Genomic DNA, 57,671 nt, shown 5'->3' with positions numbered 1-57,671 from the left:
ACTGACCGTCGTGCCGAGCACGGCAAGCAAAATCGAGAAGTACTCTTCAGTGAAGCTCACACGAGGAATCAGCGCATGCCACGCGACCTCGCTCCACGGCACATGCAGCGTAAACAGGACGCCCACATAGCTGAACATCCCCAATGTCAGCCATTTGACTACGTTAGCGTAGCGGGCGTACGGAACTTTCCACTGAAGCGCGATGGAGCCGGCGCCGAGCAACAACGTGAACAACGGCACGGATCCGTTCCACAACAAGCGAGCGGCGAACCCCATCGCCACCATATCGGCTGCAATATTGACGGTATTGGCGACCAGAAAACGCGCGACGGCAACGTAAAACCAGAGCGGAGCGTAGTGCTCGCGCATGTTCGTCGTCAGCCCTTTGCCGGTAATCGCAGCCACACGCGATGCAATGAGTTGCAGCGCGACCATCGATGGGTACGACAGAACGCATACCCAGAGCATGTCGTAGCCGAACTGCGTGCCCGCGAGCGAATACGTCACGATTCCGCCCGGATCGTTGTCGGCGCCGGCTGTTGCCAATCCCGGCCCAGTATCGGCAGCCCAGCTGTGAGCGACCCGGCCGCTCGCGGTCTTGTTGTTGCGGCGCGGTGACGGGCTGCGTTTACCGACGTTCGAATTCACTCGAGCCTGCCAATCGGAAGCTGGGATGATCGAAAGTCAGTGCATGAATCGTTCCCCGCGTCGCCAAAGCTGCGAAGCGTCAATCGGTCCCAAAGGCGATCGTGGAAAGAAGCGCGAGCTCCGCTTGCCGGGAATCGAGCCGTGTGTGCTGCACGATGACGGGCACATTCGACTCGAGCACGGCGGAGTACTCCGTTCCGGTTGGGATTCGTTCTGGATCGCTCAAGTCGTTGAAACGCATATGGAGCGTGCGTCTTGCGGGCACGGTGAGCCGGTACGGGCCCGCGGGATCGCGATCCTTGAAGAAAATCGTGACCTCGACTTGTGCGTCGAGCTCACCCGCGTTGAGGATGCAGGCCGCCTCGTGGCTCTCGAGCTCTCGACTATCTCCTGTGCCATAGGGCGGCAAATAGCCCTCGGCGATTGCCCATCTTCTCTTTCCGATCGCCTGCATGGCTCCTCCTTTGAGGTCGGGCCTCGCACGTGACCCGCGTAGCGCTTGCAGGAGAGCCGCAACGTCCATGCCAAAGGCCATGCTGTGGTGATCGAGGGGACCGGACGCGTGCGATGTCTCGCGCGTTTGCGCTACGTCGCGCCTGCCGTCAGCGCGCCACGTCCGGCGGGCACGCAGACGGCAACACCCGGTTGTATCAGTGTGCGAACTTCTTGAATGCCGTCCGGATGGCGGCGAGCACGCGGGCCGTAGCGGGCGAACGGGAGCCGAGCGAGAGCATGCCGTTGTAGTGCGGGCGAGCTTCTTCGACGTGCGGGAGTTGTGAAAGGAGCAGAGCGAAGTGCATATTAATTCCTCCGACAGTTGATACGTGGCGCCAGCAACCAGGCCTGCCTTCGTTTCAGTTCGCGCGGGCCGAAGTGCTCGGGCGTGCGGGAGGAACGCGTGCGGCCAGGACGTCAGGCGAAGCGAGCGGCGTTCAGCAAGAACGCGCGGCGATTCATACAGGGACTAGGCTCAGGGTCGGGCATCGCGAACTCCTTCGTTTGCGTCCGATCTGACGGACGCGTTTAACCGCACGCCAGGCCCGCGCGGCATTCAGTGCTTGCGGAAATGGCGTGAATCAGGGGCGACGCTAGCCAACGGCTCGACGTGCCAAGTTGTCGGGACGAGTGCGCGTGACAACGCACGCGTCAAGGACGGCGGCCAATCGATGAGATGCGCGAGAAAGAAACTAGGGAAGCTACTGCGACGCGCACCGTCTTGCCTGCTGGCAAGACGGCGGCTACGGAAGAATCCAAGCGGGGGCGTCGTGCCGGTCAAGCAGACAAACTTTTCGAAGGTCGACTACTGCAACTGTCCAAGGCGTATGCCCCTTTTTTGGAAACTGGCGCATTCTAGGCGCTGGTTTTTACAGATGTCAACGAGAAATGCCGTCTGCCCTACAATTTTTATGCGAAGTTTACGTGCCGGGGACGCAACCACTCGCCGATCGATGTTTGAGATGTTGCGGGCGCACGTCGTGCGCAACCGCCGGACGTGTCTGCCCAAGCCGCGAGCTTTACAGGGCGCGTCCTTTTTTCTCCTGTTAGAGGCAGCTGCCGCGCTCCCCGCGGCGGTCGGGCAGAAACCGCCAATCCTTTTGAATTGCCCTCACTTATGGCCGCTCACTTATGGCCGCTTGACGCGCCAGCGCTCCGCAATTACGCTCTCGCGCTGATGGTTCCCGGCGACGGGATCAAAAGGGAACGCAGTAAAGGCGTGAGCGCCTCGAGTCTGCGGCTGCCCCCGCAACTGTGAGCGGCGAGCCAAATGCCATTCAGGGCCACTGGGAAACCGGGAAGGCCGGCATAGGGTGTCAACCCGCGAGCCAGGAGACCTGCCATCGATTGAGGTCCATGCAGCCGCAACGGGCGGGGTGTCCCAATGCGCCAGCGCCGTTTCGCGCGGTCGCCCGTTGCAAGGACAGCCCCGACCTCAGGAACTGTCACATGTCCATCGCGCTGAAAACGCCTTGCCCACCGCTAGCCCTCCGCCGCCGTGTCGTCGGCATCTACTCGGTTCTTGCAGCCTTTAACATCGGTGCATGGATCTGGGCCTTCATAGCCTTTCGTGCGCATCCGCTGCTTCTCGGCACCGGTCTGCTCGCGTATGGCTTCGGCCTCCGTCATGCCGTCGATGCCGACCATATTGCCGCCATCGACAACGTCACGCGCAAGCTGATGCAAGATGGCCAGCGTCCCGTGACGGTGGGCTTTTTCTTCGCACTCGGCCATTCCGCCGTGGTGCTGATCGTCGCCGCCGCCGTTGCCGCAACAGCCGCCGCATTAGAGAGCCGCGTCGAGGCGTGGAAAGAGATCGGCGGCATCATCTCGACGAGCGTTTCCTCGCTGTTTCTGTTCCTCATCGCCGCGATCAACATCGTCATCCTGCGCGGCGTGTGGCATGCCTTCGGCAAGCTCCGCCGGGGCGAACCGTACGACCACAACGATCTCGACCTGCTGTTGAACAGCCGAGGCTTACTTTCGCGACTGTTCCGGCCGCTGTTCCGTATTGTGTCAAAGCCTTTGTGGATGCTGCCCCTCGGGTTCCTATTCGGTCTCGGCTTCGATACGGCGACGGAGGTGAGCCTGCTCGGCATTTCAGCCAGCCAGGCCGCGCAAGGCGTATCGATGAGCGTAATACTCGTGTTTCCCGTGCTCTTCGCAGCCGGCATGTCGCTCGTCGACACCACCGACGGCATCCTGATGCTTGGCGCCTATGACTGGGCTTTCATACGTCCGATTCGCAAGCTCTACTACAACCTCACGATCACGCTCGTGTCCGTCGTCGTTGCGGTGCTAATTGGGGGCATCGAGGCGCTCGGGCTGCTGGCCGACCAGTTCCGTCTCAAAGGCGGATTTTGGAGTGCTATCGGCACCCTCAACGATAACTTCAACAGTCTTGGCTTCATCATCATCGGTGTGTTCATCTTCGCCTGGGTGGCGTCTTTCCTCATCTACCGGGTGAAGGGCTATGATGATCTGCCGGCTTACCAGTCCGGCCAGTAGTGCCGCGAGCCAGCGAGCACCGTCTACATGAGTGGGCGCCGGGTGCTCGTCTGGAATAGCAGCAGCACCTCTCAGCCGATGCGCTTGGCGTTCTCTTTAGTTGACCGTCGATCACCCGCCGATAGCAGCTAGCGCATGCGAAAAACGGAGCAAGTCGTTCAGGCTCATTACGTGATTTTTACGACCCGCTCCCCGAATTTTTCACCGTCTTGATGTTTCGCGACATGAAATAGAGGGCGACGTGCGCTTTCCTGCGTGCGCCTTTCGCGGGGGAGCGACATGTTAGCAAGCGGGTGGTTCCAGACGGGCCTCTTTCTCGTCGTATTGATCGGGCTCGCGAAGCCGCTCGGCCTCGACATGGCCCGCGTCGTCGAGGGGAATGCGCCGATACTGTCGCGTATCGGTCATCCGCTCGAGCGGTTCGTCTATCGTGCGGCCGGCATCGATCCGAAGTCGGAGATGAGCTGGAAAAGCTATGCCGTCGCACTCATAGTGTTCAGCGGTGCCGGCACATTGTTCCTTTACGCATTGCAGCGGTTCCAGTCCTGGCTGCCGTTCAATCCACAATCACTTCCGAGCGTCGCCCCGATCTCGCGTTCAACACGGCGGTCAGCTTCGTCACGAATACGAGTTGGCAAAGCTATGCGGGCGAATCGACGCTGAGCTACTTGAGCCAGATGCTCGGAATCGCGGTACAAACCTTCCTGTCGGGCGCAACCGGCATTGCCGTGTTCGGCGTCGCGGTGGGTGATCGTCGGCAGGGCTGGGCGCTTCTCGCAGCAATGGCGGTCATATTCGTCGTGATGGCGGGCCTCACGATTCACGTCGAGCAACAGGGAGATGTCGCGCTTGCGCCATCGGCCATTGCGCATCTGCCGACTGCGTTCGCAGGTCCCGTCGGCAACATGGAAGGCAAAGAAACGCGATTCGGCGTGGTTTCGTCGGCGCTTTATGCAGCTGTGACCACGAGCGGTGGCGACGGCTCCGTTGACGCGATGCACGATTCGTTCACGCCGCTCGGCGGCCTCGCGCCGATGGTGCTGATGTCCTACCTGCCGGCCTTGGCGCTCGGGCCTATCGTTGAACAGATCACGATGATGGCACCGCATTGAGCCGCACTGTGCGATTGAGTTAATTTTTTACACGTTCTTTATATCGGCGCCGTCAATCTTATCGTGGCGTTTACCGCAGGTCGTCTACGCTTCACGCTGTCCTGATCCGCTACGGGAGAACAAGATAATGGACTTGACCTGCATCGATAGCAACTCGCCAATTCTGCGGCTCGCGTGCCGTAATGCTGCCACCGGTTCGTGCACGCAGTACGCGGCCGAGATCCACTAACGGAGAACGTCGAAATGGACTTCGCTTACATCGTGGGCATCGTGGTCTTCACCGGACTCTGCCTTGCACTCGCAGCCGGTTGCGAGAAACTGCGCAGCCGCGCGCCGGGAGGCCGGCCATGACCGCCTGGATGATGTGGCTCGCCGGAGCCTCGACGCTGGTTCTTCTCGCGTATCTCGTCTACGCGCTGCTGCGCGCGGAGGACCTCGAATAATGAACACGAATGACATTTTTCAGACGGTGCTGTTCATCGCCGTACTGATCGCACTGGCCATACCGCTCGGTCGGTATATGACGTCCGTCCTGGACGGATCTTCGCTGGCGGTGCGGAAGATCGGCAAGCCGATCGAGTACGTCATATACAAGATTGCGGGTATCGATGCGCAAGCGGAGATGTCGTGGAAGGCCTACGCCGTGGCTCTGCTGCTCTTCAATGCACTGGGGGCGCTCGCCGTCTACGGCTTCCTGCGCGTTCAGCAGTGGTTGCCCGCGAATCCCCAGGGATTCGGTCCCATGACGCCTGACGCCGCATTCAATACGGCAATCAGCTTCGTGACGAACACGAACTGGCAGGACTACACGCCGGAGTCGACGGTCAGCTACCTGACGCAGATGGCCGCGCTGACCGTGCAGAACTTCCTTTCGGCTGCCACGGGGATCGCCGTCGTTGTCGCGCTGATTCGCGGCTTCGCCCGGCATACGGCCAAGACGATCGGCAACTTCTGGGTCGACCTGACGCGCATCACGCTCTACATCCTCGCTCCGCTCGCGATCGTCTTCGCGGTGGTCCTCATTGGCCAGGGCGCGATCCAAAACTTTAAGTCGTACGAGGACGTTCCCACGCTGCAGGTGACGACATACCAAGTTGCGAAGACAGACGCTCAAGGCAATCCCGTGAAGGATGCGAAGGGCAACCCGGTCATGCAGGACGTGAAGGCCGACAAGCAGACGATTGCCATGGGGCCGGTCGCCTCGCAAGAAGCGATCAAGATGCTCGGCACGAACGGAGGCGGATTCTTCAACGCGAACTCTGCGCATCCGTATGAGAATCCGACGCCGCTCTCGAACTTTCTGCAGATACTGGCGATGCTGATCATTCCCGCGGCGCTTTGCGTGGTATTCGGCCGTATGGTCGGCGACCGCCGTCAAGGCTACGCCGTGCTCGCCGCGATGACGATCGCTTTCGCGGTGGCATGCTGGGGCGAAATATCAGCCGAACAATCAGGCAATCCGGTCTTTACGTCGCTGCACGTCGATCAAAGCGCTTCCACGCTTTCTGCTGGCGGCAATATGGAAGGCAAGGAAACTCGGTTCGGTATCGCGCAGACGGGCATCTTCACGGTGGCAACGACGGCCGCGTCGTGCGGTGCTGTCGACGCGATGCACGATTCGCTAACGCCGATGGGTGGTTTCGTGCCGCTGCTCCTGATACAACTGGGCGAAGTGATTTTCGGTGGCGTCGGTTCAGGCCTCTACGGCATGCTCGTCTTCGCACTGCTCGCGGTTTTCGTCGCCGGCCTGATGATCGGACGCACCCCCGAATACGTCGGCAAGAAGATCGAATCGTTCGAGATGAAGATGGTGGCGATCGCGATTCTCATCACGCCGTTCCTCGTGCTCGTGGGCACCTCGATCGGCGTGCTCTCGCCGCAAGGCACTGCCGGCATCTCGAATCCGGGACCGCACGGCTTCACGGAAATCCTCTACGCGTTCAGCTCGGCCGCGAACAACAACGGCAGCGCGTTTGCCGGCCTCTCCGTCAACACGCCTTTTTACAACGTCTTGCTCGCGATCGCCATGTGGTTCGGCCGTTTCTCGTCGATCGTGCCGGTGCTGGCGATTGCAGGCGCGCTCGCAAACAAGAAGCGGCTCGCGGCTACGGCGGGCACGCTGCCGACGCACGGCCCGCTCTTCGTGGTGCTTCTGCTGGGCACGCTCGTGCTGGTCGGCGCGCTGACCTATGTGCCTGCGCTCGCGCTCGGACCCGTCGTCGAGCATCTTCAACTGATCGCGGGTCACTGATTTCGAGGAACGTATGACTAATGTCAATCAAACGCCTGCGCATCGTCCCGAGAACCTGGGGCAGGCACGCACAGCGGCGCGCTCGATGTTCGACCCGGTGCTCGTGAAGCCTGCGATCGTCGATTCGTTCAAGAAACTCGCGCCACGTACACAACTTCGTAACCCAGTGATGTTCTGCGTCTATCTCGGCAGCATCCTGACGACGATACTCTGGGTTGCCGCGCTCGCAGGCCAGGCCGAGGCACCGGCCGGATTCATTCTCGCCGTCGCGCTCTGGCTCTGGTTCACCGTGCTCTTCGCGAACTTTGCCGAGGCACTGGCTGAAGGGCGCTCGAAGGCACAGGCCGCTTCGCTCAGGAGTGCGAAGCATAACGTGACGGCGAAAAAGCTCGGCGAGCCGCATCCGAAGGCGCCGATTCGCATCATGGCCTCGACGGACCTGCGCAAAGGCGATGTCGTGCTCGTCGAGGCCGGCGATACGATTCCCGCTGACGGCGAGGTCATCGAGGGCGTCGCGTCGGTCGACGAGTCGGCGATTACGGGTGAATCGGCGCCTGTCATCCGCGAATCGGGTGGAGACTTTTCGTCGGTGACGGGCGGCACGCGCGTGCTATCGGACTGGATCGTGGTGCGCGTATCGGTCAATCCCGGCGAAGCGTTTCTCGACCGGATGATCGCGATGGTCGAAGGCGCGAAGCGCCAGAAGACGCCGAATGAAATCGCGCTGACGATTCTGCTCGTGGCGCTCACGCTCGTGCTGCTCTTCGCGACGGCGACGTTGCTGCCATTTTCGATCTTCGCGGTGGCCGCCGCCAAGATGGGACATGTGGTCACGATCACCGCGCTCGTCGCGCTGCTCGTCTGCCTGATTCCGACGACGATCGGCGGCTTGCTCTCGGCCATCGGCGTGGCCGGCATGAGTCGGATGATGCAGGCGAACGTGATCGCCACGTCGGGACGCGCCGTCGAAGCCGCCGGTGACGTGGACGTGCTGCTGCTCGACAAGACGGGTACGATCACGCTCGGCAATCGTCAGGCTTCGACATTCCTGCCAGCCCCTGGCGTGACGGAGGAAGCGCTCGCGGACGCGGCTCAGCTTTCGTCGCTCGCCGACGAAACGCCCGAAGGCCGCAGCATCGTTGTGCTCGCCAAGCAGCGCTTCAACATCCGCGAGCGCGACATGGCTACGCTGCATGCCCAGTTCCTCGGTTTCACCGCGCAAACGCGGATGAGCGGTGTGGACATGCCGAACCGAGAAATCCGCAAGGGTGCGGCCGATGCGGTACGTCGCTATGTCGAGGACGGTGGTGGCCGTTTTCCACAGGAGGTGCAAAAGGCCGTCGACGACGTGGCGCGCCGCGGCAGTACGCCGCTCGTTGTGGCGGAGAAGGCCGGAGCGCACGGCGAGAGTCAAGCTGCGGCCCGCGTGCTCGGCGTGATCGAGCTGAAAGACATTGTGAAGGGCGGTATCAAAGAGCGCTTCGCCGAGCTGCGCAAGATGGGCATCAAGACGGTCATGGTGACGGGCGACAACCGCCTGACGGCCGCGGCAATTGCCGCTGAAGCCGGGGTCGACGACTTCCTTGCCGAAGCGACGCCGGAGGCGAAGTTGACGATGATTCGTTCGCATCAGGCCGAAGGGCGGCTCGTGGCGATGACAGGAGACGGCACGAACGACGCACCGGCACTTGCTCAGGCCGACGTGGCGGTGGCGATGAACACCGGCACGCAGGCCGCGAAGGAAGCCGGCAATATGGTCGATCTCGACTCGAACCCGACGAAGCTGATCGAGATCGTCGAGATCGGCAAACAGATGCTGATGACGCGCGGCTCCTTGACGACGTTCTCGATTGCGAACGACGTCGCGAAGTACTTCGCGATCATTCCGGCCGCGTTCGCGACGACGTACCCGCAACTGCGGGTACTCGACGTGATGCATCTGACGTCGCCGGCATCGGCGATTCTATCCGCCGTGATCTTCAACGCGCTCATCATTGTTTTCTTGATCCCGCTCGCGTTGAAGGGCGTCAAGTACCGCGCGCTCGGGGCGGCCTCGCTGCTGCGTCGTAATCTGCTGATCTACGGTCTTGGCGGCATCATCCTGCCGTTCCCCTTCATCAAGCTGATCGACATGTTCCTAAAGGCGATGGGCTGGGCTTGAACCTTTACCATTGAACGACCATGAAAACTCTTTTACGACCCGCTCTAGTGTTGTTTATCGCGCTGACGGTGATTACGGGCATCGTCTATCCGGTCGTCGTGACCGCGATCGGCCAAGCCATGTTTCCGTCGCAAGCGAACGGCAGCATCATCGAAAAAGACGGCAAACCCATCGGCTCGGCGCTAATCGGCCAGCAGTTCGACGCGCCTTATTACTTCTGGGGCAGACTCTCGGCCACGACGCCGAATCCGTACAACGCGCAGAATTCGGGCGGCTCGAACCTCGGTCCGACGAATCCGGCGCTCGCCGATGAAGTGAAGGGCCGGCTCGCGGCGCTACACGATGCCGATTCAACCAACACGGCTCCTGTACCGGTCGATCTCGTGACCTCGTCGGGAAGCGGCCTCGATCCCGAGATATCGCCAGCGGCGGCGGACTACCAGGCAGGGCGCGTTGCGAAGGCTCGCGGGCTCGCGCTCGAGCAGGTCCAACAGCTTATCGCGCAGAGTACTTCAGGACGCCAGCTCGGGGTGCTCGGCGAGCCGCGCGTGAACGTCCTGAAGCTCAACTTGGCGCTCGATCAGCTTAAACCGGTGCACTAATCAATGCGCCAGGAAGCCGGCGCCGGTATAGGATTCGCGTATGAATGCGCCGTGCCGGCAACCGGCTCGCGGCAACAACAGGGGATGACGCGCCATGGAACGACCTGATCCCGACGCGCTGCTCGACAAGATTCAGCGCGAGGAAGAAAAGCAGCGCCGCGGCCGGCTCAAGATCTTTTTTGGGGCTTCGGCCGGCGTCGGGAAGACGTTTGCCATGCTGCAAGCGGCGGCGCGCCGCAAAGAGGAGGGTGTCGATGTGGTCATCGGCATCGTCGAGACGCACGGCCGGAAGGAGACGCTTGCACTGCTGGAGGGCCTCCCGGTCATTCCGCCTGCCAAGCTCGAATACCGCGGCCGGCTCCTGGCCGAATTCGATCTCGATGCCGCGCTGGCACGCAAGCCCGAACTCATTCTCGTCGACGAGCTCGCGCACTCGAACGTGCACGGCTCGCGTCATCTGAAACGCTGGCAAGACGTGCATGAGCTGCTCGATGCTGGGATCGACGTCTACACGACCGTCAACGTTCAGCACCTTGAGAGTCTGAATGACGTCGTGGGACAGATCACGGGTATCCGAGTGTGGGAGACGGTGCCGGACCGCGTGTTCGATCTCGCCGACGAGGTTACGCTCGTCGACCTGCCCGCCGAGGAATTACTCGATCGCTTGCGCGAGGGCAAGGTCTATTTGCCGCACCAGGCCGAAAACGCCGTTCGCAACTTCTTCCGTAAGGGCAACTTGATCGCTTTGCGCGAGCTGGCTTTGCGCCGCACGGCCGACCGCGTCGACGCGCAGATGCGTGAGTATCGCGCCGATCAATCGATCGAGCGGATCTGGCAGGCGCGCGAGCGCATCATTGTCTGCATCGGTGCGGGGCCCGAGAGCACCACGCTCGTACGGGCGGCCGCACGCCTCGCTTCGAGCCTGAAGGCGGACTGGCTCGCCGTTTATGTCGAGACGCCCAAGCTGCAGCGGCTGCCCGATGCCATACGCAAACGCACGCTCGATGCGCTGAAGCTCGCGTCCGAGCTTGGTGCCGAGACAGTCTCGCTTCAGGGCGAGGACGAGACGCAGACCTTGATCGCCTACGCGCGCATGCGCAATGTATCGAAGCTGGTCGTCGGCGCATCGTCTTCGTGGGGCCTTCGCGCGTGGTTGCGGCGATCGACGGCCGAACGCTTCATTCGCGCTGCGCGCGACATCGACGTGACGCTAGTGAACACGGGCGCCGTGCGCGAAGAAGCCGAACGTCGCGAGTCGGCGGCGCGCTTCGCGGGGCTCGGCCTTGAGCGCCGGCAATCCAAAGCGACTTCATATCTCTATGCGGTTGGGATATGTGCGGGGATTACGGTTCTCGAGAGCGTCACGGTCGACAGGATCTCGCTCACGAATCTCGTCATGCTCTATCTGCTCGGCACCATCTTCACGGCCGCACGGCTCGGCCGCGGGCCCGGCGTGCTATTTTCGTTTTTGGGCGTGGCGTCGTTCGATTTCTTCTTCGTGCCGCCGCGCATGTCGTTCACGGTCTCCGACACGCAGTATCTGCTAACGTTCGCTGTGATGCTCGTGACGTCGCTGACGATCAGCAATCTGACGGCGGGCCTGCGCAGGCAGGCTCGCATCGCGACGATGCGCGAGCGCCGTACGGGCGCGATGTTCTCGATGACGCGTGAGCTTGGTGCCGCGCTTGCGACCGTGCAGATCATCGAGATCGGCTCTCGTCATGTGGCGGAGGTTTTTCAGGCACGCGTGGCGATTCTTCTGCCCGACAGCGGTGAACAAGTGAAGCAGAAGATCGAGAATCCCGACGCGGCCATCACGATTGACGAAGCGGAGCTCGACACCGATATTGCGCAATGGGTCTACGATCAGCAGAAGCCGGCCGGACACGGCACTGACACGCTCCCGGCCGCAGCGGCTCTCTATCTGCCGTTGAGGGCCCCGATGCGCACACGCGGCGTCATCGCGCTCCTTTCGCCGCGCATGGACGAGCTTCAGGTGCCGGAACAGCGGACAATGATCGACACCTTCGCCGCGCAGATTGCGCTCGCGCTTGAGCGGGTGCACTACGTCGAGATCGCGCAGGACGCCCTCGTCAGTATGGAGTCGGAACGACTGCGCAACTCACTGCTATCGGCCATTTCGCACGACCTGCGCACGCCATTGACGGCGATCGTCGGGTTTGCCTCGGTATTGGCCGAGGGGGCGGCAGATAAGGGCGCGGCCGAGCGCCAGGTGAGCGAGCTCGCCGAAGCAATCCACGACGAAGCGCTGCGCATGACGGGGCTCGTCACGAACCTGCTCGATATGGCGCGACTGCAGGAAGGCAGCATGCGACTCAATCGCCAGTGGTCCTCGGTCGAGGAGGTGATCGGCTCGGCGCTGGCTGGCTGCAGGCGCGTGCTTGCGGGTCGGCGCGTGCAGGCGACAGTGCCGGCAGACCTGCCGCTGGTGCAACTCGATGCCGTGCTCGTCGAGCGGCTCTTCGCCAACCTGTTCGAAAACGCGGCCAAGTACACGCCGGCGGATTCGCCGCTCTCGATTTCGGCGAGAGTGACGCACGAAGGCGACGCGCGGTTCGTGAAAGTGGAGGTCCACGATAGCGGGCCCGGCTTGCCGGCCGGCATGGAAACCCGCGTGTTCGAGAAGTTCACGCGCGGTGAAAAGGAATCGGCGAAGCCAGGGATCGGCCTGGGCCTCGCCATTTGCCGCGCGATCGTCGAGGCGCATGGCGGCAAGATCGGTGCGGCAAACAGGATTGCGGCGGACGGCACGGTCGTCGGTTCGACGTTCTGGTTCACATTGCCGGCCGACGAAACGCCGCCCGAGACGCCGATCCTCGATGTGGAACATGCCGAGCCTACCTGACCTAGCGATGTCCGAATCCCCCATTACCATCGTTCTCATCGAAGACGACAGCCATATCCGCCGCTTCGTCCACGCATCGGTGCAAAGCACGGGCATACACGTGCTCGACGCCGAGAATGGTCGGCGCGGTCTGGCATTGGCGGCGAGCGCGCGGCCGGACCTCGCCATCGTCGATCTCGGACTGCCCGATATTGATGGCGTCGAGGTGATCCGGCAATTGCGCGACTGGTCGTCCATACCGGTCATCGTCCTTTCGGCGCGTACGCGCGAGGACGAGAAGGTGGCCGCTCTGGATGCGGGCGCGGACGACTATCTGACCAAGCCGTTCGGCGTCGCTGAGCTTATGGCACGCATTCGGGCGCATTTGCGCAGGCAAAACCGCAATGCGGCAGTTACCGCCGAGACATCGAAGATCTGCTTCGGCGATGTTGCCGTCGATCTCGAGCTTCGGCGCGTCGAGCGCGAGGGACAGCCGGTTCATCTGACGCCGATCGAGTATCGCTTGCTCGTGTCGCTGATCCGTCATGCCGGGCGCGTGCTCACGCACAGGCAATTGCTGCAGGAGGTCTGGGGGCCGGCGCACACGGACAGCGCGCATTACCTGCGCATCTATATGGGCAACCTGCGCCGCAAGCTCGAGCACGACGCAACGCAGCCCGAGCACATCGTGACCGAGACGGGTGTTGGCTATCGACTCGTCGGCGTCAAGTAGGTTGCGAAGCAGGTCTTGACGACATTTTTATGAGGCGGCGCCATAGTTTTTCGGCATGTTGATGCGCGCTTTGCTGAAATGATGATGTGAGCAACGACGCTTCGAGGTGGGCAATTGCTAAAGCTGATGATCCCGATACTGTGCCGCGAGGGCGCCCCGCAAGCCGCGCGGCATGCCGCGTTTCTATTCGCGGAGCGATGCGTGTCGGAGGTCGAGTTGATCGAAGTGCTGGAGCAGGCGGATCAAGGGCGCGCCGCCGCGTTTTATTCGCGCGGCGAGTTGCGCCGCCGTGAAAAGCGGTTGATGCTCGAGGCGCTGATGCGCACGCGGGCTATCCTCGACGATGCGGGGGTGCCCTATACATTCAAGCGCGTGTTCGGGCCGCGCGAGCGTACGATTGCTGAGCATGCGGCGAACGATCAGGCGGACATGGTGGTGCTCGACGGCACGAGTCTCGGTTTCTTTCGTCGGTGGGGCACGTTCGCCAGACTGTGGCGGGTCTGCTCCAAGCCTGTGACGATGATTCATTGAGTCGGACGAACGAGAGGCGCATGAGTGTTCCATGGTGGTGGCGGTTCGCTCGTGGTCGAGGCCTGCGCACCGGCGCTGCGTGTTGTGATCGGATCAGCATCGGCCAGCATGTCAACGAATCAGCGGGTAACGGCGTCCTGGGTTAATGGTTGTCGTCGAGCTGCATGTAGAAATCGCGCGTGTTGCGCGGCAGGTCGCGGCTGAAGACGGCGGCCCGCGGTGCGAGGAAGTAGCGCACGAACGCGAGCGCCGCGAACTGCTTGTCGCGACCCGGTGTTACGTTCACATCCGCAAGCACGCCCGCCTGCAATAGCGGTGAGAGTTTGACCACGGCCGACACTTGCGCGTGGGTGTAGATGCCGTGGTCGTGGCTGCCGGCGCAGCTGAGGGTGGCAGCGCGCGCCTGGTTCTCAGCCGCCGAGTGGTCGGGATCGGAGATTCCCGCAATTTCATCCGCGAGCGAACTGGGCAGACCGAGCGGGAAACACCGCTCCGTATGCTGAACGGTATTGTTCCAGCCGGCTTCGAGGTTCCCTTGCCATTGCCACCTTCGTCCCTCGTTCGATAGCCATTGGAGTGCCAGGCCGGTGCTGATCGACGACTGCGGGCTGTAGTACCCCCCTTGGCCCCAGCTATAGAAGTTCTCGTTGCGTCGGTACGAGAGGTAATGCACCGCAGGTCCCGTGCTGAAATAGTCGAAACCGGGTACGCGAAAATCGTAGCCGCTCGACAGATCGGCCGACACGCCGTTATTACCCACGACATTCATTCCAGTGAGCCACTGTGCTTCCGCCGCGGCGCTGATCGTCCAGCGCGGCGCGAACTGCCAGCGGAACTTTGTGCCGCCCGCCGCACGGCGTACAGCGCCCCATCTGTCTGTCCCGTCAGCGTCCGGCAGCGTCAGCGGCATGCCGCGCCACGACAACAGCGAGTCCCGTACCGGCGTGACGCCCATATAAGCCGACCACATGCCCCACGCCGTCTCCTGGCCAATGCTCGCCAGCGTATTGGGCTGGAAACCGGAGGGCCCGCCCTGAGTGGCGCCGAGCGATAGACGCCAGCCGAATTGCGGTAGTGTGCCGATGCGCAACGTGTCCGATACCATTCCCTGCAGTTCTTCGGCGCGCGCGCTGCCGCCGAGCAAAGGCATGCGCATGGCACGTTTCCAATCGGCCAGCTCACTCACGGACAGCCGGTCGGAACCGAAGAGATCGGGCAATCCCGGCACGGTCTGATCCAGCGAAGTCGTTCCCGCACTCAGGAACAGCTGCCGGTACCGCAGCTCGTATTGCGCGCCGTTGCGGATCCACTCACTGCGGAGCTCAGGCGCGATCGTATCGAGCCGCCCCTGTCCCGATGTGCCGACGTGATCGGCCCACGTGATGCCACCCGCGACCGATGCCGCATCGATGCCAGTCAGGTCGGCCGGCACGTAACGCGTGATCCGTTGCTCATCCGCAGGGCCGGCGAGCGCGTCACGCAACGCGGCCTGCGACGCGACAAACTGCTTGCTGTAATAGAGCTGCTGTGCATCGAGCGCATCGAGGTACGCAGCGACGCGACCCTCGCCGTCCGCTTTCGCCGCCGGACCCATGTTGGCTGAGCCGGCAGGCGCGTCGTCCCAATCACGCGGCACCTTGCGTTCTTTCATTGCATGCAAGGCAAGCGCGAGCCCTTCGGCCATATCGTCGTCGTGATCCTGCTCGTACCTCGTGCGGAACGCCGCGGCGGCCTGCGCATACTTGCCCATCGCATAGAGGGCCCAGCCATGCAGCGCGGCGCTCTGCGCAGCGGGCAGTCCTTCGCTCGTTGCCCGATCGAGCCACTGCAGGCTCTCGCGGTAGTGGTGCTGCCCATACGCGGCATTCGCTTGTGCAAGCGCGAGTTGCGCACGCGCCCTGTGTGCGCGCGGTTCGGCGCGCAGTGCCGGCTGCTCGAGCAACGCCTGTGCTGAGTCGTAAGCGCGCACTTCGATACGCGTTTGCGCGAGCCCGAGCGTCGCGTCGACATCGTCGGGCGTGTACACGAGGGCTCTCGTAAGCCAGTCATCCGCTTCAGCAACACGATGCTGTCCAAGCGCGATCCAGCCGGCGAGCGTCGCAGCGGGTCCATCGCGATACGCGCGAATGGACGGTGCCAGCGCCGCTAGTTGCTGTGCCGAGCCGGCGCTGTCCGGCGCTTCGGCGCCGAGCTTCGCGACCGCGCGCTGATAGCGCAGGCGCCGGAAGGCCGCTTCGTTATCGCCGTCGCGCTGGCCCTGCGCCGCTTCGAGTTCGATCAGCGCGTCCGCCTGCGCGGCCGGCAGCGTCTGCTCGGCGCGGTACAGCGTCGCGATCCGGTTGGCGTCCGGCTTGCAGTTCGGAATAACCGTACGGTACAGCGGGGCGATCTCGTCGGCGTGACCGGTGCGCGCGAACAGGTCAGCTGCCTTCCAGACTCGGTCGATATGAGCGCAACCGAACTCATCCGGTGCCCGCGCGATCATCAAACGCAGCGCACCCGGTTCGCCGCCGTTCAGCGCCGCCGCGATATCGGCTTCCTGCTGCAGTCGCGCGCGCTCTCCGACGAGCGAGCGCGACGGTTTCCACGACGGGACATCCCGCGCGAGCGCTGCCACTCTGCGGTCGAATTCGGCCAGCCGCTTCTCGTGCAGCAGTCGCCAGAGCGGACGCTCGTCGGCGCTCGGCGCGGCAGGAGCGTTGGTACCGCCGGCGGTTACCGCGGACGCAGCCTCGTTGCCGGCGGTCGCGCGAGTAGCAGACGCGGGCGCGGATGCCGGAGCCGGCAGCAAGTTCCGCTGCTCCGTCTGCACGATGCTCGCCGGCGCGGCCGCGTTGGCGGCGCGTTCCAGGCTGCGCTGCGGCTGCTGTGTCGCCTGGGTCGTTGCCGTGCTGCTCGCGCTGGCGCCTGCGGGCGCCGCACCATGTCGCTCGATGCCGACCAGATTGTCCTGTGCGCCCCAGGCCCACTGCGATAGCGCCAAGCATCCCCAGACTGCGTACTGCCCCGTGCGACGCGCAACACGCGATTTGCGCCTATTGCGCCGCATCACGGTGACGGTTCCGGTGATGGCGTTGCAGCAACAGCGCTGTCGAGGCGGCGAACACGGCGAGCAGCAGCACGAGCGCGGCATAGCCGAGCCATGGGTGGCGCGACAGCGTGAAGCCGAGCCAGTCCCACGCGCCGAGCGTGCCCGTTTCGTAGGTACTTCCAATCTGCGCGGTCCACAGGCTGGGCTGGTCGAACGTCAGCAGCGCGATGTCGCCGTCCAGATTGTTCCAGTAGCTGGGCTCGACGAGCCGCGTCACGCCCTGCAGCAGCTCGGCCGCGCTCGCGGCCGTCAGCACGGTGAGGGCGGCGCCAGGCTTGCCGCGATACTGCATGACGAGCAGTTGCTGCGACAGCGGCGTCGTACCGTGCAACGTGACGTCGGCCGGCGCTGCGGTCTGCGCGGACGCGTTGACGAAGCCTCCCCAGTGGCGCGAGAGCCAGTTGCCGGCACGCTCGTTGAGCGGCATCTCGGTGGTGGCTGGGGCCGCGGCCGCAATGCGCACGCTGCGCCCCGGCGTCCACGGTGCATTCGCGAGTTGGGCCGCAGGCAACGCACCAGCCGCGCCGACGAGGACGGTATTCCGTCCGGGCAGCGGCTCGCCGAAGGTGATTTGTGCTGCGGTGAGCGGCGTCATTTGCCGTTGTGCGAGCTTGCCGACGAGCGCCCACGCGGCGGCGATGCTGCTGTCGTCGCGCGAAGCGATCTGCACGGCGAGCTCTGAGCCGTCCGCACGGGCGGTGTACGGAAAGCCGCTGTCGGCGAAGCGCTTGAGGTCGGGCAGCGTCGTGAAGTGCGACGCGGGCGGCAGCGTCAGCGTCGAGTCGTCGAACACCGTCAACGCGAGGTTGTCCGTCTGTCGCAGTGCGCACCGGTCGGTGATGAGCGGCACCAAGTCGGGCCGCAGCGACAGCGTGTTCGGCCCCGAGCGGAAGCTGCGCAGCGGGATGGCCACGCGGTAGTGCCGCATCACGGCGCCGCGCGGCTGGTCGAGGGCGATCACCTGTTCGAAACGCCCATTCAGAAAGAGGTTGAGCACCGAGTCTTCGCGCATCTTCGCGCCTTCGGTGAAGTTGAAGTCGAGCACCACCTGCGCATCTTCGGGCGCGTAGATGTCGGCCGGCAACACGACGTCGATGTCTGCGCGCTCGCTCCGGCGCAGCGTGCGGCTCCTGAAGCCGAGCTCGCGTAATGTGTGCGGCTGCGTTCCTGACACGACCCGCCCGGCCGACCACGGCGGCAATGCGGCTTCGTCGAGCGACTCGATGGTGAGCTCGCTACGCTGGGGCAGTGGCAGTCCGGGGTGCGCAAACGCGCGCGCGGCACGGTTGACCTCTTCGTCGTTGCGACCGCTTGCGATCAGCATGAACCGGCGCGGATCGTCCGGCCGCGGGTAGACGCCGAGAAAGGCGCCATCGATATGCGCCGTGGTCTGCGCGTCGAGATAGCCGCGCAACGCGTCGCGCGTGCCGACCAGCAGCAGATCGGAGCCAGCGAGCGGCGCGAGCGCGAGCCCCGGCACAACGCCGCCGCCCATGCCGGGCTTCGCCTCGAACACGCGCGGTGCGCCGGCCAGATAGCGCAGCCGGAGTGCGACGCCCTGCGCGAGCAGGCCGCCGGTGGCGAGCTGAAGATCACTTTGGGGCTTCGTGGCCGTGACGATTGCGATTGAACGCGGCGACGCCTGCCGCGGATCGATCAGGTCGCCGAGGTCGGCCAGCTTCGGCGCGAGCGGCCTCAATTCCGCCTGCATCCGCAGGGTCGACGCGGTCGTGTCGATCTCGGTCCAAAGCTCGGGCGCATCCGGGTCCTCGCAGTTTTCGGTCGAATGCTGGGCGACTGCGAAGGTCAGCGCGTTGTAGCCGGCGCGCAGCAACTCGGTCGGGATGCGGATGTCGGCAGTCGTCTCCGGCTGCCGCGACGACAGTTGCAGCTGCGCAATGGTCCTGTCGTTCACGCGCACAGCGAGTTGCGAGCGGTCGGTGAGTAGCGACACCGAATTGGACAAGACGAGGTGCAGCGCGGCTTCCCGCAGCGTTTCTCGGGCCGACAGCGGCACGCTGATCGAACCCGACGCTGCTGTGCCCGCGAGCCGCAACGGGCCGGACAGATTGCCGAGTGTCGCTAGCGAAACGTTAATGGCCGCTGCAATGGGTGTGTTGGTTGGGGGTTTCGCTTCCGGCGTCGCGGCGGCGGGGCGGGCCTGCGCGGGTGCGGCCGCGATGCGCTCGGCACGTTCGGTGGCTAGCGCCGCGCCGGCCGATAGCAGCGCGAGCGTACAGCACATCGTGCGGAACGCGGCGCGGGAAATCAGCGAAACACTCATGAGTCTGCCTGTCTGATGAAGCGGAGCGAACGGGTGAGGCCGAATGCGAGGCGCGACGCCAGCGCGGCGTACCGGAGCATGCCGCCAAAGAAAACGCGGTAGTGGCCGAATGCGTGCACCGTGCCGAGGCTCACGATGATGCCGAGGCTGCGGAGGATGCCGACGCGGCGGTTGCGGCTTTCCCGGAACGCGCGCCAGCGGCCGCTGTCGCCGAACACGAGGGCGACCTGCTCCGACATCCCGGCCACGCTGGTGTCCGCGAACTGCGCGCCGACCGTGAGCGAGCCATCCGTGGCGGCGAATGTGTTGCGCACCATGAGCGAGATGCGACTCACGCGGCCGACCGCCGGGTTGAATAATTCCAGCGTCGCGGTGCCGTTGCGCGGCACGCGCGTTTCTTCGGCTGCGGGGATGACCAGCTTGAGGCCGCCCGCCGATAGATCGACCACGCGGCAGGCGAGGGGCGGTGCGGCCTCGGTCTCGCAAGCTTTATCAGCGGACGCGGGCGGCACATGCAGCATCGCGTCGAGACTGGCCGGCACGCGCGGCACGGCTCGCCGTTGCTTGCGCTCGTACAGCACGCCGAGGCACGCATTCAGCAGGATCAGGTTCAGGCCGCTCCAGCCGAGCGCGGCGATGATTACGTCGCGGTGAGGCGCGCCGTGCAGCAGCTTCCAGATGCCGAAGGCGGTGCCAATCAGCACGAAAGCGTAGACGATATAGAACGGCCCGGCCAGCGCTGAAATGGTGTCTTCGTCGATCCGCTCGCCTTTGGGCGTCACGTTGAAGCCGGGCGCGCGGGGATGCCGCATCACGGAGACAATCGCGCGCAGGGAGAATATCGACTGCAGCAGCTCATACACTTCGGAGATCAGTGTCCAGCGGTAGCGGCCGAACAGGAAGTCGGACGTGAGGATTGCCGCGATCATCTGCGGCAGGCCGTACGCGAAAAATTGCGGAATCGTTGCGTTATAGAACTGCAGCCCGAACACCAGGTACATGATGGGCGCAAAGACGAACACGAGACGCGCGTAACAGAAGAACCAGAAAAATGCGTTCGAGAAGTAGCATAACCGCTGTGGGAGCGAGAGTCCCGCCAGCCGCAGCGGATTGCGCAACAGGAAAAGCTGGATCATTCCCTGCGCCCAGCGCACGCGCTGCACAATGAAGCTCGCAAACGTCTCGGGCTGCAGGCCGGAGACCAGCGCCTCGCTCACGTAAGCGCTGTGGTAGCCGAGCGCATGCAACGTGAGTGCCGTCTCCGCATCTTCAGTGATCGACGTGCCCGAGATCCCGCCGATCTCCTCGAGGCACCGGCGTCTGAGCACTGCCGCCGACCCGCAGAAAAACGACGCGTTCCAGAAGTCGAGCCCGCGCTGTACGACCGAATAGAACATCTCGTTCTCGGGCGGCATCTTGCCGAACATGCCGAGGTTCTTTTCGAGCGGGTCGGGATTGATGAAGAAGTGCGGCGTCTGCACCAGATACAGCTTCTCATCGCGCTGAAAATAGCCGACGGTCTTTTCCAGGAAGTCGGCGGTGGGCACGTGGTCCGCGTCGAAAATCGCGATCAGGTCGCCGTCGGTGCACGTGAGCGCGGCATTGATGTTGCCGGCCTTCGCGTGCTCGTTGCGCTCGCGCGCGAGGTAAATGCCGCCGTGGCGCTCGACCATCGCCCGCATCGCGTCGGCCCGCGCTCGCGCCTCCGCCGCCTTCGCCGCGTCCGGCTGCGTGAGTTTTTGCTGCGTGCCGCCGTCGTCCAGCAAATAGACGTTCAGCAGCTCGCACGGATAGCGCATATCGAGCGCCGCGCGTAGCGTGACTTCGAGCAACTCGGGCGGCTCGTTGTAAGTCGGAACGAAGACGTCGACGCGCGGCAGCGCGCCCGGCATGCGGATCAGCGGCGCGGCTGTGCGCTGCAGCGGGCGGCTATTGACGAAGAGGCCGAGCAGGGCCACCACGATGCCATACAGCTCGGCGCCGTACAGCAGCAGCATGAAGAGGAAGTCGGGCAGGCCGTTGTAGCCGAGCGTCGACGTGGTGCGCCAGTACAGGTAGCGGAAGGTCAGGAAACCCGAGCACAGCAGGAAGAAGAGGCGGCTGCGCTCGAGGCTGGATGTGTGACGCAGCACGATCATCCCGCCAAGCACGGAAAAGGAAAGGCAGAACTGCGCAGTGAGGTCGAGCTTGACGGCGACGAGCACGAGGATGGCTAGAAGCGAGCTTCCCCACGCCGCGGCGGCCGCCCAGGCAGGCACGCGCGGGCACTGAGTCTGTGCGTGCGCGGGGGCGGCGTGTCTGGAGGCCTCCCCTTCGTTTTGTTCACGGGGGCCCCACCACCTCCCAACAGCCGCCCTGAACGTCTTTTCCATGACTGGTATCGACAACCCTTGCTTTGCTTCGCCAGACAACAAAACAAAGAATATTCGGGGATTCCAAGTGGCAATCGTCCAAGCTCAAGCCATTTGCTCCGCCATTTTGCTGATTCGTCGCACTTCCATTTGCCGAAATTCAATGGTTGCGACCGCGGATATCGTCAGGCGAATAGAAGTATAGGTGCGTGATTCGATCTGGCAAATAATTTTCGGTCAGAGCAGGAAGGCGCTGACGTGACGACTAGCCGCGAGGCGCGCGCTCGCAAAGTACAGGTCCGGCAAGCGCCTGCCGCCGGACCTCATCGACAATCGGGCCGCATTCGTGGCCCGATAGAGACGTGCTTCAGACACTCACCTCGGCGCGTTCGCCGTGTTCGACCCACGCGCCAAACAGCAGGCCGATCGTCGCCCACATGATCACCTGCATGCCGATCGCGGCAGCGCGGAACTTCCACAGCACCACAGCCGGAAAGGCAGCAGGCACCTCGTTAATCGATGGCAGCCCTAGCTGCACCGCGGCGATGATCGCGACGAATAAGAGTCCCGCAATGATTGACGCGTTCCATTGGCCGAGCTTCGCCAGTAGAACGCGGCGCACGTTGATCGAGAACACCATCGTCGCGATCGAGATTGCGATCATCAGGAAGAAGAGGCCGGTGCGATAGCTAATGGTGCCGGGGTCGCCGACCGACGGCGGGTTGGCCGGATACTTGACGTTGGGCACGATCACAAGCGTGATGAATGCCGCCAGCGCGAGCCACGCGGCAAGCGGCCGAGCCGGCAGGCGGCCCGCTCGCCCGTATGCATAGGCGAACGTCAGCGCGAACAGCCCACCGAATGCCGCACCGTAGGTAACGACGCCCGTAAGCAGTCCGAGGCCGGCCTGCGTGTGGCGGCTCACCAGTTCAGGTTCCGGCGCCTCGCCTTTGGCGGCGTCCAGTTTTTCTTCGAAGGAGATCGCTTGATCAACTTGCGGTTCGCCGACCAGCTTCGCGAAACCGAACGTGAGCAGGCCTGCGGCGATGCCTGCGAGCATCCCGCGTACGAGCAGCTTTCCGACCATCGTGATCTCCGCGTCAGTGGCAGGGGAAGCCGAGGAGGTGCCGGCCGTCATGCACGAATTCGTGAACATACATGCCGGGAACGATCGACGTCGCGCCTTCTTCAGCGCCGACAAAGTAGATCGCCAGTAGCAGGATCAGACCGACGAACACCACCCAAGGCAGAAGCTCGCGCATGGGGATCGGGGCCGGCACTATGGCGGGCTTCAGGACTGCTTCATTCATGATTTAACCTCCGGGGATCGCGCCCGATAAATGGTTGTGGGGGAGATGATGGCGGGTCTGGCTTCCGGGATCGGAGATCGCCGGTTACAGTGGCGCGGCCGCGCCGGTTTTGCACCGGCTTCCGCACATCGTGTCGGGGCGATTGTACGCGCGATTACTCGAGTGTTGAAAACTGATCGTATGCGCTGTTTCAGCTTTTGCCAGAAAAGCCACATGGAGGCATGAAGGTGCACCGTTCGCTTTACCTCATCGCACACGCCGCTACCCACGCGATGCGCGTCGGCCAATTCCCAGGCGACGATCCGTTGGACGCGCACGGACTTGCTCGGACCGCCGCCGTTTGCAACCAGTGGCCGCAGACGTCGTTAGTGCTGTCCAGTCCAGTGCGCTGCGCGCAGCAAACAGCCGCTGCCTTAGCATCGGAAGTTCGCATCGATTATGCGTTACGCGATGTCGACTACGGCGACTGGCGCGGAAAGCCACTTGCGGAGCTAGCCCGAGAGATGCCTGCGGCGCTCAATGCCTGGATAACCGATCCATCCGCATCGCCGCACGGTGGTGAATCGCACGAGGACGTCTTGCGTCGGGTCGGCTTTTGGCTCGACCAGCTTCCGCTCCCGGACGACCTTGTTGCAATTACCCACAGCGCGATCATTCGCGCTGCGATTGTGCATGCACTTGGCGCGGGCCCAAAGGCGATGTCGAGGATCGAAATTGCCCCGCTGTCGGTGGCGGAACTCAGACCGGCGCCTGGGGGCTGGAAGTGGATGGCTCGGTCCTACGAGTACCGGGACACGGCATAGTGCTGCTGCGTCCCGGATGCGGCTTTAGTAACGGTCGCAGCGCGGTTATGCGGGGAGGGCAGTGAATAGCGCGACCTTGTTCCGCCCGGTCGCTTTCGCGCGGTATAGGGCTTGATCCGCTGCATGAATGACTGCCGTTACGTCTCCGTCTTCATCCGGCGTCCATGCGGCCGCACCGATGCTGGCTGTGACGCGACCATATTCGCTACCCGTATGTTCGATGCCCAGGTCGCTAATCGCCGTCCGGATTTTCTCCGCTATCGGCGCGGCTCTTTCGGGCGTGGTATCCGGCAACACGATCACGAACTCTTCACCGCCATAGCGGGCGGCGCTATCCGCCGGTTGGCGGATATTCTCGCTGATGCACTTCGCGATAGCGGTGAGCGCATCATCGCCGGCTTGATGCCCGTAGGTGTCGTTATAGGCCTTGAACTGGTCCACGTCGACGAACAGCAACGAAAACACGCTCCGCGTACGACGAGCCCGACGCCATTCGTGTTCGAGTATTTCGCCAAGGGTGCGGCGGTTGTTCAGGCCGGTTAATCCGTCCGTCCTCGCAAGCATCGCTAATTCGGACTCTGCACGCATCCGGCGTTGAAGCTGCGCACCGAGCGCGAAGGAAAGACCGATGAATGCGACTGCAAACGCGGCAATCAGTGACCCGATCGTTATCGCACGACGACGCCAAGCCGCATAGATGTCCGCATGAGCGTCGGCCACCATGATGATGAGCGGCAGATGCGGGAAATTTTTGAAGTAGTAGAGCCGCTGCACGCCATCGATCGTCGAAATGTCCGAAAAGCTGCCTTCCGGTTCGGAGACGAAATGTCGGAAAGTGCTGGCATTTCGGATATTGCGCCCGATGACGTGCACATCGTAGGGCTGTCGCATAATCATCGCGCCGTTTCGCCCTATTAGCGCGACCGATCCATGCGGACCAAGCGACAATCCCGCAAAGAGGTGATGAAAGTAGTCCAGTTGAATCGCGACCATCACCACACCGGCGAACGAGCCATCGGGGCGGGAAATTCGACGACTCAGCGCGATGCTTGGCGAACCGCCACGCAGCCGGGAGTAGTAAGGGTCGCTAACGTACACGCCCACGTTCGGGTTGTCGCGATGCACCGTGAAGTACATCCGGTCCGCGAAATTCGCCTTGCGTGGGACGTCGCTTCCCGAATCGATGATCACATCGCCTGCGGCATCGAGCACCAGTACCGAGCCAAGATAGGTAGCCGTTGCGGCGCGATCGAACAGCACTTCCCGGCGCAGCCGTGGCGACGACTGCATGACTTCGGGATCGTTGATACCGTCTACGACCGCATCGAGGGATAGGGCGTACAGTTCGAAATTTCTCTCGATGTCTCGTTCGGCGATGATGGCAAGGTTGCGCGACGTGTCCCGGGCTCTCGCCATCGCGTCCAGTCGGCTCTGATACAGCGAGACAGCGCAGATGGCGACCATGAAGCAAGCCGTTATCACGCCCGCAGCCACGATGGCATGAGGCGCTGTCAGGCCGCGATAAAAATGCTGGTCTTCAAGCCAGCGAAGCAGTTGTTTACCGTTCCTCAACGTCTTCCATCCCCGGGGAGTCACCGGACGAAGCGGCGTGGGACGCACGCGTTAAGCCAGTCCTTAAAAAGGACGCGCGGAAATTTTGACCGTTTCCAGGAATATAGTCTAATCGATCGCGCTTTGCTTCCCATTCACATGCCGATCAGCCGGTGGGCTGCCCTCGATCATGTGAGGAAAGTCTTGGCGGTTTCATCGGCCGTGCGCCGGAGATCCGGCTCGAACGCGAGGAGATCGTCCAACGTGACTCGTCCCACCGGTGCCTGCACCGCGATGGCTGCGCAGGCCCGATGGCGGTCGAGCATCACCGGCACCGCAATCGCAATCAGGCCCTGCAGGTGCTCCTGGTTGTTGATCGCGAGCCGGCGTCGCCGTGTCACGGCCAACTCTTTTCGAAGCGCGTCGCGGTCGGTGATGGTTCGTTCCGAATAGGCCCGCAGCGGGAGCGTATCGATCATCCGCTCTCGCCGGTCTTTCGGCAGGAAGCTGATCAATAGCTTGCCGCTGGCCGAGCAATGGAGCGGCACGTGCGATCCCGGCTGCAGATGCATGCGCAGCGGCCATTCCGTCTCTACGCGGTCCACATACACGACGTCGTTCCCCGACAACATCGTCAAGTTGCAGGTTTCTCCTACTTTCGCGACCAACTGCTCGAGCAGTACGTGACGCGCCGCGGCCGGGCCCGCGTGCATCAGTACGTTGACGGCGAGCATGCGCACCCGCGGCGAGCATTCATAACGCTTGTCGCTGGCACCGCGCGTGACGAGCCACGCGTCGGTCAGTTGAGTGAGGATGCGATGGACGGTTTGCTTGGGCAACCCGAGGGTATCGACGAGGTCCGTCATGGAGAGCGGGCCGCCTGCCGCCGCCAATGTTTCGAGCACGCGAAACGCGCGCACTGCTGCCGCGTTCGATTGGTTGGATGTCGACATCGTCTCCCCTCTTCATCCTAGTGATGCCGCCGCTAGCTGCATTGTGTATCGCAATTCGCGGTTTTCGGGACCCCGGGGAAGTCCCGAAATTTGCACTTTTCGGTGCGAGGCTCAGCGCCGTCGACAAATACTCGGGAAACGGGACTCGAAGCGGACCGACGACGAATAGATTGGCAATACCGCCAATTTATTCCATCGGAGTGCCGAGTATGAATGTGAGGGCTACAGTAGCCGAAACCGCTAAGGCGCCAGCGGACGAGGCAGTGGGGCAGCGTGTCGCCGCGCTAGTTGCGCGCGCACGCGAGGCGCAGCGCGCGTTCGAGTTCGCGGGCCAGGTTGCGCTCGATACGGCAGCGGCCGCCGCCGCATGGGCGATTATGGAGCCCTCCCGCAATCGCCAGCTTGCTGAATTGTCAGTGCGCGATACGGGTCTTGGCAACGTCGACGACAAGTTCCGCAAGAACTGGCGCAAGACGCTTGGGCTGCTGCGCGATCTGAAGGGGCAGAAAACCTGTGGCGTCATTGCCAGCGATCCCGCGAAGGGCATCATCGAGATCGCGCGCGCCGTCGGCGTCGTCGCCGCGGTGACGCCGTCCACGAATCCGGCCGCCACGCCCGCGAACAAGATCATCAACGCGCTCAAGTGCGGCAATGCGGTCATCGTCGCCCCTTCGCCGAAGGGCCATTCCTCATGCGAGTTGCTGATCAGCTTTATTCACGCCGAGTTCGCGAAGGCCGGACTCGATCCGGCGCTCGTGCAGTGCTTGCCTGCACCCATCAGCAAGGCTGCAACGGGCGCGCTGATGCAGCAGGCCGACCTCGTCGTCGCGACCGGCTCGCAATCGAACGTGCGCATGGCCTATGCGAGCGGCACGCCCGCCTTCGGCGTGGGCGCCGGCAACGTCGCGTCGATCGTCGAACGGTCAGCGGATTTGCACGACGCTGCGCAAAAGATTGCGTTATCCAAGGCGTTCGACAATGCAACGAGCTGTTCGTCCGAAAATAGCGTCGTCATCGAGGACGCCGTGTATGACGAGATGCTGTCGCAGTTGCGCAGCTGCGGAGGCGCGTTGCTTGATCCGGCCCAAAAGGTGCAGCTGCAAGCTGTGATGTGGAGCGGCGGCAAACTGTCCGAGCACTGCACCGCAAAATCGGCAGCGCAAATTGCGCAAGCGGCCGGTCTCGAAGAAGTCGCAGGGCAGGGCCCGCGATTCCTCATGGTGGAAGAGACCGGCTTCGGGGCCGACTACCCGTTCTCGGGCGAAAAGCTGTCCCCTGTGCTGACGGTCTATCGCGCCCGTGACTTCGCCGACGCTGCAGACGTGATTCGCCGTATCTACGCGTACATGGGGGCGGGCCATTCGGTCGGGCTGCATACCGCACGTACGGACTTCGCAGTCGAATTGGGCGAGCGGCTCCCCGTTGCGCGGGTGATCGTCAATCAGGCGCATTGTCTCGCGACGGGCGGCAACTTCGATAACGGCTTGCCATTCTCTTTGTCGATGGGCTGCGGCACCTGGGGCCGCAACAATTTCTCGGGAAACCTCGATTTCCATCATTACCTGAACGTGACGCGCGTCGCGTATCCGATAGCCGAGGAAATGCCGGAAGTCGATGCGTTGCTTGGTGACTATTTCGGGAGGGTTGGTCGATGAGCGCGGCGACGACAGTCCGTGCGTTGATCGACGCACGTGCGATCCAATATCCGAACAAACCGTTTTTGCTGGCTGCACCGGACGAAGGCGACGACGGGCGGGCAGGTGGCGCACCCGCCGATACGGCCATGACCTTCGCGGCGCTACGCGAGCGCTGTCAAACGCTCGAGGCGCGGTTTCGCCTCGCTGGCTTGCGGCCGGGCGATGTAGTCACGGTATTCATGGGCAACGGCGTTCAAACCGCCACGCTTTTGCTTGGCGCGATGTACAGCGGGCTCATCGCACATCCGTTGAATCTGTTGTGTCAGCCGTCTCAACTGCGCTATATCGTCGAGCATTCGGACACGCGCATGATCTTTTTTTGTGGCGAAACGTCCGACGCGATCACCGCCGTGTGCGCCGAGTTGCGCGCGCAGGGCATGACACGCGAGATCGCGCTCGTCCATACGGCCCCCGATGCCGTCGACTTACCTGCTCTGCCGACTCTGGAAGTGGCGCGTTCCGCGGTGCCCGAGACGACGCGCGTCGGTACAGGCGACGATGAGTCAGCGATGTGGCGCGACGCTGCCGCTCCGACGGACGTCGCACTGCTGATGTATACCTCCGGCACCACCGGCGCGCCGAAGGGCGTGCTGCTGAGCCACCACAACCTGGTGGCCAACGCACGGAACATCAGCGCCGAGCATCGGTTAGGCCCCGACGATCGCGTGCTCGCGTCGCTGCCGCTTTATCACATCAACGGCCTGGTCGTGACGATCCTCGCGCCTTTGTACCACGCAGGCTCGGCCGTGCTGACGCCGCGCTTTTCCGCGCGCACGTTCTGGCGGGAGGCGGCGCGTTTGGGATGCACATGGATCAACGTGGTTCCGACAATCGTCGCCTACTTGCTCAACGGAGACGAGCCGCGCGGCCTCGACCTGTCGGCGCTCAAGTTCTGCCGCAGCGCATCGGCGGCACTCCCGGCTGACCATCACCGCGCGTTCGAGGCCCGTTTTGGCATCGGCATTATCGAGACGATGGGGATGACGGAGACGGCCGCGCCGATATTCAGCAATCCTTATGAACCGGCTCGCCGACGCATCGGCAGCGTCGGCCTTCCTTCAGGCGCCGAGGCAAAGGTAATCGATCGCGAAGGCCGCGAGTGCGCAGCGAACGAACCCGGCGAAATCGTCTTACGTGGCGAGCAGGTGACCCGCGGCTACTACAAGCGGCCGGAAGAAACCGCCAAGGCGTTCACGGCTGATGGGTGGCTGCGCACAGGAGATCTCGGCTATCGCGATGCTGACGGTTACTTCTATATCAACGGCCGTTCGAAGGAGCTCATCATCAAGGGCGGCGAGAACATCGCGCCGCGCGAAATCGACGAGGCGTTGCTGCGCCATCCAGGTGTACTCGACGCCGCAGCCGTCGGCGTGCCCGATTCCGCCTATGGGCAAGAGATCGTCGCGTTTGTCGTGCTGCGCGAAGCGGACGGGGCGAATGCGCCCGATGCCGACCAGCTGCGGGCCCACTGTCTGGGTGAGCTGGGCCGATATAAGACGCCCAAGGAATTCCGCTTCGTGAGCGAATTGCCGCGCGGTCCATCGGGCAAGGTGCAGCGGCTCAAATTGCTGGCGCCGGCGCCCGATTGAGGCGTGCCGGTCTGGCCGCAATCGCGCGGCCCGTCATCGACATCGCCATCACCTAGAAAGAGACAGTGGGAGACAACAGCATGCAACACCGCGTACAACGTGTGAAGACGCGTCACATCATCTTGGCTGTGATGTGTCTCATGTATTTCATTTCTTATATCGACCGAGTGAACATCGCGGTCGCCGGCCCGTTGATTCGTCATGAGATGGGGCTCACGACCGTTCAACTCGGCCTCGTTTTTTCCGCATTCGCGTATCCGTATGCAGTGATGCAGATCATCGGCGGCTGGCTATCGGATAAGTTCGGGCCGAAGCTCGTGTTGACCTGCCTTTCTCTCATCTGGGGCGCGGCCACACTCGCAACGGGTTTCGCAGGCAGCGTCGCGATGCTGGTTGCGCTCCGTTTTACGCTGGGTATCGGCGAGGGCGGCGCATTTCCCACCGCTACGCGCGCGTTCACCTACTGGATGCCTGTTGGCGAGCGCGGCTTCGCCCAGGGCATTACGCATAGCTTCGCACGTCTTGGCGGCGCAGTGACGCCGCCGCTGGTGTTGGCCGTCGTTGTGGCCGGGGGATGGCGCGATGCCTTCATTCTGCTCGGCATTGCAAGCCTTGCATGGACGGTGCTCTATCTGTTGGTATTTACGAATTCCCCTGAGCAGAATCGTCGCATCACGCCTGAGGAAACCGCCGAGATCGGCTATCGGACGGGGGATTGCGAGCGCGCCAGGAAAACGGCAACCCCGTGGCGCAAGCTGATCCACCGCATGTGGCTTGTCACCTTTGTCGACTTCTGTTACGGCTGGCTGCTTTGGGTTTATCTGACTTGGTTGCCGTCTTATCTGAAGGACTCGCGTGGGTTCGACCTCAAGCAACTCGCGCTTTTCACGGCATTGCCGTTGCTCGCCGGCGTCATCGGCGACACGCTCGGCGGCGTGGTGTCCGATCGAATCTTCAAGATCACAGGACGGTTGCGTTTGGCACGCTGTGCCGTGCTCGTCGTCGGCATGGGCGGCTCACTCGCATTCCTGTTGCCGATGACTTCCGTGTCGAGCCCGATCGAGGCGGTATGGCTGCTGACGGCTTCGTTCTTCTTCCTTGAGATCACGAACCCGGTCTTGTGGACGTTGCCGCTCGACATCGCCGGGAAATATGCCGGTACAGCGGGTGGCATGATGAATACGGGCTTCGGCGTGGCGGGGATGATCTCGCCAGTCGCGTTCGGTTATCTGATCGAGCGTACCGGCAGCTATAACGTGCCGTTCATGGTATCGGCCGGCCTGCTCGCGCTCGGTATCGTCGCCGCCCTCTTCATCAACACCGCTCGCACTGTGGAGGCCGACGAGGAGCGCGAGCGGCGCGAGGGCGGTGCGCGGGGCAGTGCGCTTGCGTTTCTCGATGCGATGCCTGGGGTGCGGATGGAACGGCATACGCTGCGCCGGCCGCTCCGTTGGCGGCGGTGATGTGGCGCGGGCCCGTTTCGCGTGATCCGGGCCGCGTCGATAGCCCCAGCGGTTCAGGTTCGCGTTTCCGCGGGCTCCACTATGGATGCCGCTCGTTGTCTGTGGTCGTCCAGGATCATGTCCGAAGCTTTCTCGGCAATCATGATCACCGGCGCATTCGTATTGCCCGACACCAGCTCCGGCATGATCGACGCGTCGACCACGCGCAACCGGGAGACCCCGTGTACGCGAAGCCGATCGTCGACGACTGCCAGCGGATCGCGGCCCATCTTGCAGGTCCCCGCCGGATGATAGATCGACTGGCTGAATCGCCGGGCCGCCTTGAGCAGTTCCGCATCGCTCTGATACTCCGGGCCGGGCGTGAACTCCGAGACGATCTGCGGCGCGAGCGAAGGTGCGGCCGCGATGCGGCGCGCAACCTTGATCGCCCCGATCACGATCGGATGATCGCGTTGGTCGGACAAATAATTGGCATGGATAAGGGGATACCGCAGCGGGTCGGCCGCGCAGATCTCGACGTGACCGCGGCTGAAGGGACGCAACTGACAAACCGATGAGGTGAACGCCGAGAACGGATGCGCGCCTTCGCCGGGCTTGTCGGCACTGAGCGGCTGCATATGGAACTGGATGTCGGGGCGATCCACGCCGGGGCTCGAACGCGTGAAGATCACAACTTGGCTCGCGGCCAACGTGAGCGGGCCGGTGCGCCACAGCGCGTATTGCATGGCGATCCAAGCCTTGCGCAGTGGATGATTGACCTCGTCGTTGAGCGTGCGTTCGCGCGTGCGAAACACCAGCCTCACTTGCAAATGATCCTGCAGATTTTGTCCGACGCCCGGCAGCTCGACCCGCACCGGCACTCCCACGCGTTGCAAGAGCTTCGCGGGGCCAATGCCCGAGAGCTGCAGAATCTGCGGCGAGCCGATCGCGCCGGCGGCAACGATGACCTCGGCTCGCACGTGCACACTCTTGCGCTCGCCGTTATGCAGATATTCGACGCCGATGGCCGTCGCGCCTCTAAAAAGGATCCGGCATACCTGCGCACGCGTATGGACCTGCAAGTTCGGGCGTGCGCGGGCTGGCTTCAAAAATCCCTTCGCGGTGCTCCAGCGAAAGCCGTTGTGAGCCGTCTGCTGAAAACAGGCGACGCCTTCTTGACGGGCGCCGTTGTAGTCGGGATTGAAGGGAATCCCGATCTCCTGCGCGGCAGCGATGAAGCGATCGGCGATCGGGCGGCGCAACCGCAGGTCGGACACCTTGAGCGGCCCGCCAACACCGTGATAGGCGTCCGCACCGCGCTCCTGGTCTTCCGATTTCTTGAAGTATGGCAGGACGTCGGCATAACCCCAGCCGCGATTGCCGAGTTCGGCCCATCGATCGTAATCCTCGCGTTGGCCGCGCACATAAAGCAGACCGTTGAGCGAGCTCGACCCGCCGAGCACTTTGCCGCGGGGCCAATCGATTCGACGTCCGGCGACGTTTTCGTCGGGTTCAGTCCGATAGCACCAATCGAGTTCGGGATCGTGCATGGTTTTGAAGTAGCCCACGGGCACGTGAATCCAGGGATTGGTGTCCGGGCCCCCCGCCTCGAGCAGAAGCACCGCATTGCGCGGATCGGCACTCAAACGATTGGCCAATACGCATCCGGCCGATCCTGCGCCGACGATCACATAGTCGACTTCCAGATCCATGAACAGCCTCTCTTTTCGTTCCAGCGCAAGCCGCGCAGCACCGGCGCGGTTTGCTTGCTGATGCAATGTCGGGCAAGACATGTGCGGGCGCAAGCCCGAGCGCCGCGGACAGGAGGAACTGAAACGGAATCCGTCGATTCCGGATCAAAACGAGTGAAGGACAGCGGCGGTGGAAATCCCTCGAATTCGGGTTGCTGTACCAGTCGAAATGGGCTCACTGGTGCTACCGGCGGCCCACCGCAGGCCGATAAAATTCTCACCGTATATCCGATGGCAATTCGATGATGCGTGGGGTCGAGAGGAGAGCGGTGTGACGACGGATTTCATGAAGGAGATGCCCGATCGCATGGTGTCCGTGCGTGAGCATTTCGGCATCGACTCGAACCTGAAGGTGCCGGCGTTCGCGGAACGTGACGATCACGTGCCCGACATCGATCCCGCGTATCGCTTCAATGAGGAAGTCACGCTCGCGATCCTCGCCGGCTTCACACGCAACCGGCGCGTGATGGTCCAGGGCCTGCACGGCACCGGCAAATCGACGCACATCGAGCAGGTTGCCGCGCGCTTGAACTGGCCGTGCGTTCGCGTGAATCTCGACGGGCACATCAGCCGGCTCGATCTCGTCGGCAAGGATGCCATCGTCGTACGTGACGACCGGCAAGTGACCGAATTCCAGGAAGGCATCGTACCCTGGGCTCTGCAGCGACCCGTTGCCCTGATCTTCGACGAATACGATGCGGGGCGGCCCGATGTGATGTTCGTCATCCAGCGAATCTTGGAACGCGATGGGAGCTTCACGTTGCTCGATCAGAACCGTGTGATTCGTCCCCATCGGTATTTCCGATTGTTCGCGACGACGAATACCGTGGGCCTCGGCAATCTCAACGGCCTTTACCACGGCACGCAAATGCTCAATCACGCGCAGATGGATCGCTGGAACGTGGTGGCGACGCTCAATTACTTGCCGCCCGAGGAAGAGGCGGGCATCGTGCTGGCGCGCGTCCCTGAAATGGCCGATGAAGCGGGCCGTGCGCTCGTCGAATCGATGGTCGGCATGGCCGCGCTGACGCGCAAGGGTTTCGCCACGGGCGACCTCTCCACGCTGATGTCGCCGCGCACCGTCATCAATTGGGCCGAGAACTGCCAGATCTTTCGCGATCCGGCGCTCGCGTTTCGCCTAACGTTCTTGAATAAGTGCGATGAATCCGAGCGGTCGATCGTCGCCGAGTACTACCAGCGTTGCTTCGGCGTCGAGCTTTGCGGTTCGGAGATGGACGGCGAGCCAGGTGGCGACCTGCCGCCGCGCTCATGATGTCGACGATCCCGTCGCCCGAAGCGGTATGCGCCGCACTACGCGTCGAAACGCTGTGCGCAGCGGCCGTGCGCGCATTGACGGGGGAGGCCGCGCTGCACTACCGCGGCGGCCGGCTATGCCGGCAGTCGCTTCCGCTCCCGCTTTATGCGCCGCATCTGCGCGGCAACGCCTACGAGGAGAATCTGGCCGCACTGCGCGGTGCGGCCGATGGCGCCGCGGTAAGGCTGCTCCATTCGGATCCGGCGATGCATCGATCCATGGCGCCCGCTCATCGCGTTGCGCGTTTGTTGTTCGAGCTATTCGAGCAGGTGCGTTGCGAAGCATTGTCGTTGCCCGGCATGCCGGGCCTCGCGCGCAACGTTCGGGACCGGTTCGAAGGATGGTTGAGAGCGTACAACCGCAGTGGGCTCGCCGACGATCATCTCGGCATCCTCGTTTATACCGTCGTACAAGTCGTATGGTCGCGCGTGACCGGCTGGCCCGTGCTCGAAGACACCGAACATCTGATCGAGGCGACACGGGCTGCCATTGTGCCGACAATCGGCACTCACTTGGCCGATTTGCGCCGGCATCGATTCGATCAACGCGCCTATGCAACGCATGCATGCCAGTTGGCGCAACAGGTGGCGTCGATGCTCGATGAGGCGCGCGACGCATTGGCTTCGGACTCTGAAGACAAAGCCCGCGATGCCGACGACGCGTTGACGTCGTTTTCGCTCTGGGCCGATTTCGAGTTCGATTCCGAGGAATCGAGCGAGGCCGCGCCGGGTGGGGCGACGACGAGTCAACGCGGCGTGCCCGGCACATCGCCCGGTTATGTCGCTTACACGACGCAATACGATCGTGAGGTTCGCGCGGGGACGCTCGTGCGCCCGGTGTTGCTCCGCGAGTACCGCGAGAGGCTCGATGAGCGCATCGCAGCATCCCGGATCAATATCGCCCGCGTCGCACGTGTACTGCAGGCAGCGCTTGCGGTGCCCGAGCGGGACGGCTGGTCATTCGGCGAAGAAGAAGGGCGCATCGACGGAAGACGTCTCGCGCAGCTCATCAGTTCGCCCGGCGAGCGGCGGCTGTTTACACGGGATCGGATGAGGCCGCGCGGCGATTGCGTGGTGGGCTTCTTGACGGATTGTTCGGCGTCGGTGAAGGCGCATATCGCACCGGTTGCGATGCTCATCGACGTCCTCGTGCGCGCCTGTGAACAGGCCGGCGTGGCCACGGAGGTGCTCGGCTATACCACGGGCGCTTGGAATGGTGGGCGCGCACGGCTGGATTGGCTTGCGCGCGGACGGCCACCGCACCCGGGGCGTTTGAACGAAGTTTGCCATATGGTGTTCAAGCGAGCTGAAGATACCTGGCGGCGTGCGCGCGCTGATCTCGCTGCCTTCTTCAAAGCCGATCTCTTTCGTGAAGGCGCGGACGGCGAGGCTGTCGAGTGGGCCTGCACCCGGCTCGCCGCGCATGCGTGCGCGCGGCGCATCCTCGTGGTGATATCCGACGGCAGCCCCATGGATGCGGCTACCGCGCAGACCAACGGCGCAGCGTACCTCGATAATCACCTACGGGATGTGCTTGCGCGGCGCGAGACGCTGCGCGACGTGGAAATCATCGGGCTAGGGCTTGGGCGCGACCCGAGCCTTTTCTACCGGTATTGCGCGGCGCTCGATCCGGCGGCTCGACTCGATATGACAGAGGTGGCAAGGTTGGCCCAATGGATCGGGGCGCGCCGTTAGCGGAGGTTGACGCGCCGTTGCCCTAGCTCATCGGTCAAGAAGTTAAGCGGCGTGCGGCGCGCTCGACTGATGTCCGGCGCGATCGTGTGCGGCTTGTGCCTGAACCGCGGTAGCCGCGATCACATAGTAGATGTCCTCGGCGCTGCAGCCGCGCGAAAGATCGTTGGCAGGGAAGTGCAACCCCTGGAGCAAAGGGCCGATCGCTTTCGCGCCTCCGATGCGCTCAGCGAGCTTGTAGCCGATATTGCCGGCGTCCAGGTTCGGGAAAACCAGGACGTTGGCGTGGCCGCCCACCTGCGAATGCTCGATCTTGCGTTCCGCAATCTCGGCGACCAGCGCCGCGTCGAGCTGGACGTCGCCATCGATGGCGAGACCGGGCCGCAACGCCTTCACTCGCTGCGTTGCCTCGATGACCTTGTCGACGTGCGCATGATGCGCGCTGCCGCTCGTCGAGAAGGAGAGCATCGCAACGCGCGGTTCTTCCATCAAAAGTGCGCGCGCGCTGTCGGCGGCCGCCATTGCGATCTCGGCCAGCTGGGCCGCGTCCGGATCGACGACGAGCGCGCAATCGGAGAAGACGAGCCCGCCCTTATAGCGGTGAAACGGCTCGCACAGCATCATCAGAAAGAAGCTCGACACGAGCTTGAACGACGGATCGAGACCGATCAACTGAATCGCCGAGCGTACGACGTCGGCGGTGGTGTGGACGGCGCCGGCAACCGAGCCGTCCGCATAGCCGAGCCGCACCATCAAGTCCGCGAACACGAGCGGCTTGAGCACTTCGCTTTGCGCGAGCTCGTTCGTCATGCCTTTGCTGCGACGAAGTGCGACCAGTTCGTCGGCAAACGCGGCTCGCCACTCCGATCCAGCCGGATCGACGATCACCAGGTTGTCGTCGAGCGCCAGCGCCGCGCGCTCCGCTGCCGCGCGGACCGCGAGCGGGTTGCCGACCAGCGCGATGCGCGCGATGCCCTCCCGGCTCGCACGAACGGCGGCGGTGAGCACACGTGGATCTTCGGCTTCGCAGAGCACGATGCGCATCGGCGACATGCGTGCGGCTTCGATGATGCGGTTAAGGGCTTTCATCGTAAATCTAGCCTCGGTTTTAAACCCCGGCCTTTGAGCCGGTGTCATGCCAAACCGGCCCGCAGGCCGGTTGTGAATCGCTGCTTCGGGATCGAAAAATCCTCAGACGTAGTCCTTGTACTTCTCGAGCAGGCGCACCGGCTTGGACAACGCATCGCGGCGGAACGGGTCGCCGAGTTCTCGGGTGCACATGATTTCGACGATCGTCGTCTTGCCTTCGTTCATCTGCAGATCGATCGCTCGCTTCAGCGCCGGCCCTACGTCCTCGAGCTGGTCGACCACGATGCCTTCCGCGCCCATCGCACGCGCAATTGCGGCGAAGCTTTGATTGTCGAGTTCGCCCGCAACGAAGCGGCGGTTGTAGAAGTCGACTTGATTCTTCTTTTCCGCGCCCCATTGGCGATTGTGGAACACGACGGCGGTGACGGGAATTTGGTGACGCACGCACGTCATCGTTTCCATGAGGCTCATCCCCCATGCGCCGTCGCCCGCGTACGATACGGCCGGGCGGTGCGGTGCCGCCACTTTGGCGCCGATGATGGTCGGGAACGCATAGCCGCAATTGCCCCAGCTCATGGCCGCAAAGAAGCTGCGCGGCTTGTTGAAGCGCAGGTAGCTGTTCGCGACCGAGTTGATGTTGCCAATATCGGTCGACACCATCACGTCTTCAGGCATCGCTTTTTCGAGTTCGCGCAAAACTTGCCGCGGATGGAGGTATTGGCCGCCGTTGAAGGTGCGCTCACGTTTGCTCTCCTCGATCACGTCGAGGCTGTAGCTGTCGAGCTCGTGCGTCCATCCGTCCAGTTCCTTCTCCCACGCCGCCTTTTCACCGGCGATCTGGTCCGCGCGCTCGTTGCGCGTGGCGTCACAAGCCAGCTCGCGATCGGCCAGTCGTTGCGTGAGCGCGACCGCCGCGGCCTTTGCATCGCCGCAGATGCCCACCGAAATCTTCTTCACGAGGCCCAGCATTTTATGGTCAGCGTCGATCTGGATGATCTTCGCGTCCTTCGGCCAGTAATCCATCCCGTGCTGGGGCAGCGTGCCGAACGGTCCGAGGCGCGAGCCGAGCGCAATGACGACGTCCGCGCGCGAAAGCAGCTTCATCGCTGCCTTCGAGCCTTGATAACCGAGCGGGCCGCACCATAACGGATGGTTCGCCGGGAAAGAATCGTTGTGCAGATAGCTGTTGACGACGGGCGCTCCCAAACGTTCGGCCAGCGCCTTGCATTCTTCAACGGCGTCGGCCATCACGACACCGCCGCCGGAAATGATCACCGGGAATTTCGCCTGCGCGATGAGCTCGGCCGCCTCGTTCAGGCTTTGCTCACCCCCGGGGCCGCGGTCGAGCTTGCGCGGCCGCGGGATTTCGACCTTGATTTTGCCGTAGAAGTAGTCGCGCGGGATGTTGAGCTGCGTCGGGCCCATCTCGGCCTGCGCGCGGTCAAAACAGCGCGCGGTGAATTCGGCCATTCGTGCAGGATGCGTGACGTGCCCCTGATACTTCGTGAATTCCTGGAACATCGGCAACTGGTTCGCCTCTTGGAACCCGCCCAGGCCGATGCCCATCGTGCCGGCCTCCGGCGTCACGATCACGACCGGGCTGTGGGCCCAGTACGCGGCCGCGATCGCGGTCACACAGTTGCTGATGCCGGGGCCGTTCTGGCCGATCACGACACCATGGCGGCCCGATACGCGCGCATAGCCGTCCGCCATGTGGCCGGCGCCCTGTTCATGGACCACCGGGATCAGGCGAATGCCTGCCGGCGCGAAGATGTCCATCGCGTCCATGAACGCCGAGCCCATGATGCCGAACATGTCGGTCACGCCGTTCGCGGCGAGCGTCTCGACGAAGGCTTCGGATGGCGTCATGTCTTGGGGGCCGCTAGCCTGGGCTTGGGGGGAAGTGGATTGGTCGCTCATAGCGTGTCTCCGGTCATCGTTTAACGGAATATGTCGTTCCAGATACTAGGCAGTGCCCACCTGCGGTCAAGGCATTGCACCAGCCGACGAAGAATTTGGAATGAAATGAAATGATTCGTTTCGAAAGGCGTGAGAGGGCAGGTCTGCATTCGTCACGCCGGCTGCTTTGGCCGTTCTTTGCGGAACGCCCGCTTGACTGCGATTAGCCCGTCGCGGAATTCGAACAGGTCGCAGCCTTCGGCTTCGATGCGCCAGCCTTCGATGTGCGTACCCGTGAACACCCATTCCGACACGCCGCGCTCGCCGATGACGTAGTGGCGGCCGTGCCCCCAATGCGCGTCGGGGAAGCTCTGAAATACCGCTTCGAATGCGGCGCGCACTGCGGCGCGGCCGACGAAGCGCGTCCCATAGACTTCCGGGCCCGCCGCCGCTTCGAACACGCAGTCCTCGGTCATCCATCCCATCAACGCGTCGGCATCGTGGCGATTGAATGCATCGGAAAAAGCGGCGAGCGTGTCGGCCGTCACGCGCGAAGCGTCGAGGGTCGTTTCTGTCATACATGTCTCCTTGAGGGATGGTCCAGGCCGCGAAGCGCGCGAGCGGCACAAGGCGGCACCAATAGGGAGACGTTAATGGTTGGCTGTAGACGGTGGTAGCGCCAGTTCGGCGGTTTCCGTTGGGCCAGCACCAGCGGAAGCCAAGCTGCCCGCGGCGAGCGGCGCTGGACCCATCGGATCCTTTTGCGTGGCACTACCGGGCCGCTTATTGATTGACAATCCTTGACTCAACGAACGAGTTTGCACTCGAGTGCTGGGCTAAACACTGAAATCGGTGCGTCTCAGCGCTGACTATACTTTTTGTGGGACTTAAGGAGACGGCAGTGAGAGTAAGAGCCCTACCTGGACACGGGAAGACTGTCGAGCGCTCGAGGGCGCAGAGCGAGGCAAAAATCAAGCTGCGTCGCGTCGGCAGCGGCATGAAGTCCTACTGGTTGACCGGCGCCGTACTCATCATATCGGTCTTGATCTGGCAGGCCGTATCAATGGCCGGCGTATTTCCGCCGTTCGCACTGCCTTCGCCGGTAGCGGTTTGGCAGTCGTTCGTCGAAATCATCCGAAATGGATACGGCGGACAGTCGCTGACCGGCGACATTTTGATCAGCTGTTTTCGCATCGTTATTGGTTTCGTCGGAGCCGTCGCGATCGGCGTGCCGGTCGGTCTTTTGATGTCGCGCAACAAAATCATTTTCGACCTCATCGACCCGCTGCTGCAATTCGTTCGACCAGTTCCGCCTCTCGCTTACATCCCGCTTCTCGTTGTCTGGTTCGGCATCGGAGAGCTGCCGAAGGCCATCCTCATTCTCGTCGGCACGATCCCGGTCATCATCATCGGAACCATGTCGGGCGTAAAGAGTACGCCGCCGCTCAGAATTGCCGTGGCCCGCACTTTGGGCGCGACCAACGCGCAAATCTTCCGCAAGATCGTGTTGCCGTCCGCGTTGCCGGAGATATTCACATCAATGCGCGTGGGTATAGGGGTGGCCTGGACCTGCCTGGTCGCGGCAGAACTTATTGCCGCCAGCAGCGGGCTGGGATGGCTCGTGCAGTTCGCGGGACAAGCGCTGCAAGTTGCCGTCGTGATAGTGGGCATCGTCATCATCGGGGTAATCGGCTATGCCATGGAGTTGGTGATACGCAAGCTCGAGAATTGGATCGTGCCCTGGCGGGGACATGATTGAGTTCAACCATCGGTGGAGACAAGACATGAAAACGAAATACGGAATCCAGCTCGCGAGCGCGGCGCTGTGGGTCGGCGGCTGTCTTATCGCCGGTTTAGCCTGTGCACAGGGAAAGCCGAAAGTCGTCATTGGCTACGAGGACAACGGCGCTGATCCGTACATGGTCTCCATGGCGGAGCACATGTTCGAACGCCATATGAATGCCGACGTCGATTACAAGCTCTTCAGTTCCGGGCCGGCCGCCATGAGCGCGCTGGCGTCGAACAGCCTGTCGTTCATGTGCGGGCTCGGGGTACCGCCGCTCGTCACGGCCATCGCGCAGGGCTTGCCGATGACGATTGTCTATAACCAGGAACGCTATACGAACGCAGCTGGCATCGTGGTTAAGCCCGAAAGCGGCATTCACGACGTCGCGGGCCTGCAAGGCAAGAAGATCGCGATCGTGGCTGGCTCGCAAGCGTCATTCGAGTTGGCGACTTTCCTGGCTCAGGCGCACGTACCGTACACGTCTGTGACGCAAATCAATATGGCGCCCCCGCAAATGCGTACGTCTTGGGTGACAGGCGCGATCGATGCCGCCATCGTCTGGGACCCGGTGTTCAGCGCACTGCGGGAGGCGGGCGGCAAAGCCATCAAGACCGACGGCGACTTGCCGCGCAACGCGTCGAGCTACAACGTCTGCATCGCCAACGCCGATTGGGCGAAGGCGCACCCCGATCTCGTGAAAGGGTTCGTCGCCGCGCTGGACGAAGGCTATCAAGTCACACAAAAGGATCCGGATAAGGCGATCGCGGAGATGGCCAAGCAAACGGGCGTCACGGTGCCCGTCGCCAAAAGCGAACTGGCGGGCTATGAGCTTTTTTCGGGGGCTGATCAGACGACGCCGAAGGTAATGGGCTCGGGCGCCGGCGTCAAGACGTCTGCAACGTACGAGACGTTGGTCAACACCGCCAAGGTCCTCAACCAGATCGGACGCATACAAACGGTGCCGTCGAGCTTCGAAGCCAACGTCGCGCCGCAATATTCGCAATCGCTCGCTCATTGAGCCGGCGCGAAAGAGTAGTCATTTCATCCGCAGGAGACGGACTTGAATATCGTTATTGATTCCCTGTACAAGACCTTCGGCTCGACCTCCGCACTCGAGAACATCAATCTGCAGTTTCAGGGCGGCGAGTTCGTCACGGTGCTGGGGGCGTCCGGCTGCGGCAAGACCACGTTGCTGCATCTGCTGGCCGGCCTGACGTCGCCCTCGAAGGGCAACATCTTCATAGACGGGGAGGTCAAGGACCAGCCGGGCGAAGACCGCGTCGTCGTGTTTCAGCAGGCTGGGTTGTTCCCCTGGCTCACCGTCGAGGAGAACATCGAATTCGGGCTTTCTCTCCATTCGGTGCCTAAGGCCGAGCGCCATCGGGCCTCGGCAGAGATATTGCGCACCATCGGCCTCGAGAACTTCGCTGGGCACAAGCCCTACGAGCTGTCGGGCGGGATGCAGCAGCGCGTGGCCATTGCGCGGGCGCTCGTGATGAAACCGAAGGTGCTGCTGATGGATGAGCCCTTTGGTGCATTGGACGCGCAGACGCGCAGCGCCATGCAGACGTTCTTGACGGCCCTTTGGGACCAGCTGAGGTGCACCATCGTGTTTATCACGCACGACATCGACGAAGCCATCTTTCTCGGGACGCGCCTCGTCGTGCTGTCCTCGCGGCCGGGGCGGGTCGCGCTAGACGTCCCTATCGAATTGGAGCGACCGCGTACGCCGCAAGTCGCCTTCGATCCGCATTTCCTGGAGTTGAAGAAACAGGCAATGGGCATTCTCGCGCATTGAGAAGACCGGCGGCGCTGGCGTGCGCGCCACGCTGCGCTCCGGGCAGCGCGCGATTTGCCGCCGTTGCCTCGCGGTTAGCCGTCGCCCCCTTGTAGAAGCGGCGCGAGGCGGCTCGCAGCTTCGCGCATCCGCGGCACGGCTTTGAGCAAATCGTCGAGCGTGGCGCGCGCGGTAGGCGCATGCACGGCCAGCGCTGCGAGCACGCGGCCGCCGGCGGCCGCGCGAACGGGGACCGCGACCGCCACCATTCCCCGCACGAATTCCTCGTTGTCTATCCCGACGTCGCGTTTTGCGAGGCGCTCGAGTTCAGCGGCGAGCCGTTGCGGATCCGTAAGCGTCCGGTAGGTCATCTTGCTGAGCGTCATCCGCGCCAGCATGGCGTTACGCTCCACGGTCGTCATTTGTGACAAAAAGAGCTTGCCGCTCGCCGTGCAATGCAGCGGCACGCGCATGCCCGGACGCATCTCGAGCCGCAACGGCTCGGTCGTTTCCACGCGCTCGACGTACAGCACCGCATCATTGTCGAGTGCCGTGAGATTGCAGGTTTCGCCGAGTGCGTCGACCAGCGTGCGCAATGCGGCACGGCATGCCCTCGTAAACGTATTGTTCGAAAGCGCCGACAGCGCGAACTGTGCAGCACGCGGGCCGAGTGCGATCGCCCGATCGTGACCGCGCGAATCCGGCATATGCATGACATAGCCGCGCGCCTCCAGCGCTTCGATCATCCGAAGCAGCGTGGCTTTGGGAATGTGCAAGCGGACGGATAGCTGCGACAGCGTGTACGGTTGTCCCGCCAACGCAAGCGTTTCGAGCACGGCAAGCGCTCGCAGCACGCGTGCGTCGTCCAGGGTGGCGGTTTCGCCCTGCACGGGAGAGGGAACGTGCATGCGTCTCCTACGGAAGCAAATAAAAACGAACCATTCTGTACCGTTTTCCAGCATGCGCCATGGATGCCCGCGTTGACTATGCTGGTTTGCGCTGATCCATGCGGCCAGGGCATCGCGTCGCCATACCGTGACCGTCCATTGCACTGGTCCAAGCGAATTCGCGCCACTGGTTCTACCTTCGCCAAATTCGCCTACCTACACTTTCTTCAACGGATCGGTGCGCCTAAGCCTGTGCGCACGATCGACCAAAGACAACACATTCATCATTAGGAGTCGTCATCATGGAATACAGCTCAGTCGAGCGAGCGGCGAGCGGTTTCGTCGGAGGGGCGCCCGTCGATCGGCGCTACGACCCGACCTATGATCCGCTCGTTTCGCCCGGCCCCGGGCATGGCAAGGAATACGCGCCGACCTATTGGGTGGCGACGGCCGGTACGCCCCCCGCCGACGACGGTCCCATCACGAGAGATATCGATGTTGACGTCGCGATCATCGGCTCGGGCTATACCGGGCTTGCGACGGCGATCTGCCTTGCGCGCGAGCATGGCATCAAGGCGGTCGTGCTCGAAGCGAATCGCACGAGCTGGGGCTGCAGCAGCCGCAACGGCGGCCAGGCGCAAAACGCATCGGGACGGTTGTCGCGCTCGCAGTGGATCGAACGCTGGGGCAAGGACGTCGCGTTGAAGATGCACGATGAGATTCTGGAGGGATTCAATCACTTCAAATCGTTCTTGGATGAGATCGATTGCGACCCGCAGCCGGGCGGCCATTTTCTGATCGCGCATCGTCCCCGCATCATGCAAAAGCTAGCTGCCGAGGCGAAGGTTTGGAAGGACGTTTTCGGCTATCCGTCCGAGCTGCTGAGCGCGGATACGTTGCGGCGCGAGTTCCTGAACGACCACGAGGCGGCCGGCGCTTTGCACGAGCCGGAAGGCATCGGCATTCATGCGGCGAAGCTCGCGTTCGGCTATTTGCGGCTCGCACGCGAGGCAGGCGCTCGGGTCTATACGAGCAGCCCTGTCATCGGTTGGAAGACGGTGGGCGGGGTGCATCATCTGCATACGCCGGGCGGCATTGTTCGCGCCCGCGCAGTGGGGATCGCGACGGGTGCCTACACGGCGCAGACACTGCATCCGTCGCTGCGCAGCAAAGTGATGCCGATCCTATCGAACTCGATGGTCACGCGTGTGCTGACCGATGAGGAGATTCGCGCGTGCAATTTCCGCACGACACAGGTTCTGACCGATACGCGCACCCTGCGCTTTTATTACCGCTTCCTGCCCGACCGGCGACTGCAGATCGGCAGCCGCAGCGCGATCACCGGCCGGGACGCGCCGAACCCGCACCATCTGGATTTGCTGAAGGAAGGGATGGCGCGCAAGTTTCCGGCGCTGCGCGGTGTGCAGATTGATTTTTCCTGGTGGGGCTGGGTCGACGTCAGCCACGACATGATGCCTCGCGTTTGCCAGCCTGATCCGAAGCAGTCGGTCTATTACGCGCTCGGCTACGGCGGCAACGGCGTGTCGTACTCGCAGCAAGCGGGCAGACGGCTCGCCGAGCACATCGCCGGCAAGGCTTCGCATCTGACGCTGCCGATCTTCACGAGCCCACTGCCGGGCCATATCTTCGCGCCGTTCCGGCGAATCGGGCAGCGCATGCTCTACCTCGAGTACTTCAGGCGCGACGAAAGGCCTTGAGCCCGCCGCTCGCCGTGCGCGGCGAGTGAGCCAAGCACGCCCGGCATAGGCAGGCCGGGCTTCGCATCACCAAAACAAAGCGATGAGCGGATTCATGCGGCGGGGCGCGCATGCGTCGTAGCGCGCACGCGCGTCATCGATGTGCCCGTACACATACGCCATCACTCGGGAGCGGGCCCCCCTCATTACCAAGATATGGAGAAGACATGCAACCTACGATGGACCGCAGCAACCTCAAGTGTGGGCTCAAACAGCGCCATATGACGATGATCGCGCTCGGCGGCGTGATCGGTGCCGGGCTTTTCGTTGGCAGCGGCGTGGTCATTCAGCAGACCGGCCCCGCCGCGATCCTTTCCTTCCTGATCACGGGCGGCCTTGTCGTCCTCGTGATGCGGATGCTCGGGGAGATGGCGTGTGCAATGCCCGCCGTCGGGTCTTTCTACGAATACGCGCGACTCGCATTTGCGAACCGGCGCGGGCCGGGCCGGCTAGCCGGCTTTCTGACCGGCTGGATGTACTGGTATTTCTGGGTGATCGTAGTGGCGCTCGAGGCGGTTGCAGGAGCCAAGCTCATTCAGTTTTGGATCCCCGACGCGCCCGCATGGATCATCAGCCTCGTGCTCCTCATCGTACTTACCGCGACGAACTTGATTTCAGTGGGCAGCTATGGGGAGTTCGAGTTCTGGTTTTCGTCGATCAAGGTAGGCGCGATCATGGTCTTTCTGCTCCTCGGTGGCCTCTACGTGACCGGCTTTTGGCCCGCGTCCATGCACACGAGCGCGGTACTGCCTACGCTCCTCGGGCACGGCGGGTTTATGCCGCTCGGGATTGGGCCCGTGATGAGCGGCGCGGTGGCGGCGACAGGCTTTTACTTCGGCGCCGAAATCGTAACCATCGCCGCGGCGGAGGCGCGCGAGCCCGCGAAGGCCGTGGCGAAGGCGACGAACTCCGTGATTACGCGCGTGCTCGTGTTCTACGTCGGGTCGGTGGCGCTCGTGGTCGCGCTCGTGCCGTGGAATTCGCCGGCCATGGCCACGCCGTACGTCAGCGCGCTTCGCGTCATGGGGCTACCCGCGGCCGCGAACATCATGAATGCCATTGTGTTGACCGCGGTGCTGTCGGCGCTCAATTCGGGCCTTTATGCCGCTTCGCGGATGCTGTTCGCGCTGACGCGCAACGGCGACGCACCGGCCGCGCTTGCCGCGGTCAACAAACGCGGCGTGCCCGTACGCGCAATTTTGCTAGGTACCTTGTTTGGGTACGTCTCGGTTGTGATGTCGTATATCTCCCCCGATACCGTATTCGCATTTTTAGTCGATTCCTACGGCACCGTCGCCATTTTCGTGTATGTGCTGATCGCGCTTTCGCAGCTTCGCTTGCGCGGCCGACTCGACCGTGAGGCCGAGGGCAAGCTGCGCGTCAAGATGTGGGGCTTTCCGTATCTGACCTGGCTGTCGATCATCGGCATGATCGGCATCCTGATCGCGATGGCATTCATTCCCGATCAGCGCAAGCCGCTTTGGCTCGGCGTCGCAAGCTTAGGCCTGCTGCTGGGCGGATACAAGGTGTTCGTACACCGGCGCGAGCGCGCGCGGTACGTCGACGAGCACGAACTCGTGTCATGAACTATCGTGCCGGCCGATAGTTGCGATCATCGAATACGACTTTTTTCCGGCTTCACGCGAACGTAGCATTGACGTACCGATTCAGCGTTGGGGCCTTGCGAAGGGCCGGCGACGCCATCCGCGAACGAGGAAGGACGATGGACCATCATCCGCGCACCCAGGACGAGAAGCTCGAGATCAAGACGACGACCTGCTACATGTGCGCATGTCGTTGCGGAATCCGCGTGCATTTGCGCGACGGCGAAGTGCGCTACATCGACGGCAACCCTGACCACCCGTTGAACCAGGGCGTGATCTGCGCGAAGGGCTCGTCGGGGATCATGAAGCAGTACTCGCCCGCGCGCCTCACGCGGCCGCTGCTGCGCAGGCGCGATGCGGAGCGTGGCGAAGCGCAGTTCGTCCCGGTGTCGTGGGAGGTGGCGTTCGACATGCTCGAAAAGCGTCTCGGGCACCTGCGCGCGACCGATCCAAAGAAGTTCGCGCTCTTCACGGGACGCGATCAGATGCAAGCCCTGACGGGTCTCTTCGCGAAACAATTCGGCACCCCTAACTATGCGGCGCACGGAGGCTTTTGTTCGGCGAACATGGCGGCCGGTATGATCTATACGATCGGCGGCTCGTTCTGGGAGTTCGGCGGCCCCGATCTCGACAACGCGCGGCTCTTCTTCATGATCGGAACGGCCGAAGACCACCATTCGAATCCGCTGAAGATCGCGTTATCGAAATTCAAGCGGGCCGGCGGGCGCTTCATCGCCATCAATCCGGTGCGTACCGGCTATGCGGCCATTGCGGACGAATGGATCCCGATTCGCCCGGGCACGGACGGCGCGCTGTTCATGGCCCTGATCCGAGAGTTGATCGAGCAGGGCGCATACGACCGCGCATTCGTCGAGCGCTTCACGAATGCGGGCGAGCTCGTCGACCTGCGCGAGGAATCCGATACGTTTGGGTTGTTCGTGCGCGATGCCGACGCGCCGGAAGGCAACGCACTGTTTCCGCAGAATCATTTGTGGTGGGACGCGCGCACGAATCGCCCAGTGCTCAATCGCGCTGAAGGTGCGCAGCCGGCGCTCGATGGAAGGTATGCGCTCGCCGACGGCACACCGGTCGCACCGTCGTTTGCCCTGCTGCGTGACCAAGTCGCACACTGCACGCCGCAATGGGCCGCCGAGATCACGGGCATCTCCGCGGATACCATTGCGCGTATCGCGCGCGAAATGGCCACCGTCGCGCGCGAGCAGCGGATCGTGCTGCCGATTCAGTGGACTGACTCATGGGGCAAGACGCACGACACGGTGGAAGGTGCGCCGATCGCATTTCACGCGATGCGTGGGCTCGCCGCGCATTCGAACGGCTTCCAGACGATTCGCGCGATGTCGATTCTGATGTCACTGCTCGGCACGATCGACCGGCCGGGCGGCTTCCGTCACAAGGCGCCGTATCCGCGCGCGGCGCCGCCGTCGGCGAAACCGCCGAACGATCCGGCCGTCGTCAAGCCAAACACGCCGCTTGCAACCGGCCCGCTTGGCTGGCCCGCTGCGCCGACCGATCTGTTCATTCACGAGGACGGTTCCCCGGCCCGCATCGATAAGGCGTTCTCATGGGAATATCCGCTCGCGGTGCATGGGCTCATGCATTCCGTCATCACCAACGCCTGGCGCGGCGATCCGTATCCGATCGACACGCTGCTTATTTTCATGGCCAATATGGCGTGGAATTCGTCGATGAATCCGGTGGAAGTGCGCAAAATGCTGGTCGACAAGCGCGATGACGGCGAATACAAGATTCCGTTCCTTGTTGTTTGCGACGCATTCGAATCGGAGATGACCGCATTCGCCGATTTGATCCTGCCCGATACGACGTATCTGGAGCGCCATGACGTGATGTCCGTGCTCGATCGTCCGATCTCTGAATTCGACGGTCCGGTGGATTCCGTGCGGGTGCCGGTGGTGCCGCCGACGGGCGAATGCAAACCGTTTCAGGAAGTGCTGATCGAATTGGCGAGCCGGCTCAAGTTTCCGGCTTTCATCACGGCCGACGGCAAACGTAAGTTTCGCGACTATCCGGACTTCATCGTCAACTTCCAGACGGCGCCCGATTCGGGCACCGGGTTTCTGATCGGTTGGCGCGGCGAGGACGGCACGAAGGCCGTCGTCGGCGAGCCGAATCCGAAGCAGTGGGAGCAGTACGCCAAGAACAATTGCGTCTATCACCATCGGTTGCCCGAGTCGCTGCAGTACATGCGCAACTGCAACGGGCCGTATATTGAATGGGCTGTCGAGAACGGGATGCGCAAGTACGCAGTGCCGATCGTGATCCAGCTTTATTCGGAAGTGATGCAGACGTTTCGCCTGGCCGCGCAAGGCAAGACGAAAGGCCGCCAACCGCCCGAGCACCTCAGGGCGCGCATCGAACGCTATTTCGATCCGCTGCCGTTCTGGTATCCGCCGCTGGAACAGGACACGACCGATCTCGATCGTTTTCCGCTCGCGGCGATCACACAACGGCCGATGGCGATGTATCACTCCTGGGACTCGCAAAACGCGTGGCTGCGGCAGATTCACGGGGAGAACCATTTGTTCGTGAATCCCGCGGTGGCTGCGGAAGAGGGGATCGAGGACGGGGGCTGGATCTATGTCGAATCGCCGTGGGGGAAGGTGCGCTGCCGCGCGCGCTATAGCGAGGCGGTGGAGCCCGGCACGGTGTGGACTTGGAATGCGATCGGCAAGGCGGCCGGCGCGTGGAATCTAGGACCGAACGCGGGCGAGTCGCAGCGCGGCTTCTTATTGAACCACGTGATCACCGACGAGTTGCCGAGCGATACGCGTGCCGGCGAGCGGATGTCCAACTCGGATCCGATCACTGGGCAAGCCGGCTGGTACGACGTGCGCGTGCGCATTTATCGGGCCGAGGCCGATGCCTCGACCACGCTGCCGCAATTCGCCCCGATGCATCCGCTGCCCGGTTCGACGAGCGTGCTTCAACGCGTGCAGGCCTATTTCGCCGGCAAAGGCGAGTTCGCGGCGCGGCTGCGCCGGGCGGCGGCATGGGCTGCCGCCGACGACGGCGCGACTTCTCAGGGAGACGAACAATGACTCAAATGGCTCTTGTCATCGATCTGAACGTCTGCGTCGGTTGCCACGCATGCGTGACGAGCTGCAAGGAATGGAACACGTCGGGCGAGGCGGGCAGCCTCGCCGACATGCGGCCCTATGACGATGATCCGTCGGGCACATTCTTCAATCGCGTGCAGACGTACGAAGCCGGCGTGTTCCCCATGACCGACACGATCCATTTCCCGAAGTCGTGCCTGCATTGCGAGGATCCGCCCTGCGTGCCGGTCTGTCCAACCGGGGCGAGCTACAAGCGCAAGTCGGACGGTATCGTGCTCGTCGATTACGACAAGTGCATCGGCTGCAAATACTGCGCGTGGGCATGCCCCTATGGTGCGCGGGAGTTGGACGAGGGCCGCAAGGAAATGACGAAGTGCACGCTCTGCGCGGACCGAATCTATAACGAAGCGTTGCCCGAACGCGATCGTAAGCCTGCGTGCGTGCTTGCCTGTCCGACATCGGCACGGCTATTCGGCGATATTCACGACCCGGACTCGGAGGTATCGCGTGCGATTCGCGAGCGCGGCGGCTATGCGCTGATGCCCGAGTGGGACACCAAGCCTTCGAATCATTATCTGCCGCGCGTGAAGGCCGAGTCGTCGTGCGGCTGCGGTAATGGCGCCGGCTGCGGGAATGCGGCTGCGCCCGATGACGCGACGCTCCAAGCGCAGCTCGAACGCGGCGAAGTGAATCTCGCGGCATTGGCCGCGCACCGTTAAGCGGTCGCGAACCGACAGCCATCGTCGCATTGACGCATCGATACACTGGCATAGACGGAGCCCCCATGCGGCCAGCTTTCTCAGTCATTTTTCTCACGACGCTTTGCGGTGCGGCGCAGGGACTGCTGCTCACGCTTGTCGCCGTCGAAGCCGCTTCCCGTGCCGTCGGCGTTGCAGTGCCTTCGGCGTTCTATGTGTCCGGGTCGGCATTGGCGGTCGTGCTCGGCGCGCTCGGACTTGCCGCGTCGTTCTTCCATCTCGGGCATCCCGAGCGCGCGTGGCGGGCGATCGCGATGTGGCGTACGTCGTGGCTCTCGCGCGAATGCATCGCGTTGCCGGTTTTTCTTGCGCTGGCCACCGCGTACGGTGCCGCGCATTGGGCCGGCATAAGCGCTACGCTTGAAATCGGCGCACTCGCGGCGGCTGCGAGCGTCGCGCTGTTCGTCTGCACAGCCATGATTTATGCCTGCCTGCGCTTCCTGCAGGAATGGGCAAGCCCATACACGCTCGTGAACTTCGCGTTGCTCGGCTGCGCCTCCGGCTGCACGCTGGCGACCGCTTGCGCGTCTTGGCTTGCGCCTGCGCTCGTGAGCGTACTTGCGGCGTGTGCTTGCTTGCTGACGGTCGCCGGTTGCGCGACACGCTTGGCATCGCTTGCGCGCAACGCGCGCCTCAAACCGAAGTCGACCGTGCAGAGCGCGACCGGCATTCGCCACGTAAAGGTCGAGCAGAAGTCCCGGGGCTTTACGGCGAGCGCATTCAACACGCGCGAATTCTTCCACGGGAGGAGCGGCGCAACGCTGCAGGCCGTCAAGATCGGTTTTTTGATCGGCGCATTCGCGGTGCCGTTCGTTCTTACGGGCGTGGGTGCGCTGGCGCCGCGATCGGCTGCGGCGGCCGTCGCGCTCGCTGCGGCGTTCGTGATCCAATATGTGGGACTGCTTGCCGAGCGCTGGTTTTTCTTCGCCGATGCGCGGCATCCGCAGAACATCTACTATCAGCGCGCGTCGTAGCCGCGCCGTTTGGCCGCCGTTCGTCTAACCCATGCGCTGCTGCGCTTGCACGCATTGCGCAAGTGCCCGCACGCCCGGCTCGATCTTCTCGGGCGCAATGGCCGAGAAGCCCATGCGGAAGCAGCGACGTGCTTGCGCATCGTCGTTCATGAAGAAGACGTTGCCGGGCTCTATCACGACGCCGACCGCCTGCGCATCCGCGGCAAGGCGTTCCGCGTCGAGCCAGGCGGGCCCCTCGACCCATGACGACGCACCGCCTGTTATGGGCACGTAACGCGCTTGCGGCAGGTGCGCGTCGAGCGCCGCCATGAGCGCCTGCGCGCGTTCGCGATAAGCGTGCGCGAGCCGCCGCAGCAGCGCGTCATGATGCCCGAGTGCGAGAAACGTCGCGAACGCGCGTTGCACGTAGCCCACCGGGTGCCGCACCATCAATCGCCGCAGCGCGCGCAGTTCGCGAATCAACTCGCGCGGGCCGACGACGTAGCCGAGCCGCAGGCCCGGGGCGAATGTCTTCGACAAACTGCCGACATAGATCACGCGATCGGCCGTATCGAGGCTTTTCAACGCGGGATGCGGCGTGCCGGAGAAGGTGTTTTCGCTCTCGTAGTCGTCCTCGACGATCACGAAGTCGTGCTTCTTGGCACACTCGAGCAACGCGCGGCGCCGCTCCAGCGGCATCGTCGCTGTCGTCGGGCATTGGTGGCTCGGCGTTACATATACGTAATCGCAGCAAGCGAGCGTATCGTCGAGTGCTTCCGGCGCGATGCCGTTTTCATCCACCTCCAGCGGCAGCAACCGCGCATTCCGGTTTTCGAAGATGTTGCGTGCATCGGGGTAGCCCGGATTTTCGAAGCCGACAGTCGTATCTTCGTCGCACAGTAGATCGGCGATCAAGTACAAGGCCTGCTGACAGCCGATTGTGATGACGATTTCATCCGGCATCGCGAACACGCCGCGCCGCGGCAGCACGCGCGTGCGGATCTGCTGGATCAGGGATTCGTCGTCGCGCTCGATGAGGTCGGGCGCCCAGTTGCGAATTTCCATGACCGAGAGCGCCTTCATGCAGCACTCGCGCCAGTCGTTCGTTGGAAATAGCGATTGATCGAATTGCCCGTAGATGAACGGGAACTCATAATGCTGCCAATTCGCGGGCTTGACGATGTTGCGTTGATTCGATGGCGGGTGCGCGATGCGTTGCCGCCAGAGCGGCCGTCCCGCCGTCTCGTCCGCGATGGGTTGCCCTTCGGCACGCGCGGCGGCCCGGGTCGCGCCCAGGTCGGGCGAGCCGCGCAGCATCTCCGGATTGACGAAGTGCCCGCTGCGTTCGCGCGAGATCAGATAACCTTCGTCGACGAGCATTTGGTAACTGAGCACGACGGTGTTGCGTGCGACGCCGAGCTGATCGGCCAGCTCGCGGCTGGACGGGAGCGCGACATCGGGCTGCAATTGGCCATCGAGGATGGCGGCGACAAGCATTTGTCGGATCTGATCCTGCAGGCTCGTCTTAGATGCCGATGACCGCGTAAATTGCTGGGCCCATAAAGCGGTCGGCGTGCGGCTCGGCATGCTGGCTCCTATGCTGTGACTGTGACGCAAACGTGGCTCGAAAGCCCGAAGGCGGTGCCTATCTGCATCATAAATGCGACGCCCGATCGCTTCAAATATGCGCAATCGGGAGTCGCGCGCCGTTACAGGCACAGGCAATGTTTTATAGCGTGGGTGAATCGACTAACTTGCGGTTTCGCCGTCTTTGGAAAGCTTAGAGAGCAGCAACATGAGCTCTGCGTATTTGGCGGGTTTGACAATATGGGCGTCGAAGCCGGCGTCCTTGGATTTTTGGACAGCGTCGTCCTGTCCCCACCCCGTCAGTGCGATCAGCATGACGTCGCGTCCCCATTCCGTCTCACGTATGAGTCGCGCCGCCTCGTAACCGTTGAACTTGGGTAGACCGATATCGAGCAGGATGACGTCTGGACGTAACCGTTGAGCTTCTCGAACGGCTTCTATACCGTCACCGGCCGTATAAGTTACGTTGCCGGTGAGCTCGAGCAGAACGGCGAGCGACGCCGCGGAGTCGGGATCGTCGTCGACAACGAGGATGCAGCGTTTTGGCTGCGCTTCCTCGCTCGTCTGCGCCGAGCCCTCATATGAGTGGTCTTCCAGGGCGAGGGCCGGCAGTCGCACGACAAATTCGCTACCGCGACCGGGGCCGTCGCTTACCGCCGCGACAGTCCCTCCATGCATCTCCACCAACCGCTTTACCAGCGCCAGACCGATGCCCAACCCTCCCTGCGCCCGCTCCAACGAGCGATCGACCTGAACGAACAGTTCGAATACCTTCGGCAGTTCATCGGAGCTGATGCCCACTCCAGAGTCCTTGAGCCTGATGATAAGGTCACCGCCTTGCCTCGCGGCTGTCAGCCATATCTGACCGCCTTGCTCCGTGTACTTGCACGCGTTGTTGAGCAGGTTGACGAGCACTTGAACCAGCCGGGCCGGATCGGCGTTCAAATACACGGGCTCCGATGGCAGCGTGACAGTGAGCGCATGCTGAAAGCGATTGATCGACGGACGACACGTTTCGATGGCCTGCCGGACGATCGGCTCGAGCTCGACAATCTCTTTGCGAAGCTGCAGCTTGTCACGACTGATCCGACTGGCGTCGAGCAAATCATCGACGAGTCTCACCAATTGGGTCAACTGGCGTTCTATGGTGCTCGCCGCCCGACGGACAGAAGCCTCGTTACCGTTAGAGCGTCTGAGAATCTCGAGCGTATTCGCCAGGGGAGCAAGTGGCCCTCGCAATTCGTGAGCCAGCATGGCGAGAAAGTCGTCTTTTTGGCGTGCGGCGATTTTCAGCGCTTCTCGATTTTCCTCGAGCATCTTGCGCGTGATGACTTGCTCCGAGATATCGCGGAAGTAGCAGACTACGCCCTGGCGGCCGTCAGGAAGCGGAATGCGATTGATCCGCCACTCGTAGTACTCCCAGACGCCGCGATCGATCCGAAATTCTGCTCGTTCGGGCATCACGAAGGGCTCCCCCGTTGCCAGAGTGTGCCGGAAGATACCTACCACTTCATCCGCGTACGCGGTTCCCCAAAGGATTCGGAGGATTTCGTCGAAATCGCGGCCAATCACGCCGCCGGGGATGTTGCCAAAGACCGGCAACGCCACCGGATTGACTTCGCGGATGCGGAAGTCGGAATCAACCAGGTAGACGCCCAGTGGCGCCTGATCGAGAAGCGTCTTGAATTGCGCGGCACGCTGGCGCAGCACCTCGTCGGTTTCAAGGCGCAGCCGCGAGATCTGCAGATGCGCGCCCACCCTCGCTATCAGCTCGCGCGCGCTGAACGGCTTGATCAGGTAGTCGTCGGCGCCTGCCTCCATTCCTTCGATCCGGCTCTCTTCCCCCGCGCGAGCCGACAGCATGATGACGGGAAGGCGCGCGGTCTTCGGGTCAGTACGCAGTGCACGCAGCAGGCCGAAGCCATCGAGCTTCGGCATCATGACATCCGTGAGGACCAAGTCAGGTGGACGTGCGCGGGCGACCGCAAGAGCCTCCGCACCGTCAGGTACCACTTCGATTTCGTAGTGCTCGGCGAGTAAATGCGTCAGGTATTCGCGCATGTCGGCATTGTCGTCCGCGGCGAGCACCCGGGGGCGCTCGCGTTTGTCGGTCCGGTTGGCAGACGCAATCACCGAGGGGCTCAGCGCGGATACGGGGGCCACGGAATTCCTGCTTCGCGCGTTATCCGGCAACCAGCCTAGCGCTTCCTCCACGAAGGGCCGAGCTCCCTTGCCGGCACCTGGCTGAGCGGGTGCGTTATCGATCGGATCGGGTAACGAGCGAGGCCGGCCGATTGGCACGGTCACGACAAACGTGCTGCCGTCCCCAACGCGGCTCTCCACGCGAATCTCGCCGCCGTGCAGCTTCACGAGTTCCTTGGTCAAGGCCAGCCCGATACCGCTTCCCTCATAGGTGCGTCCCCGCGCATTCTCGATTCGATGAAACCGCTCAAAGAGGTGGGGAAGCTCATCCGCCGGTATGCCGGTGCCGGTGTCGCGCACGTGCAGTTCGGCGACATTCTCGAGCTGACGCAGCGTGACGACGATTTCACCTTCGAACGTAAATTTGAAGGCGTTTGAAATCAGGTTGAGGACGATTTTCTCCCACATTCCCCGATCGACGGATACGGTAGTGGCGAGTGGTGGGCAATCCACTCGTAGCTTGAGTCCGGCTCGTTCGCAAGCAGAACGGAAGACGCTCGCCAAATCGGCGGTATACGCCGCCAGGTCCGTCGGCTCATAAATTGCCTGCATGCGGCCCGCTTCGATTCTCGAAAAGTCGAGCAGCGAATTGACCAACCGCAATAGCCGCAAGCCATTGCGGTTGACGATCTCCAGCTGCGCCGTTGTTCCAGGAGAAAGCTCGGCCGCGGCCCGGCTCAAAAGATCCTCGATCGGTCCCAGCATCAGAGTGAGGGGCGTACGAAACTCATGGCTGACGTTGGAAAGGAATGCCGTCTTGGCTCGATTCAATTTTGCAAGGGCTTCTGCCCGCTGCTTCTCGACTTCATAGGCGCGAGCGTTCGCGATCGCGGTGGCGATTTGCGTCACGACCAGCGAGAGGAAGTCGCGGTAATGCTCGTCCCATTTCAGGCGTGAGCTGATGCCGGTCACCATGAACCCGACAGGTTCATGAGCGGCACTCGAGGGAATGGGAATGACGACAGCCTTTTCAGGGGGATCCGACCATGGCCCGGGGGGGACTGCGGCGAACCGCTCAGCGAGGTGCTCGACCACCTGGATGCCGTCAGACTGCATCGCGGTATGCACCGGCCATAGCTCGCCGGCCGGCGCCTCCAAGTCGATGCGTGACCGGGCGACGTCGTCGCCTTCGACGATGCCCGCCGCACCCGCAAGCGTCGCACTCCCGCTACCGGGATCGAGAATGTAAAGCAATACGAACGGCAGGTCCTTGTCGTATGCGCCCATTGTCCGCGCGGCGATCGCGCACGCTTCATGGACGGTCTTTGCGTCACTGCCTCGAGCCGCCAAATCGCGCAAGGCACGAATGCGCCGTTCGCCTACGACCTGTTCGGTGATCTCGTGGACCGTCGCGAGTACGCCGCCGATACCGCCGGGCGCGGTGTCGTCGGGGACGGGGCTATAGGCAATCGTGAAATGGCTTTCCTCGACGAACCCATAACGGTTGATCTCGAGGAAGATGTCATCATCCCAGGTCGCGGGCCCGCCACGAAAGGGCCGGTCGATCAAAGGGCCGATGATGTGCCAGATCTCCTGCCAGCACTCGCTCGCCGGTCGGCCGAGGGCCTGCGCCGGGTGCTTCTTGCCCGGAATGGGCCGGTAGGCATCGTTGTAGAACTGAATGTATTCCGGGCCCCACCATAAGATGTGGGGAAACCGGTTCGCCAGCATGATGCGCACCGTAGTCCTGAGCGCGGGCGACCAGGCTTCGATGGCGCCCACCGGCGTCTGCGACCAGTCGAACGCTCGAATGCGTTCGCCCATCTCGCCACCGGCAAGGAAAGTACCACCGAGTCCATCAACGGTTGAAGCAACGCTCTGCTTCATGTTCTGGCTCCAGCGATTTCCACCGGCGGCAAAGACACCTGCGATTCCCTTGCGCTGCAACGGAAGCACATGTCTATCGGGGACGAGTGAGTTCCCCATCGAAGGTGTAGGCGCATGTACGACACCTTCCGCGCTCACCCAGCACTCCGAGAAGGCGGTCAAGCTGATAGGGCGCGAGCAAGCAACGTGCCAGATCAGATCGCAGACTCGCTGTTGCGGCCGATGCCGTGCCGCGGGACGGGTCGCGTCCACGCTCAATCAAGGCCGCGTCGTTCTTTCCTTGCATCGAATCGCCGCGGATTCGTTCTATCGTCCGGACCCTGCCTCCACAACGACGTTACCGGCGTGGGCCATGCTCCGGGCTCAGCGGCTGACTGGTCGGCATGTTTTACAACAGCGTCGACCCGGCGATGGGTTTTCAGGCGACCCTGAGAGGTGTGGTGGCGCTGCTGATGGGCGGCCTCGCCAATGTCGCGTGAATGGAGGGCTGCTTGCGGCCCGCGCTGTCGTTCACGGCAGGGTCGCGCATTCCTTTCGGTAGCGGTTGAGTTCCTGCACGCTGGCGAGGTTGCGATCGAATAGTAGAGACAGGTTGTGCAGGATGCGCTCGACGACCTTCTTCTCCCAGCCGTCGTCAAAATGGATCTGCTCGTCGAGCCAGCGCTCGAGCCATTCGGGATCGGGCAGGCGCGATTGCACCGTGTCGCGCGGGAACAGCGCCTGGTTCACGTGCAGG

The 57,671-nt window shown here is 62.9% G+C and carries 39 protein-coding genes, 2 pseudogenes and 2 riboswitches (1 of these 43 running past the window's edge); of the genes and pseudogenes, 23 read left to right on the top strand and 18 right to left on the bottom strand.

Annotated features, from left to right (window positions below; all coding sequences use genetic code 11):
• The 3 genes from B0G57_RS25360 to B0G57_RS31450 form a co-directional block, all read right to left on the bottom strand.
• Positions 1–648 carry the beginning of an NRAMP family divalent metal transporter gene (locus B0G57_RS25360; RefSeq protein ID WP_018441036.1) on the bottom strand. 669 nt of this gene lie to the left of the window's left edge, so the window shows 648 of its 1,317 coding nt (coding positions 1–648); it begins with the start codon at positions 646–648; its stop codon lies off the left edge, out of view.
• A gap of 79 nt (positions 649–727) precedes the next feature.
• Complete coding sequence (locus tag B0G57_RS25355; protein ID WP_020566226.1) at positions 728–1,102, bottom strand: sensory rhodopsin transducer; 375 nt, start codon at positions 1,100–1,102, stop codon at positions 728–730.
• A 196-nt stretch (positions 1,103–1,298) separates the two neighbouring features.
• Positions 1,299–1,448 carry a hypothetical protein gene (locus tag B0G57_RS31450; RefSeq protein WP_018441038.1) on the bottom strand — a complete coding sequence of 50 codons (150 nt, stop codon included), beginning with the start codon at positions 1,446–1,448 and terminating at the stop codon, positions 1,299–1,301.
• Positions 1,449–2,303: 855 nt separating this feature from the next.
• Positions 2,304–2,502, top strand: a riboswitch (cobalamin riboswitch).
• Between the two features lie 90 nt (positions 2,503–2,592).
• Here B0G57_RS31450 and B0G57_RS25345 point away from each other — a divergent pair.
• The 9 genes and pseudogenes from B0G57_RS25345 (at position 2,593) to B0G57_RS25305 (ending at position 13,886) form a co-directional block, all read left to right on the top strand.
• Complete coding sequence (locus tag B0G57_RS25345) at positions 2,593–3,651, top strand: HoxN/HupN/NixA family nickel/cobalt transporter (protein WP_018441039.1); 1,059 nt, start codon at positions 2,593–2,595, stop codon at positions 3,649–3,651.
• 279 nt (positions 3,652–3,930) lie between these two features.
• Positions 3,931–4,697: pseudogene (locus tag B0G57_RS32415) on the top strand (potassium-transporting ATPase subunit KdpA); the annotation flags it as partial.
• Between the two features lie 413 nt (positions 4,698–5,110).
• On the top strand, positions 5,111–5,206 hold the full coding sequence (locus tag B0G57_RS25335; protein WP_018441041.1) for a potassium-transporting ATPase subunit F: 96 nt from the start codon (positions 5,111–5,113) through the stop codon (positions 5,204–5,206).
• Positions 5,206–7,014 carry a potassium-transporting ATPase subunit KdpA gene (gene kdpA, locus B0G57_RS25330; protein WP_018441042.1) on the top strand — a complete coding sequence of 603 codons (1,809 nt, stop codon included), beginning with the start codon at positions 5,206–5,208 and terminating at the stop codon, positions 7,012–7,014. Before B0G57_RS25335 ends, kdpA begins: the two co-directional genes overlap by 1 nt.
• Positions 7,015–7,027: 13 nt before the next feature.
• A complete protein-coding gene (gene kdpB, locus B0G57_RS25325) occupies positions 7,028–9,175 on the top strand; it encodes a potassium-transporting ATPase subunit KdpB (RefSeq protein ID WP_018441043.1) in 2,148 nt (715 codons plus the stop codon).
• 20 nt (positions 9,176–9,195) lie between these two features.
• Complete coding sequence (gene kdpC, locus B0G57_RS25320) at positions 9,196–9,777, top strand: potassium-transporting ATPase subunit KdpC (RefSeq protein ID WP_026229739.1); 582 nt, start codon at positions 9,196–9,198, stop codon at positions 9,775–9,777.
• A gap of 94 nt (positions 9,778–9,871) precedes the next feature.
• Complete coding sequence (locus B0G57_RS25315; protein WP_018441046.1) at positions 9,872–12,643, top strand: DUF4118 domain-containing protein; 2,772 nt, start codon at positions 9,872–9,874, stop codon at positions 12,641–12,643.
• Between the two features lie 7 nt (positions 12,644–12,650).
• Complete coding sequence (locus B0G57_RS25310; protein ID WP_018441047.1) at positions 12,651–13,355, top strand: response regulator; 705 nt, start codon at positions 12,651–12,653, stop codon at positions 13,353–13,355.
• A 114-nt stretch (positions 13,356–13,469) separates the two neighbouring features.
• Positions 13,470–13,886 carry a universal stress protein gene (locus tag B0G57_RS25305; protein ID WP_026229740.1) on the top strand — a complete coding sequence of 139 codons (417 nt, stop codon included), beginning with the start codon at positions 13,470–13,472 and terminating at the stop codon, positions 13,884–13,886.
• Positions 13,887–14,028: 142 nt separating this feature from the next.
• Here B0G57_RS25305 and B0G57_RS25300 read toward each other — a convergent pair whose 3' ends face one another.
• From B0G57_RS25300 to B0G57_RS25280, 5 genes are all read right to left on the bottom strand, one after another.
• Positions 14,029–16,869 (bottom strand): cellulose synthase subunit BcsC-related outer membrane protein, encoded by a 2,841-nt coding sequence (locus B0G57_RS25300; RefSeq protein WP_020566227.1) that lies wholly within the window; start codon positions 16,867–16,869, stop codon positions 14,029–14,031.
• A gap of 52 nt (positions 16,870–16,921) precedes the next feature.
• On the bottom strand, positions 16,922–19,261 hold the full coding sequence (locus tag B0G57_RS25295) for a cellulose biosynthesis cyclic di-GMP-binding regulatory protein BcsB (protein WP_018441049.1): 2,340 nt from the start codon (positions 19,259–19,261) through the stop codon (positions 16,922–16,924).
• Positions 19,258–21,519 carry a UDP-forming cellulose synthase catalytic subunit gene (gene bcsA, locus B0G57_RS25290; protein ID WP_020566228.1) on the bottom strand — a complete coding sequence of 754 codons (2,262 nt, stop codon included), beginning with the start codon at positions 21,517–21,519 and terminating at the stop codon, positions 19,258–19,260. Before bcsA ends, B0G57_RS25295 begins: the two co-directional genes overlap by 4 nt.
• A gap of 460 nt (positions 21,520–21,979) precedes the next feature.
• Positions 21,980–22,699, bottom strand: a complete 720-nt coding sequence (locus B0G57_RS25285) for a CbtA family protein (protein WP_018441051.1) — start codon at positions 22,697–22,699, stop codon at positions 21,980–21,982.
• 13 nt (positions 22,700–22,712) lie between these two features.
• Positions 22,713–22,922 (bottom strand): CbtB domain-containing protein, encoded by a 210-nt coding sequence (locus B0G57_RS25280; protein WP_018441052.1) that lies wholly within the window; start codon positions 22,920–22,922, stop codon positions 22,713–22,715.
• A 60-nt stretch (positions 22,923–22,982) separates the two neighbouring features.
• A riboswitch (cobalamin riboswitch) is annotated at positions 22,983–23,045 on the bottom strand.
• 98 nt (positions 23,046–23,143) lie between these two features.
• Here B0G57_RS25280 and B0G57_RS25275 point away from each other — a divergent pair.
• The gene (locus B0G57_RS25275; RefSeq protein ID WP_018441053.1) at positions 23,144–23,725 is read left to right on the top strand and encodes a histidine phosphatase family protein; all 582 of its coding nucleotides are present in this window, start codon (positions 23,144–23,146) and stop codon (positions 23,723–23,725) included.
• 45 nt (positions 23,726–23,770) lie between these two features.
• On the opposite strand, the gene B0G57_RS25270 is transcribed toward B0G57_RS25275, so the two are convergent.
• Both B0G57_RS25270 and B0G57_RS25265 read right to left on the bottom strand, forming a co-directional pair.
• Entirely contained in the window at positions 23,771–25,240 is a 1,470-nt protein-coding gene (locus tag B0G57_RS25270; RefSeq protein ID WP_026229741.1) for a sensor domain-containing diguanylate cyclase, read from the bottom strand.
• A gap of 224 nt (positions 25,241–25,464) precedes the next feature.
• Positions 25,465–26,229: an IclR family transcriptional regulator gene (locus tag B0G57_RS25265; RefSeq protein WP_018441055.1), complete on the bottom strand. Its 765-nt coding sequence runs from the start codon at positions 26,227–26,229 to the stop codon at positions 25,465–25,467.
• A 209-nt stretch (positions 26,230–26,438) separates the two neighbouring features.
• On the opposite strand from B0G57_RS25265, the gene sauS reads away from it, so the two are divergent.
• The 3 genes from sauS to B0G57_RS25250 all read left to right on the top strand — a co-directional run bounded on the left by sauS (position 26,439) and on the right by B0G57_RS25250 (position 30,978).
• Positions 26,439–27,884: an acylating sulfoacetaldehyde dehydrogenase gene (gene sauS / locus B0G57_RS25260; protein WP_026229742.1), complete on the top strand. Its 1,446-nt coding sequence runs from the start codon at positions 26,439–26,441 to the stop codon at positions 27,882–27,884.
• The gene (locus B0G57_RS25255; protein ID WP_018441057.1) at positions 27,881–29,515 is read left to right on the top strand and encodes an AMP-binding protein; all 1,635 of its coding nucleotides are present in this window, start codon (positions 27,881–27,883) and stop codon (positions 29,513–29,515) included. The genes sauS and B0G57_RS25255 overlap by 4 nt, the downstream gene beginning before the upstream one ends.
• 80 nt (positions 29,516–29,595) lie before the next feature.
• Positions 29,596–30,978 (top strand): MFS transporter, encoded by a 1,383-nt coding sequence (locus tag B0G57_RS25250; protein WP_018441058.1) that lies wholly within the window; start codon positions 29,596–29,598, stop codon positions 30,976–30,978.
• Positions 30,979–31,031: 53 nt separating this feature from the next.
• Here the strand turns inward: B0G57_RS25250 and B0G57_RS25245 are convergent, their stop codons facing one another.
• Positions 31,032–32,669 (bottom strand): GMC family oxidoreductase, encoded by a 1,638-nt coding sequence (locus B0G57_RS25245; protein WP_018441059.1) that lies wholly within the window; start codon positions 32,667–32,669, stop codon positions 31,032–31,034.
• A 325-nt stretch (positions 32,670–32,994) separates the two neighbouring features.
• Between B0G57_RS25245 and B0G57_RS25240 the strand changes: the two genes are divergently transcribed.
• Entirely contained in the window at positions 32,995–33,981 is a 987-nt protein-coding gene (locus tag B0G57_RS25240; RefSeq protein ID WP_035468736.1) for an AAA family ATPase, read from the top strand.
• Positions 33,978–35,717: a cobaltochelatase CobT-related protein gene (locus tag B0G57_RS25235; RefSeq protein WP_018441061.1), complete on the top strand. Its 1,740-nt coding sequence runs from the start codon at positions 33,978–33,980 to the stop codon at positions 35,715–35,717. The genes B0G57_RS25240 and B0G57_RS25235 overlap by 4 nt, the downstream gene beginning before the upstream one ends.
• 42 nt (positions 35,718–35,759) lie before the next feature.
• Here B0G57_RS25235 and pta read toward each other — a convergent pair whose 3' ends face one another.
• The 3 genes from pta to B0G57_RS25220 all read right to left on the bottom strand — a co-directional run bounded on the left by pta (position 35,760) and on the right by B0G57_RS25220 (position 39,280).
• Entirely contained in the window at positions 35,760–36,803 is a 1,044-nt protein-coding gene (pta, locus tag B0G57_RS25230) for a phosphate acetyltransferase (protein ID WP_018441062.1), read from the bottom strand.
• 102 nt (positions 36,804–36,905) lie between these two features.
• A complete protein-coding gene (gene xsc / locus B0G57_RS25225; RefSeq protein ID WP_026229744.1) occupies positions 36,906–38,723 on the bottom strand; it encodes a sulfoacetaldehyde acetyltransferase in 1,818 nt (605 codons plus the stop codon).
• A 152-nt stretch (positions 38,724–38,875) separates the two neighbouring features.
• The gene (locus B0G57_RS25220) at positions 38,876–39,280 is read right to left on the bottom strand and encodes a nuclear transport factor 2 family protein (RefSeq protein ID WP_018441064.1); all 405 of its coding nucleotides are present in this window, start codon (positions 39,278–39,280) and stop codon (positions 38,876–38,878) included.
• Between the two features lie 434 nt (positions 39,281–39,714).
• Here B0G57_RS25220 and B0G57_RS25215 point away from each other — a divergent pair, with 434 nt between their 5' ends.
• From B0G57_RS25215 to B0G57_RS25205, 3 genes are read left to right on the top strand one after another with little or no spacing between them, the layout of a single operon-like run.
• A complete protein-coding gene (locus tag B0G57_RS25215; RefSeq protein ID WP_223258531.1) occupies positions 39,715–40,461 on the top strand; it encodes an ABC transporter permease in 747 nt (248 codons plus the stop codon).
• A gap of 25 nt (positions 40,462–40,486) precedes the next feature.
• Positions 40,487–41,506 (top strand): taurine ABC transporter substrate-binding protein, encoded by a 1,020-nt coding sequence (locus B0G57_RS25210; RefSeq protein ID WP_018441066.1) that lies wholly within the window; start codon positions 40,487–40,489, stop codon positions 41,504–41,506.
• A 42-nt stretch (positions 41,507–41,548) separates the two neighbouring features.
• Complete coding sequence (locus B0G57_RS25205) at positions 41,549–42,286, top strand: ABC transporter ATP-binding protein (RefSeq protein WP_018441067.1); 738 nt, start codon at positions 41,549–41,551, stop codon at positions 42,284–42,286.
• 74 nt (positions 42,287–42,360) lie between these two features.
• On the opposite strand, the gene B0G57_RS25200 is transcribed toward B0G57_RS25205, so the two are convergent.
• On the bottom strand, positions 42,361–43,173 hold the full coding sequence (locus B0G57_RS25200) for an IclR family transcriptional regulator (RefSeq protein WP_018441068.1): 813 nt from the start codon (positions 43,171–43,173) through the stop codon (positions 42,361–42,363).
• 281 nt (positions 43,174–43,454) lie between these two features.
• On the opposite strand from B0G57_RS25200, the gene B0G57_RS25195 reads away from it, so the two are divergent.
• From B0G57_RS25195 to B0G57_RS25175, 5 genes are all read left to right on the top strand, one after another.
• On the top strand, positions 43,455–44,870 hold the full coding sequence (locus tag B0G57_RS25195; protein WP_018441069.1) for an NAD(P)/FAD-dependent oxidoreductase: 1,416 nt from the start codon (positions 43,455–43,457) through the stop codon (positions 44,868–44,870).
• A gap of 206 nt (positions 44,871–45,076) precedes the next feature.
• Entirely contained in the window at positions 45,077–46,495 is a 1,419-nt protein-coding gene (locus B0G57_RS25190; RefSeq protein WP_026229747.1) for an amino acid permease, read from the top strand.
• Positions 46,496–46,632: 137 nt separating this feature from the next.
• On the top strand, positions 46,633–49,590 hold the full coding sequence (locus B0G57_RS25185; RefSeq protein WP_018441072.1) for a molybdopterin oxidoreductase family protein: 2,958 nt from the start codon (positions 46,633–46,635) through the stop codon (positions 49,588–49,590).
• Complete coding sequence (locus B0G57_RS25180) at positions 49,587–50,327, top strand: 4Fe-4S dicluster domain-containing protein (protein ID WP_026229748.1); 741 nt, start codon at positions 49,587–49,589, stop codon at positions 50,325–50,327. The genes B0G57_RS25185 and B0G57_RS25180 overlap by 4 nt, the downstream gene beginning before the upstream one ends.
• Before the next feature lie 65 nt (positions 50,328–50,392).
• Positions 50,393–51,340, top strand: coding sequence for a dimethyl sulfoxide reductase anchor subunit family protein (locus tag B0G57_RS25175; RefSeq protein ID WP_018441074.1), 948 nt, complete (start codon positions 50,393–50,395; stop codon positions 51,338–51,340).
• 24 nt (positions 51,341–51,364) lie between these two features.
• On the opposite strand, the gene pdxR is transcribed toward B0G57_RS25175, so the two are convergent.
• The 3 genes and pseudogenes from pdxR to B0G57_RS25160 all read right to left on the bottom strand — a co-directional run.
• Positions 51,365–52,906 carry a MocR-like pyridoxine biosynthesis transcription factor PdxR gene (pdxR, locus tag B0G57_RS25170; protein ID WP_026229749.1) on the bottom strand — a complete coding sequence of 514 codons (1,542 nt, stop codon included), beginning with the start codon at positions 52,904–52,906 and terminating at the stop codon, positions 51,365–51,367.
• 162 nt (positions 52,907–53,068) lie between these two features.
• Positions 53,069–56,935 carry an ATP-binding protein gene (locus B0G57_RS25165; RefSeq protein ID WP_146013300.1) on the bottom strand — a complete coding sequence of 1,289 codons (3,867 nt, stop codon included), beginning with the start codon at positions 56,933–56,935 and terminating at the stop codon, positions 53,069–53,071.
• Positions 56,936–57,445: 510 nt separating this feature from the next.
• Positions 57,446–57,671, bottom strand: a pseudogene (locus B0G57_RS25160) (ferritin-like domain-containing protein); the annotation flags it as partial.

The sequence above is a fragment of the Trinickia symbiotica genome, from assembly GCF_002934455.1.
GTDB lineage: Bacteria > Pseudomonadota > Gammaproteobacteria > Burkholderiales > Burkholderiaceae > Trinickia > Trinickia symbiotica.
The sequence above is the reverse complement of the archived record's forward strand: the minus strand, read 5'-3'. Positions and strand labels throughout refer to the sequence as shown.

Bases quoted from the DNA above. Each gene is read 5' to 3' on its own strand.
- B0G57_RS25355 (WP_020566226.1), bottom strand. From the start codon at position 1,102: ATGCAGGCGATCGGAAAGAGAAGATGGGCAATCGCCGAGGGCTATTTG.
- B0G57_RS31450 (WP_018441038.1), bottom strand. From the start codon at position 1,448: ATGCACTTCGCTCTGCTCCTTTCACAACTCCCGCACGTCGAAGAAGCT.
- B0G57_RS25345 (WP_018441039.1), top strand. From the start codon at position 2,593: ATGTCCATCGCGCTGAAAACGCCTTGCCCACCGCTAGCCCTCCGCCGC.
- B0G57_RS25335 (WP_018441041.1), top strand. From the start codon at position 5,111: ATGACCGCCTGGATGATGTGGCTCGCCGGAGCCTCGACGCTGGTTCTT.
- kdpA (WP_018441042.1), top strand. From the start codon at position 5,206: ATGAACACGAATGACATTTTTCAGACGGTGCTGTTCATCGCCGTACTG.
- kdpB (WP_018441043.1), top strand. From the start codon at position 7,028: ATGACTAATGTCAATCAAACGCCTGCGCATCGTCCCGAGAACCTGGGG.
- kdpC (WP_026229739.1), top strand. From the start codon at position 9,196: ATGAAAACTCTTTTACGACCCGCTCTAGTGTTGTTTATCGCGCTGACG.
- B0G57_RS25315 (WP_018441046.1), top strand. From the start codon at position 9,872: ATGGAACGACCTGATCCCGACGCGCTGCTCGACAAGATTCAGCGCGAG.
- B0G57_RS25310 (WP_018441047.1), top strand. From the start codon at position 12,651: ATGTCCGAATCCCCCATTACCATCGTTCTCATCGAAGACGACAGCCAT.
- B0G57_RS25295 (WP_018441049.1), bottom strand. From the start codon at position 19,261: ATGAGTGTTTCGCTGATTTCCCGCGCCGCGTTCCGCACGATGTGCTGT.
- B0G57_RS25285 (WP_018441051.1), bottom strand. From the start codon at position 22,699: ATGGTCGGAAAGCTGCTCGTACGCGGGATGCTCGCAGGCATCGCCGCA.
- B0G57_RS25280 (WP_018441052.1), bottom strand. From the start codon at position 22,922: ATGAATGAAGCAGTCCTGAAGCCCGCCATAGTGCCGGCCCCGATCCCC.
- B0G57_RS25275 (WP_018441053.1), top strand. From the start codon at position 23,144: ATGAAGGTGCACCGTTCGCTTTACCTCATCGCACACGCCGCTACCCAC.
- B0G57_RS25265 (WP_018441055.1), bottom strand. From the start codon at position 26,229: ATGTCGACATCCAACCAATCGAACGCGGCAGCAGTGCGCGCGTTTCGC.
- sauS (WP_026229742.1), top strand. From the start codon at position 26,439: ATGAATGTGAGGGCTACAGTAGCCGAAACCGCTAAGGCGCCAGCGGAC.
- B0G57_RS25255 (WP_018441057.1), top strand. From the start codon at position 27,881: ATGAGCGCGGCGACGACAGTCCGTGCGTTGATCGACGCACGTGCGATC.
- B0G57_RS25250 (WP_018441058.1), top strand. From the start codon at position 29,596: ATGCAACACCGCGTACAACGTGTGAAGACGCGTCACATCATCTTGGCT.
- B0G57_RS25245 (WP_018441059.1), bottom strand. From the start codon at position 32,669: ATGGATCTGGAAGTCGACTATGTGATCGTCGGCGCAGGATCGGCCGGA.
- B0G57_RS25240 (WP_035468736.1), top strand. From the start codon at position 32,995: ATGAAGGAGATGCCCGATCGCATGGTGTCCGTGCGTGAGCATTTCGGC.
- B0G57_RS25235 (WP_018441061.1), top strand. From the start codon at position 33,978: ATGATGTCGACGATCCCGTCGCCCGAAGCGGTATGCGCCGCACTACGC.
- pta (WP_018441062.1), bottom strand. From the start codon at position 36,803: ATGAAAGCCCTTAACCGCATCATCGAAGCCGCACGCATGTCGCCGATG.
- xsc (WP_026229744.1), bottom strand. From the start codon at position 38,723: ATGAGCGACCAATCCACTTCCCCCCAAGCCCAGGCTAGCGGCCCCCAA.
- B0G57_RS25220 (WP_018441064.1), bottom strand. From the start codon at position 39,280: ATGACAGAAACGACCCTCGACGCTTCGCGCGTGACGGCCGACACGCTC.
- B0G57_RS25210 (WP_018441066.1), top strand. From the start codon at position 40,487: ATGAAAACGAAATACGGAATCCAGCTCGCGAGCGCGGCGCTGTGGGTC.
- B0G57_RS25200 (WP_018441068.1), bottom strand. From the start codon at position 43,173: ATGCACGTTCCCTCTCCCGTGCAGGGCGAAACCGCCACCCTGGACGAC.
- B0G57_RS25195 (WP_018441069.1), top strand. From the start codon at position 43,455: ATGGAATACAGCTCAGTCGAGCGAGCGGCGAGCGGTTTCGTCGGAGGG.
- B0G57_RS25190 (WP_026229747.1), top strand. From the start codon at position 45,077: ATGCAACCTACGATGGACCGCAGCAACCTCAAGTGTGGGCTCAAACAG.
- B0G57_RS25185 (WP_018441072.1), top strand. From the start codon at position 46,633: ATGGACCATCATCCGCGCACCCAGGACGAGAAGCTCGAGATCAAGACG.
- B0G57_RS25180 (WP_026229748.1), top strand. From the start codon at position 49,587: ATGACTCAAATGGCTCTTGTCATCGATCTGAACGTCTGCGTCGGTTGC.
- B0G57_RS25175 (WP_018441074.1), top strand. From the start codon at position 50,393: ATGCGGCCAGCTTTCTCAGTCATTTTTCTCACGACGCTTTGCGGTGCG.
- pdxR (WP_026229749.1), bottom strand. From the start codon at position 52,906: ATGCCGAGCCGCACGCCGACCGCTTTATGGGCCCAGCAATTTACGCGG.
- B0G57_RS25165 (WP_146013300.1), bottom strand. From the start codon at position 56,935: ATGAAGCAGAGCGTTGCTTCAACCGTTGATGGACTCGGTGGTACTTTC.